General features: G+C 36.6%; 43 protein-coding genes and 1 tRNA gene (2 of these 44 cut by a window edge). 25 read left to right on the forward strand and 19 right to left on the reverse strand.

Going from position 1 to position 57671, the window contains the following annotated elements; all coding sequences use genetic code 11:
- Together IW15_RS20335 and IW15_RS20340 are read left to right on the forward strand one after the other, a co-directional pair.
- Positions 1-763: the 3' portion of a glycosyltransferase family 2 protein gene (locus tag IW15_RS20335; RefSeq protein WP_228384410.1), read on the forward strand. Its footprint begins 65 nt before the window's first position; only the last 763 of its 828 coding nucleotides appear in the window; its start codon lies beyond the left edge, outside the window; its stop codon occupies positions 761-763.
- Between the two features lie 207 nt (positions 764-970).
- A tRNA-Gln gene (locus IW15_RS20340) sits at positions 971-1041 on the forward strand.
- A 451-nt stretch (positions 1042-1492) separates the two neighbouring features.
- Here IW15_RS20340 and IW15_RS20345 read toward each other — a convergent pair.
- From IW15_RS20345 to IW15_RS20360, 4 genes are all read right to left on the reverse strand, one after another.
- Positions 1493-1684, reverse strand: coding sequence for a cold-shock protein (locus IW15_RS20345; protein ID WP_034715129.1), 192 nt, complete (start codon positions 1682-1684; stop codon positions 1493-1495).
- Positions 1685-2092: 408 nt separating this feature from the next.
- Positions 2093-3517 (reverse strand): amino acid permease, encoded by a 1425-nt coding sequence (locus IW15_RS20350; protein ID WP_034715131.1) that lies wholly within the window; start codon positions 3515-3517, stop codon positions 2093-2095.
- Between the two features lie 249 nt (positions 3518-3766).
- A complete protein-coding gene (locus tag IW15_RS20355; protein WP_034715134.1) occupies positions 3767-4405 on the reverse strand; it encodes an HdeD family acid-resistance protein in 639 nt (212 codons plus the stop codon).
- A 290-nt stretch (positions 4406-4695) separates the two neighbouring features.
- Positions 4696-4989 carry a helix-turn-helix domain-containing protein gene (locus tag IW15_RS20360; protein WP_034715138.1) on the reverse strand — a complete coding sequence of 98 codons (294 nt, stop codon included), beginning with the start codon at positions 4987-4989 and terminating at the stop codon, positions 4696-4698.
- A gap of 196 nt (positions 4990-5185) precedes the next feature.
- On the opposite strand from IW15_RS20360, the gene ccoN reads away from it, so the two are divergent.
- The 5 genes from ccoN (at position 5186) to IW15_RS20385 (ending at position 16946) form a co-directional block, all read left to right on the forward strand.
- Positions 5186-7465 (forward strand): cytochrome-c oxidase, cbb3-type subunit I, encoded by a 2280-nt coding sequence (ccoN, locus tag IW15_RS20365; RefSeq protein ID WP_034715141.1) that lies wholly within the window; start codon positions 5186-5188, stop codon positions 7463-7465.
- Positions 7466-7483: 18 nt separating this feature from the next.
- The gene (locus IW15_RS20370; RefSeq protein WP_034715144.1) at positions 7484-8371 is read left to right on the forward strand and encodes a cbb3-type cytochrome c oxidase N-terminal domain-containing protein; all 888 of its coding nucleotides are present in this window, start codon (positions 7484-7486) and stop codon (positions 8369-8371) included.
- A gap of 292 nt (positions 8372-8663) precedes the next feature.
- Entirely contained in the window at positions 8664-13694 is a 5031-nt protein-coding gene (locus IW15_RS20375; protein ID WP_084681505.1) for a translocation/assembly module TamB domain-containing protein, read from the forward strand.
- The gene (tamL, locus tag IW15_RS20380; RefSeq protein WP_034715146.1) at positions 13694-16021 is read left to right on the forward strand and encodes a translocation and assembly module lipoprotein TamL; all 2328 of its coding nucleotides are present in this window, start codon (positions 13694-13696) and stop codon (positions 16019-16021) included. The genes IW15_RS20375 and tamL overlap by 1 nt, the downstream gene beginning before the upstream one ends.
- Before the next feature lies 1 nt (position 16022).
- On the forward strand, positions 16023-16946 hold the full coding sequence (locus IW15_RS20385) for a YihY/virulence factor BrkB family protein (RefSeq protein ID WP_034715150.1): 924 nt from the start codon (positions 16023-16025) through the stop codon (positions 16944-16946).
- Between the two features lie 305 nt (positions 16947-17251).
- On the opposite strand, the gene argS is transcribed toward IW15_RS20385, so the two are convergent.
- From argS to IW15_RS20410, 7 genes are all read right to left on the reverse strand, one after another.
- Positions 17252-19012 carry an arginine--tRNA ligase gene (argS, locus tag IW15_RS20390; protein ID WP_034715152.1) on the reverse strand — a complete coding sequence of 587 codons (1761 nt, stop codon included), beginning with the start codon at positions 19010-19012 and terminating at the stop codon, positions 17252-17254.
- Between the two features lie 154 nt (positions 19013-19166).
- A complete protein-coding gene (locus IW15_RS23140; RefSeq protein ID WP_262483679.1) occupies positions 19167-19301 on the reverse strand; it encodes a hypothetical protein in 135 nt (44 codons plus the stop codon).
- A gap of 251 nt (positions 19302-19552) precedes the next feature.
- Positions 19553-20917, reverse strand: coding sequence for a SusD/RagB family nutrient-binding outer membrane lipoprotein (locus IW15_RS20395; protein ID WP_034715156.1), 1365 nt, complete (start codon positions 20915-20917; stop codon positions 19553-19555).
- Positions 20918-20919: 2 nt separating this feature from the next.
- Positions 20920-23838: a SusC/RagA family TonB-linked outer membrane protein gene (locus tag IW15_RS20400; RefSeq protein WP_034715157.1), complete on the reverse strand. Its 2919-nt coding sequence runs from the start codon at positions 23836-23838 to the stop codon at positions 20920-20922.
- A gap of 635 nt (positions 23839-24473) precedes the next feature.
- Entirely contained in the window at positions 24474-24605 is a 132-nt protein-coding gene (locus IW15_RS23145) for a bacteriocin-like protein (RefSeq protein WP_262483680.1), read from the reverse strand.
- Positions 24606-24698: 93 nt separating this feature from the next.
- Positions 24699-26129, reverse strand: coding sequence for a SusD/RagB family nutrient-binding outer membrane lipoprotein (locus IW15_RS20405; RefSeq protein WP_034715159.1), 1431 nt, complete (start codon positions 26127-26129; stop codon positions 24699-24701).
- A 3-nt stretch (positions 26130-26132) separates the two neighbouring features.
- Positions 26133-29165 carry a SusC/RagA family TonB-linked outer membrane protein gene (locus tag IW15_RS20410; protein ID WP_034715161.1) on the reverse strand — a complete coding sequence of 1011 codons (3033 nt, stop codon included), beginning with the start codon at positions 29163-29165 and terminating at the stop codon, positions 26133-26135.
- 518 nt (positions 29166-29683) lie between these two features.
- Here IW15_RS20410 and IW15_RS20415 point away from each other — a divergent pair.
- Positions 29684-30268, forward strand: coding sequence for a ribonuclease HII (locus IW15_RS20415; RefSeq protein WP_034715162.1), 585 nt, complete (start codon positions 29684-29686; stop codon positions 30266-30268).
- Positions 30269-30342: 74 nt separating this feature from the next.
- Here the strand turns inward: IW15_RS20415 and yidC are convergent, their stop codons facing one another.
- Positions 30343-32139, reverse strand: a complete 1797-nt coding sequence (gene yidC / locus IW15_RS20420; RefSeq protein WP_034715164.1) for a membrane protein insertase YidC — start codon at positions 32137-32139, stop codon at positions 30343-30345.
- A gap of 200 nt (positions 32140-32339) precedes the next feature.
- Entirely contained in the window at positions 32340-33947 is a 1608-nt protein-coding gene (locus IW15_RS20425; protein WP_034715165.1) for a CTP synthase, read from the reverse strand.
- Positions 33948-34122: 175 nt separating this feature from the next.
- Between IW15_RS20425 and IW15_RS20430 the strand changes: the two genes are divergently transcribed.
- The 6 genes from IW15_RS20430 to IW15_RS20455 all read left to right on the forward strand — a co-directional run bounded on the left by IW15_RS20430 (position 34123) and on the right by IW15_RS20455 (position 40574).
- On the forward strand, positions 34123-34725 hold the full coding sequence (locus IW15_RS20430) for a CDP-alcohol phosphatidyltransferase family protein (RefSeq protein ID WP_034715167.1): 603 nt from the start codon (positions 34123-34125) through the stop codon (positions 34723-34725).
- The gene (locus tag IW15_RS20435; protein WP_034715169.1) at positions 34715-35530 is read left to right on the forward strand and encodes a phosphatidate cytidylyltransferase; all 816 of its coding nucleotides are present in this window, start codon (positions 34715-34717) and stop codon (positions 35528-35530) included. The genes IW15_RS20430 and IW15_RS20435 overlap by 11 nt, the downstream gene beginning before the upstream one ends.
- Positions 35531-35569: 39 nt before the next feature.
- A complete protein-coding gene (locus IW15_RS20440; protein WP_034715171.1) occupies positions 35570-36622 on the forward strand; it encodes a patatin-like phospholipase family protein in 1053 nt (350 codons plus the stop codon).
- Between the two features lie 211 nt (positions 36623-36833).
- On the forward strand, positions 36834-37589 hold the full coding sequence (locus IW15_RS20445; protein ID WP_034715173.1) for an SDR family NAD(P)-dependent oxidoreductase: 756 nt from the start codon (positions 36834-36836) through the stop codon (positions 37587-37589).
- Positions 37502-38899, forward strand: coding sequence for a phosphatase PAP2 family protein (locus IW15_RS20450; RefSeq protein WP_084681509.1), 1398 nt, complete (start codon positions 37502-37504; stop codon positions 38897-38899). The genes IW15_RS20445 and IW15_RS20450 overlap by 88 nt, the downstream gene beginning before the upstream one ends.
- Positions 38880-40574 (forward strand): bifunctional alpha/beta hydrolase/class I SAM-dependent methyltransferase, encoded by a 1695-nt coding sequence (locus IW15_RS20455; RefSeq protein WP_034715177.1) that lies wholly within the window; start codon positions 38880-38882, stop codon positions 40572-40574. The genes IW15_RS20450 and IW15_RS20455 overlap by 20 nt, the downstream gene beginning before the upstream one ends.
- Positions 40575-40649: 75 nt before the next feature.
- Here the strand turns inward: IW15_RS20455 and IW15_RS20460 are convergent, their stop codons facing one another.
- Positions 40650-41219, reverse strand: coding sequence for a YceI family protein (locus IW15_RS20460; protein ID WP_034715178.1), 570 nt, complete (start codon positions 41217-41219; stop codon positions 40650-40652).
- Between the two features lie 71 nt (positions 41220-41290).
- The gene (locus IW15_RS20465; RefSeq protein WP_034715180.1) at positions 41291-41701 is read right to left on the reverse strand and encodes a hypothetical protein; all 411 of its coding nucleotides are present in this window, start codon (positions 41699-41701) and stop codon (positions 41291-41293) included.
- 60 nt (positions 41702-41761) lie between these two features.
- Between IW15_RS20465 and radA the strand changes: the two genes are divergently transcribed.
- The 3 genes from radA (at position 41762) to IW15_RS20480 (ending at position 45176) form a co-directional block, all read left to right on the forward strand.
- A complete protein-coding gene (gene radA, locus IW15_RS20470; protein ID WP_034715182.1) occupies positions 41762-43111 on the forward strand; it encodes a DNA repair protein RadA in 1350 nt (449 codons plus the stop codon).
- A gap of 175 nt (positions 43112-43286) precedes the next feature.
- The gene (locus tag IW15_RS22220) at positions 43287-44498 is read left to right on the forward strand and encodes a T9SS type A sorting domain-containing protein (protein WP_051882244.1); all 1212 of its coding nucleotides are present in this window, start codon (positions 43287-43289) and stop codon (positions 44496-44498) included.
- Between the two features lie 84 nt (positions 44499-44582).
- Positions 44583-45176 carry an acyl carrier protein phosphodiesterase gene (locus tag IW15_RS20480; RefSeq protein WP_034715184.1) on the forward strand — a complete coding sequence of 198 codons (594 nt, stop codon included), beginning with the start codon at positions 44583-44585 and terminating at the stop codon, positions 45174-45176.
- Between the two features lie 14 nt (positions 45177-45190).
- Here IW15_RS20480 and IW15_RS20485 read toward each other — a convergent pair whose 3' ends face one another.
- On the reverse strand, positions 45191-45691 hold the full coding sequence (locus IW15_RS20485) for a DUF6702 family protein (protein ID WP_034715186.1): 501 nt from the start codon (positions 45689-45691) through the stop codon (positions 45191-45193).
- 70 nt (positions 45692-45761) lie between these two features.
- On the opposite strand from IW15_RS20485, the gene IW15_RS20490 reads away from it, so the two are divergent.
- Complete coding sequence (locus IW15_RS20490; RefSeq protein ID WP_034715188.1) at positions 45762-46340, forward strand: HupE/UreJ family protein; 579 nt, start codon at positions 45762-45764, stop codon at positions 46338-46340.
- A gap of 67 nt (positions 46341-46407) precedes the next feature.
- Complete coding sequence (locus IW15_RS20495) at positions 46408-48789, forward strand: M1 family metallopeptidase (RefSeq protein ID WP_034715190.1); 2382 nt, start codon at positions 46408-46410, stop codon at positions 48787-48789.
- A 91-nt stretch (positions 48790-48880) separates the two neighbouring features.
- Here IW15_RS20495 and IW15_RS20500 read toward each other — a convergent pair whose 3' ends face one another.
- Together IW15_RS20500 and IW15_RS20505 are read right to left on the reverse strand one after the other, a co-directional pair.
- Positions 48881-49579 (reverse strand): LytR/AlgR family response regulator transcription factor, encoded by a 699-nt coding sequence (locus tag IW15_RS20500; protein ID WP_034715192.1) that lies wholly within the window; start codon positions 49577-49579, stop codon positions 48881-48883.
- Positions 49579-50319 (reverse strand): sensor histidine kinase, encoded by a 741-nt coding sequence (locus IW15_RS20505; protein WP_228384411.1) that lies wholly within the window; start codon positions 50317-50319, stop codon positions 49579-49581. The genes IW15_RS20500 and IW15_RS20505 overlap by 1 nt, the downstream gene beginning before the upstream one ends.
- A gap of 516 nt (positions 50320-50835) precedes the next feature.
- On the opposite strand from IW15_RS20505, the gene IW15_RS20510 reads away from it, so the two are divergent.
- The 6 genes from IW15_RS20510 (at position 50836) to groL (ending at position 57226) form a co-directional block, all read left to right on the forward strand.
- Positions 50836-51528, forward strand: coding sequence for a DUF2490 domain-containing protein (locus tag IW15_RS20510; RefSeq protein WP_034715194.1), 693 nt, complete (start codon positions 50836-50838; stop codon positions 51526-51528).
- 22 nt (positions 51529-51550) lie between these two features.
- Positions 51551-52837, forward strand: coding sequence for a CitMHS family transporter (locus tag IW15_RS20515; protein ID WP_034715196.1), 1287 nt, complete (start codon positions 51551-51553; stop codon positions 52835-52837).
- 96 nt (positions 52838-52933) lie between these two features.
- The gene (locus tag IW15_RS20520; RefSeq protein ID WP_034715198.1) at positions 52934-54145 is read left to right on the forward strand and encodes a cation:dicarboxylate symporter family transporter; all 1212 of its coding nucleotides are present in this window, start codon (positions 52934-52936) and stop codon (positions 54143-54145) included.
- 76 nt (positions 54146-54221) lie between these two features.
- Complete coding sequence (locus IW15_RS20525) at positions 54222-54941, forward strand: DUF3108 domain-containing protein (protein ID WP_034715200.1); 720 nt, start codon at positions 54222-54224, stop codon at positions 54939-54941.
- 262 nt (positions 54942-55203) lie between these two features.
- Positions 55204-55482: a co-chaperone GroES gene (locus IW15_RS20530; RefSeq protein WP_034715203.1), complete on the forward strand. Its 279-nt coding sequence runs from the start codon at positions 55204-55206 to the stop codon at positions 55480-55482.
- Positions 55483-55600: 118 nt separating this feature from the next.
- Positions 55601-57226, forward strand: a complete 1626-nt coding sequence (gene groL / locus IW15_RS20535) for a chaperonin GroEL (protein WP_034715204.1) — start codon at positions 55601-55603, stop codon at positions 57224-57226.
- Positions 57227-57467: 241 nt separating this feature from the next.
- Here groL and IW15_RS20540 read toward each other — a convergent pair whose 3' ends face one another.
- Positions 57468-57671, reverse strand: the 3' end of a protein-coding gene (locus IW15_RS20540) for an ArsR/SmtB family transcription factor (protein ID WP_034715205.1). The gene runs 486 nt beyond the window's last position; only the last 204 of its 690 coding nucleotides appear in the window; the start codon falls outside the window, past its right edge — the gene reads right to left on this strand; the stop codon is at positions 57468-57470.

Consider the following 57671-nt stretch of genomic DNA (forward strand, 5'->3'; position numbering starts at 1 on the left):
TTCATTGATTAGCCAAACATACCACAACTGGGAAGTTATTATTGTTGATGATGCTTCTACAGACAATTCATTAGAAGTCATTAAAGAAATCATTAAAGATGATAACCGATTTGCCCTTTATGAAAACACGGAGAATAAAGGCTGCGGATTCACCAAACGGAAATGCATGGAGTATGCTACCGGCGAGATCTGCGGATATCTGGATCCTGACGACGCCCTTTACCCCACAGCATTGGAAGAATCAGTTAATGCCTATACCAACGACAGTATGGTTGCCACCTACTCCAAAATGATGATGTGTGATGAAAACCTGATTGATCAGAAAGAATTTAGCAGTACCAAGCAAATTTATAACAACAGATATTTCTTCAATTTCCCTATTCAATTCTCCCATTTTTTTACGTTTAAAAAAAATACTTACCTGCAAACTTCAGGAATCAATCCAAACTTAAGAAGTGCTGTTGATCAGGATTTATACCTGAAGATTTTAGAATTGGGAAATGTAATGTTTATCAACAAAGTTTTGTATAAATATAGGCTTCATTCCGGTGGAATTTCACAGCAAAGTACAAAACATGTCGCAAAGGATTCATTTGCTTTCGTGATACATGATACCATGAAAAGAAGGAATATTAAAAACATACACAACAGGCAGATTCCAGATGTATATCATACTTCTGATGAAATCTATTCTCTTCTTGATTATCAGGTGAGTTTCCTGTATAGATTACAGATTAAATTAAAATTATTTTTTAACCTTTAACTCATCCATCTTTATTCCCTCAGATGATCGCAATGTATGATTGATAACTTCACGTCTATTCTTAGTTAGAATTTTAGATTTTTTTCACAACGTAACTTCTAAAAAGACAGGCTACTACTGCATTTCAATTGTAAAACATTAATTTTTTTGATGAATATTTTTGGATATAAAGAAAAAAAATGTAAATTTGCACCACCAAAATAAAACAGACCCATAGTGTAACGGTAGCACTCCGGTTTTTGGTACCGTCAGTTGGGGTTCGAATCCCTGTGGGTCTACAAACCATCCTTTTTTAAGGATGGTTTTTTATTTTATCACTGGATAATGCGGATTCTGATGGAAATTAAGATCAAGGGTGCAACACTGAAAGAAATCTGCCATTATCCATTAATCTCTAACTGTTAGCAGAATACTCTCGCAAGAATGCAGCAATCCATAATTAATCGAAAAAGAAGTATTTTATCCGGCAGCTTCAACAGCAATGCACAAGCCATCCTTTTGTTCTTTATCATACAAAGAGATCAATAGAAACTTTGCGTCGTAAAAAAGCATCTTATTTTCTCTCCAATCGGACCTACAGCTGACCCAATGCTTAAGTATATAATGTTGACAGGACAATAGTAGTCATCCCAATTTTACAACGGAAAAAAATAATTATTAGAACAAAAAAAAGCAGATAAAATAAATTTTATCTGCATATATCAATTGAAGATTATTAATCTTAAGAGATTAAGCTATCTTTACGTTAATTGCGTTAACGCCTTTTGCTCCGTTCTGTAACTCGAATGTTACGACATCATTTTCACGAATACTATCTATTAATCCTGAAGTATGTACGAAAACATCTTGACCTCCATTTGAAGGTGAAATAAAACCAAATCCTTTAGTTTCGTTAAAGAATTTTACTGTTCCTTGTTGCATTGTATTGTATTATAAAATTATTGTATTTACTGATATGTTTTTGGCTATTGCCATTACTGCGTTGATAATCCATCTAAGCAATAATAAATCGATTTGTAAACAAGAAGGGATATTAATATTTTAGAATCTTGAAATATTCAAGTTAAAAAAAGGTAATGCACCTATTATATTGATGACAAAATTAGCGGCTGTAAAAGCGAAGACTGAGAAAAAGAGTATACTCAAAAGTTTCAGAAAAAGCATTGGCAGGAGCCTGATTATTTTACAAATATACACATAATTTATTGAAAAACAATTACTTTTTATTTTTTTATTGATTTTATCTTATTAATCAGCATACCAGAATCCGTGTTAATAATATCTGTATTGGTATTTTAACGGTAAAGTCCTGTTAATTTTTACGTACTATTATTTGGTTTTAGGTTTATACAAGGTGTACATCACAAACAGAAATGCCAGCCATATCGGAATTAAAATCACCTGGATTTCCATGCCTGTAAAGCACATTAATACTAAAATAATCAGCAAAAATATGATACAGATATAATTGGATACAGGATACAGCAGCGATGGAAATTTTGTTTTGATTCCTGCATTGCGATTGCTTTTACTGAATTTCAAATGGGTATAACAGATCATCAGCCAGTTGATAATTAAGGTAGAAACCACCAAAGCCATTAAGTATTCAAAGGCTTTTTCAGGCATCACTTTATTGATGATGATACAAATTCCTGCGAAACAGGAAGAAACAATGATCGCGTTAATCGGAACGTGATTTTTATTCAGTTTCATGAGTTTTTTAGGAGCATTTCCCTGCTGGGCCAGCCCAAAAAGCATCCGGCTGTTGCTGTATACACTGCTGTTGTAAACGGATAAAGCCGCCGTTAACACAATCAGATTGAGAACATTTGCAATCAATGAATTGAACTGTATTACTTTTCCAAAAACGGTAAATTCAAGTCCATTTAAATTTTGAAAAACCATTACAAAAGGGCTCGATCCCTCTGTAATTTGTCTCCAGGGGCTCAGAGCAAATAAAATAACTAAAGCACCTACATAGAAAATCAAAATTCTGTAGATCACCTGATTGGTCGCCTGAGGGATCGTTTTTTCAGGGTTTTTGGCTTCTGCAGCGGTAATTCCAATCAATTCCAATCCACCAAAGGAAAACATAATCATTGCCATTGCTGCAAAAAGTCCGGAATATCCGTTTTCATTTTTATTAAATAATCCTTTCGGAAAAAATCCGCCATCGTTCCATAGGTTCTGGATACTGGCTTTATCACCTCCGGTACCGCTTATCAACAGATAAACACCAAAAACAATCATCGCAATAATCGCTGCTACTTTTATAATCGAAAACCAAAATTCGGTTTCTCCATATACTTTTACAGAAGCAAGATTAAGGGCTGTGATGAGTACAAAAAAGAATAAACTGGAAACCCAGAGGGGAATTTCCGGCCACCAAAAATGAATATAATGGCCAATAGCTGTAAGTTCAGCCATACTTACCAATATGTAGAGAATCCAGTAATTCCATCCGGAGGCAAATCCCGGAAACTTGCCCCAATATTTATAGGCGAAATGACTAAAACTTCCCGAAACCGGTTCCTGAACCACCATTTCACCAAGCTGACGCATAATAAAAAAGGCAATAATCCCAGCTAACGCATACCCGAGAATAACAGATGGACCTGCTAAAACAGCTGCCGGGCCTATCCCGAGAAACAGACCGGTACCAATGGCACCGCCAAGGGCAATTAGTTGAATATGTCGATTGGTTAATCCTCTGACTAAAGATTTATTTTCTTCCGGTTTTTTTTCGTCGCTCATAGAATGATTTATTCCCCTAAATATATAAAAACTTCAGAAGAATTCAGTTGCGGAGGATAAAGTTCAAGAATGTGGGAATTCATGAACAAAAACTCAAAAGAATGACGGTAAATACTCATCTCAAATCCTTTTTTTATAATGATCAGCATACCTGCGATATACAGTTTAGTCTGGTTTGTTTCTATTCAAAAACAAAGAAGCTTTCCGTTGAAAAAAAGCTTCTTTTATGATTGTACTATTGATCTGTTTTTATTTCTGATTTCTCAGGTCATCGATTTCATCCTGCAATAATTTTATCTTATTTCGTAGCTCATCGCTAACTTTGGCCGGAAAATTTTTAATCTTCCTGAGATCCAATGCAAGGAATATGGAAGCAATTCCTATGAAGATAAAGGATATTCCCGTTAGGGTAACCAGAGATATTCCTGTAAATATCGGGTTGAATAAGAGCAATAAAGAAAATATAATCCCTCCCGCACTGGTCAATGCAATATTTCCCCAGCTTAATACTTTATGACTTTTTAAATCAAAGGCAAAACCCAACAATTGGAATGACCGGAAAAGTAACGTAAATCCTATAACGAATGGCAGAACAGCCATTGAAATTGTAGGATTGGCTATCAAATAGATCCCGATTGCCGCCGTAAGTAGTCCGCTTACCAGAAACCATCCCCAACCCTGCAGAAACTTACTGTTTCTTAGAGAAAAGAAAATTTCAGTAATTCCCGAAACTAAAAATGAAATACTGAAAATAACTGATAGTGTGACATACGTAGCAAGAGGCACTGTAAAGACATAAATGCCACAAACAAGAAAAATAATTCCAAAGATGAGTGGAATATACCAATTCTTAATAGAGTTTGTAAAGGATTGAAATAAATTTATCATAATATAATAATTTGGTGGTGTCTATGGTAAATGGGTGTGTAGCCGAACTATTAGGTTTTCGGCCTGTCAGAAATAAATTATAGCTATAACTTGAAATACATCCCGTTACTAATTTACGTAAAAATCCAGAAAAAAATAATTAAAATACTGTATAATCGCTGTATTATACAATTGAGTTCAGTGCTGACCTTTAACAAAACGGTTATTCTTTTCAGGACCTCAATCCTGACCGGTCTTTATTCAAATAAAAAATTTAGATATTACTTCCAAAAAACCTGTAATTCCTTTGATTATTGATACTCTTCCGGAATTGAAATATTATTTTTCTTCATATACTCCAGCAGATCATGATATTTATCTTCATAATCATTCGTACCACATTTGTGAGAGATGCTGCAGATATCGGAAGGTTTTATGTCCAAAATAACTGATATCCTGTTAAGAATATCAATATTGATTTTTACTTTGGCATTCTCAATATCAGAATAGGCTTTCTGGGAAATACCCATTTCAAAAGCCATATATTCCTGGGTAAAATCTTTGCTTCTACGAATTTTCCTGATGTTTTGTCCACATATTTTCATCGCTTTTGTTTTTAGTAGGTTTTGGTATAGTTTAGAAGGATATCTAATAGTCTCTCACAAAGTTAATAAATACCTTTGGCAAAACATTACACACGTTACATGATATTTATTTCAAAAGAAAAATATGGGGTAAAAATATATTGAAATCTACCCTTTTATCAGAAAAATATCAATTCAGTACAACACACTAGGAATTATGGAGACGCAGAAATTTAATTATGACAATTCTATTGTCAGGGCATTCTTGTATGCTACTATCGTATTCGGACTCGTTGGTTTTTTACTGGGCCTTAGTGCCGCACTGATGCTTTTTTATCCTGAATTGCCTGAGTTTTTATTCGGTACGGATGATACTACTATCAACAGTTTAAGAAGCGGAAATATTCAAGGGCTAATCAATACACAAGGAGCGATGGGCTTCGGAAGGATCAGAATGCTTCATACGAGTGCCGTAATTTTTGCGTTTGTATGTAATTCGTTTTTTTGTGGTGCCTATTACAGCATGCAGCGCCTTTTAAAAACAAGAATGTACAGCGATACGCTTTCATGGCTGCATTTCTGGTCATGGCAGATTATGATCGTAGCCGTAGTGATTACATTCCTGATGGGAATCAATACTTCTAAAGAGTATGCGGAGCATGAATGGCCTATTGATATTCTGATTGCATTCTCATGGATTATTTTCGGAATCAATATGTTCGGAACTATTGCCAAAAGAAGAGTAAGACACCTGTATGTGGCCATCTGGTTCTATATTGCCACATGGATCGCAGTAGCTATGCTTCATATTTTCAATAACCTGGAAGTCCCTCTATCTTTTACAGGTTGGAAATCATATTCTGCCTATGCAGGAGTAAAAGATGCTCTTGTTCAGTGGTGGTACGGACATAATGCAGTTGCGTTTGTATTGACAACTCCGGTTTTAGGATTGATGTATTATTTTATGCCGAAAGCCGCACAACGTCCGGTATTCTCTTATAAACTTTCTATCATCCACTTCTGGTCACTGATCTTCGTCTATCTTTGGGCAGGTCCTCACCACCTTCAATATACAGCCTTACCTGCTTGGGCACAAGCGGTGGGAACAGGTTTTTCCATCATGCTGATCGCACCTTCATGGGGTGGAATGCTGAACGGTCTTCTGACCTTAAGAGGAGCCTGGGACAAGGTACGGGAGAATCCTATCCTTAAATTCTTTGTCGTTGCTATTACCTGCTATGGAATGGCAACCTTCGAAGGACCTTTATTAGCCACAAAATCTTTAAATAAAATAGGACATTATACCGACTGGGTAATTGGGCACGTTCATATTGGAGCTTTAGGATGGAATGGTTTTATGGCCTTCGGAATCATCTATTATCTGATTCCCGTCCTGTGGAGAACGGAGCTTTGGTCTAAAAAACTGGCCAACTGGCATTTCTGGCTGGGAACATTAGGAATTATCTTCTATGCAGTTCCAATGTATATTTCAGGATTCACCCAGGGATTAATGTGGAAACAGTTTAATCCGGACGGCACTTTATTATGGAAAAACTGGCTGGATACGGTAACAGCGATTCTTCCTTACTTCAAAATGAGATTTTTAGGAGGTTTACTCTATCTTTCAGGAGCAATTTTAATGGTTGTGAATGTGATAAAAACGGTGAGAGCAGGTTCATTCCAAAAAGAAGTTCCGGCAGAAGCACCTGCACTGGCTCATATCGGAACAGGCAGAAAAGAAGGCGAAGGAGCACACCTTTGGCTGGAAAGAACACCAAAACTGCTTTCTATATTAGCATTCGTTGTTATTTCAATTGGTGGACTGGTAGAAATCGTCCCTACTTTAACAATAAAAAGCAATCTTCCGCAGATTACAGCAGTAAAGCCCTACTCTCCACTGGAACTGGAAGGCCGCGACCTCTATATCCGTGAAGGCTGCAACTCCTGCCATTCACAAATGATAAGACCTTTCCGTGATGAGGTGATGAGATTTGACGGTAAGAACGGGCAGTATTCCAAAGCCGGAGAATTCATCTACGACAGGCCTTTCTTGTGGGGATCAAAAAGAACGGGACCAGATCTTCACAGAGAAGGAGGCAGAAACCCGGATTCATGGCACTTTAAACATATGTACAACCCAAGAATTACTTCTGCAGGTTCCATTATGCCGCGTTTCCCATGGCTGATTGCCAATAAGCTCGATCGCTCTCAAATGGTAGATAAAATGTCTCTGATGAAAAACACTTTTGATATTCCATATACTAAAGCTGAAATCGATTCTGCCAACCAATGGGCGGACAACCAATCTAAATCCATTGTCAAAAGAATCTACTCTGAAGCTGTGGATGTAAAAGACCAGATGGAAAAGGAAAAAACTGCAAAAGGACCTGGTTTTATCCCTCTTGAACAAAGAGAAATTGTAGCGATGATCGCCTATCTGCAAAGATTAGGAACGGATATTAAAACAACTGATATTAAAACAGCAAGCATTAAGTAACTCAAAAAAATTGAAGTAATGAAAACGAGAACCCCCATTTCAGTATATATCGCGGTAACCATTGGTTTAACGATTATGGCGTTCGAAATGTTAGCCAAGGATTCAGGCTACTTCTCCTCTCCTTTTTTCTGGGCACTGCTGCTTATCGCAACGATTCTGCTTCTGATCATGAACTCTATCGGCGATATTCTTGAAAATGAAAACTTCAAAAGATTATCCGAAGAGGAGAAAAAAAACTATCTGGCAGAGAAAAGTACGCCGTATTATCAGAAACTTTGGAACTCTGCTTTTAAAAAGCAGTCTGCTACGGAGGAAAAAGATATTCTTATTGACCATGGTTTTGATGGGATCACAGAGCTTGATAATTCACTTCCAAAATGGTGGATAGGTCTTTTTTGGTTCGGATGTATTTTCTGCGCTGTCTATATGCTTGCTTTTATTTTCACCGATTATGCCCATCCCGAAGCAGAATATGATCATGAAACCAAAATGATGCTGGCTTCCATCGAAGATTTTGAGAAAAATGCTCCACAAATTAATCTTGAAACCGCAAAATACAGTGCTGATAATATTGCAGAAGGAGAACAGCTTTTTAAGACCAACTGTGTCACCTGTCATGGAGACGCCGGGAAAGGAGGCATCGGACCGAATCTTACGGATACCCACTGGATCAATATTAAAGAAAAGAGTCTTTTCAAAAACGTCTTCTGGATGCTTGAAAACGGTTCTCCCAATAATCCTGCCATGAGACCTTTCATTAAAGAAGGAACCATTTCCGGAAGGGATGCTGAAAAAATCGCAGCGTATGTATATCATATCAATCAGGAAACAGCCCCTATTACTCCGGCACAAGGTGGTGCTACACCACAGGGTGAAGAGGTGAAATGGGAAAACGGAAACCAATAAAATTTATTACCTCCATATATATAAATCATGCTATGCCCCCTTTGAAATTACACTAACATTTGAATTTCATTTTTGCAAGCCTTTTCAACATTAAAAAAATGATAAAAAGGGGGTATTTTAAAGAAAAAAAATCCACGCCTTCGTTGTTCTCTATCAACTAATTCACTTCACGACAACTAGACTAAATTCCATCATGAGTCAGCGAAGGCAGGGTTTTTGTATTCGAAGTAGGGTACCACAACAAAGAATTTATAAAATACTATCATTATCTTTGTTTTAAACCCATTTCCACTTGAAACTGAAAATCAACAAAAGAAAACTCTTTAAGCGTGTTGCAATTACCATTATCTCTATACTGGTACTTCTTACGCTGCTTATACTGAGCTTACGACTTCCAGCCGTTCAAAACTTCATTAAGGATAAACTGGTGGTCTATCTGGAGAAAAAAATCAAAACAAAAGTAAGCCTGGAAAGGGTTTACATAGGATTTCCAAACAGTCTTGTTATGGAAAATCTTTATTTAAAAGGACAAGATGTCGATACGCTTCTGGCCGTAAAAAAACTGGATGTTGGGTTGAATATGCTCAAGCTGATCAATTCTACGGCTGATATCACTTCAGTGGATCTCGAAGGTGGCCGTGCCAATGTGGTAAGAAAACCGGATGGAAAATTCAATTTCGATTATATCATGAATGCTTTTGCAACGAATGATAAAGAAGAAAGTCCGTCTAAGCCCTTTATTATTTCGCTTGATAAAATTAAATTAAAAGATATCGGGGTTACTTTCAACGATCAGCAGTCGAGAAATGACATCAAATTGTACTTTAAATCATTTGATACAAGGGTTAAAACTTTTGATTTAAGTAAAAACACCTACGCGGTGAATGACATCAATCTTGATGGATTACAATTAAAACTTAAACAGGATCTTGTAGAAGAAGTTGCGAAAAAGGTAGAGAAAAAAGTAGATTCCCTTAATGATAAAAAAACAATGAATATTGGGTTAAGAGGTATCAAACTGACTAATTTCAATATTGATTATGGCGATAACAACACCAAAACTTTTGCAAAGGTTATATTTAAAGAACTCAGCACGAAAGTTAACAAACTTGACTTGGATAACAATGCTTACAATGTAGGAACTGTTTTTCTTTCTGGGGCTGATATTAACGCCAACCTTTATCTTCCGGCACAAAATGCCAATCCAAAAAATACAAAAGAACCGGAACCTTCAAAAAATTCCGATCAGGAAAAAGCCATGAAATTGCTGCTGGGAAAACTGGTACTGAATGATGTAAAAGTAGCCTACAATAATACGGCAATAGCACCGACCAAACAGGGAATGGATTTCAACCACCTGAATTTTTCCAAAATGAATGTGGAAGTCCGCAGTTTTAAAATGGAAAACAATACATTCGCCGGAACAGTGAATTCTGCTGAAATTCAGGAAGCAAGAGGGCTGAACATTCAAAAATTCAACACTGATTTTGTATATGGGGAAAAGCAGGCGTATTTGAAAGACCTTTATCTTCAAACTCCGAAAACGCTGTTGAGGGATGAGGTTATTGTAAACTACAATTCAATCGAGCAATTGAGTTCTAATCCTGGTGCAGTAAAAATATCGGCAAACATTAAGAATTCTAAAATCGGTTTTTCAGATATCTTAAACCTCGTTCCTACGTTAAGGAATACCGTTCCTTTCAATAAATATCCCAATGCAATATTGAGTGTAAATGCTAATGTACAGGGAATCGTCAACGATCTTCTGATCAAAAATCTTAAAGTTTCAGGGTTGGATGATTTAAGAGTGGCAGCTTCAGGAAGAATTAAAAATGCAATGAATCCTGATAACCTGTATTATGACCTCAACATTAGTGAGGCTTCTTCATCAGCAAAAACGATTTTTAATTTAGCACCTAAAAATACTATTCCTTCCAATATTTCTCTTCCTTCCCACTTCAGTATTAAAGGGATTGCAAAGGGAACAACAAAGATGGTGAATGCCAATCTTAACCTATATTCTACTTTAGGAAATGCCGCAGTGATCGCTAATGTCGATATGCGTCGGAAAAATCATGAACTGTATGACGTAAAAGCTAATCTGCAGAATATCCAGGTAGGAAAAATTATTCAGAATAAAGATATCGGAGCAGTTACGGCACAAATATCAGCAAAGGGGGAAAGCTTTGATTTCAAAAATGCAAATGCAGATCTGAAAGGATATGTAAGCTCTGCCGTGTATAAAGGGTACCGCTACCGCAACATGAATCTTATCGGGAAAATTAACCGTGGAGTATACAATATCGTTTTAAACTCAAAAGATCCGAATGCCAATTTACAGTTAACGGCTTCCGGAGTCTACAACGAAAAAAATCCTACGGTAAAAGTAAACGGAGAGATCATTAAGTTAGACCTCAACAAGCTTGGTTTCTACGAAAAACAGATGATCATTGCCGGAAAAATAGATGGTGACTTCACCAACCTGGATCCTGATAACCTGAACGGATATCTGAATCTTCAGAATTTTGCATTTTCTGATACGAAAGAAGTTTATCCTATCCAAGAAGTGAATTTAAAAGCCACATCAACGAATGATTCCACTAAAATTGTTTTCAATTCGCAGATTGCTGATGTAGAATTAGCCGGAAAATATAAACTTACCCAGATCTTTGGATCTTTAACACAGACCCTCAATCAATATTACCAGTTTCAAAAGCTTGGTAAAGCAGAGAAAATTGATCCGGGCCAGCATTTTACGTTTAATGCAAAAATCAAAAACGATGATCTTATCCGAAAATTTGTTCCGGATCTGAAAAGCTTTGAAACCATCAATCTAGCTGGAAATTATGATGCAGATTCTCAAAAAATTGAAATCGACGGACAAATTCCACAACTCCTGTATGGTGAAAATTCGATTGAAAAGGGTTCTTTAAAAGTGACCAATGAAAATCAGGCCTTACAGTACAGTCTTGACGTAGCTGCTTTAAAGAGTTCCAGTTTTGCACTGAATAAAGTAAGTGTGAACGGAGATGTTGCCAACAATACGATTAATTATAACATCACGACAAAGGATGCTAAGGACGCCACCCAGTTCCTGATCGCAGGAAACGCGAAATCGATGAATGATATTACGGAGATTTCGTTAAATCCCAATGGTTTAAAATTAAATTACAGCGACTGGACAGTTGCAGAAAATAATAAAATTCAGATCAGCAGTAAAGGAATTTTAGCTGATAATTTCAGATTATCCAATTCAGGAAGTGAAATTTCCCTGCAGTCGGAAAGCAATACGCCCAACAGCCCTCTTAATATCTCTTTGAAAGATTTCAAAATAGAAACGATTACGGAGATCATTAAAAAAGATACGATCCTGGCAAGAGGAACCATCAATGGAACGGCTCAGCTTCGGGATTTCACTAAAAATATGACCTTTACTTCAGATTTAAATGTTTCTGATCTTATTGTCTATGGAAATCCTGTCGGAAATCTTGCAGTGAAAGTAAACAGCACTTCAACGAAACTTTTAAATGCTGATATTGCACTTTCAGGAAATGATAATGATGTGAAAATTTTAGGGGATTACAATACAGCATCAAGCACATTTGACCTGAATATGGCAATCAACAAACTTCAGATGAAAAGCGTTCAGGGATTCTCGATGAACGCCCTCACCAATACGGAAGGGTATCTGTCAGGAAACCTGAAGATCACAGGAAGTACGGATAAACCGAATATTTTAGGAAAAGTAAAATTCAATGATGTAGGACTGGAAATTGCCAAAACAGGAAGTGATTTCAGAAAACTTAACGATGAAATTGATTTTACCAGCCGTGGAATTGAGTTTGACAAATTTAAAGTGAATGATAAAGACGGAAATTCTCTGGTTGTAAACGGACAGGTTTTGACGCAGACGTACAGAGATTTCGCCTTCAACCTTGATGTGAATGCGAAAGACTTCCGCGTGGTCAACTCAGAAAAGTCCAATGATGCCATGATGTATGGAATCCTCGCTATTGATGCAGGACTTCACATTCGTGGTAATTTAGATCTTCCTAAAGTAGATGGAAGACTGGCCGTTTCGGATGATACAGATTTTACTTTTGTCCTTCCTCAATCTACGCCATCGATGCAGGAAAGAGATGGGATTGTAGAATTTATCGACCAGGATCAGGTAGTGTTAAATAAAACCATTAAAACCGATTCTCTGAAAGCCGAAAGCCGCATCAAAGGAATGGATGTGAGTGTGAATATCGAAGTAAGCAAAGAAGCTAAAATGTCGATCGTCATTGATAAAGCCAATGGAGATTTTGTAAAACTCCAGGGTGACGCTGAGCTTACCGGAGGTGTAGATCCATCAGGGAAAATCACATTGGTTGGGGTTTATGAGGTAGAAAAGGGTTCTTACGAACTTTCTGTAAGTCTTTTAAAGAGAAAATTTGATATTCAAAAAGGAAGTACCATCACCTGGACGGGTGAACCTACGACTGCCATAATGGATATTACGGCGGTTTATAAAACTGATGTCGCTCCGATTGATTTGGTGGAACAGCAGATCAGCGGGATGTCTTCTTCCGAAATGAATATGTACAAACAAAGAATCCCTTTCAACACTTTACTGAAAATGAAGGGTGAGCTTTTAAAACCACAGATCAGTTTCGACATTACCACGGATGATAAAAATAATGCCGTTGCTTCTTCTGTCGTAAGTACGGTAGATGCTAAACTGGCCCAGTTGAGAACGGAGGAGGCCGAAATGAATAAACAGGTTTTTGCCATGCTTCTTTTAGGCCGTTTTGTAGGCGAAAATCCTTTCCAAAGCGGAGCCGGACTTTCTGCTGAAGCGATGGCCAGACAGAGTGTGAGTAAACTTCTTTCCCAGCAGCTTAATAATCTGGCATCGGGACTTATCAAAGGGGTAGATTTAAACTTTGGACTGGATTCTTCGGAAGATTATTCAAGCGGAGAGAAAAACACCAGAACCGACCTGAATGTAGACATCAGCAAAAAACTTCTTAATGACCGTCTGAAAGTGACGGTAGGAAGTAATTTTGGATTGGAAGGTGATGCCCGACAAAATGAAAATACAACCAATATTGCAGGAAATGTAACCGTAGATTACAGCCTTTCCAAAGATGGAAGATATATGCTGAGAGCGTACCGTAAGGATGAATATCAGGTAGCACTCCAAGGTCAGATTGTGGAAACTGGAGTTGGTTTTATCATTACACTGGATTATGATAAATTCCGTGAAATTTTCCAAAAATCAAAAAAAGACAGATCTAAAAAACAAAATAAGAATAACCAAGTGGTAGAATTTAAATAATGAAAAGTAAATTCCATATCTATTGTAAATATATGTTCGCTTCCGGGCTGGCATCAACTGTCATTTCGTGTAGCAACACAAGATTTTTGAAAGAAGGTCAGATGCTGTACACGGGAGCTGAGGTCAAGATCGAAAACGACACCATTTCCAAAAAAGAAAAGAAAGAGCTTCAGGCAGCGCTGGAGGAAAACTTAACGCCTAAACCTAATGCAACGATATTAGGGCTTCGTCCCAAATTATATTTTTACAATATCACTTCTGAACCTAAAAAAGATAAAGGTTTTAAATACTGGCTGAAATATAAGCTGGGCGAGAAACCTGTGCTGTTAGGTGATGTAGACCGTGAATTCAATAAGGATATCATTCAGAATTATTCTGAGAACAGAGGCTATTTTAACGCCCAGGCTACTTATGACACGATTTCCAAGAATAAGAAAGCGAAAGTAATTTATACGGTAAGACCCGGTGCCCAATACCTGATCAGTAATGTGAAATTTCAACAGGATTCTACGCTGGTCAATCAGGAAATTCAAAATTTAAAGAATAAAACACTGCTTAAAAACGGGAAACCTTTTGATCTGGATGTGATCAAGGCAGAAAGAGACCGCATTGACAATGGATTGAAAGAAAAAGGGTTTTACTACTTCCATTCCGACAATATCATTGTACAGGCGGACAGTACTGTAAGTAAAAACCATAAGGTAGAACTGAATGTAAAGCTTAAGGACAATACTCCAGCTTTGGCAACGGAACAGTTTTCTATTGATAAAGTAATTGTTTTTCCCAATTATAATATTCAGGATGTAAAAAAGGGAAAATATAAAATTCCGATGGATACGGATTCTCTCGCTCAATATGCTTATGATGATATTTATGTAATCGATCCGGAGCATAAATTCAAACCAAAGATTTTTGACAGAGCCTTATATTTTAAAAAGGGAGATCTTTACAACCGTACGAATCATAATCTTTCTTTGAATCGATTGATCAGTTTAGGGGTTTTTAAATTTGTAAAAAATGAATTCATCGTTTCTGATTCTTTACAACATAAATTTGATTCTTATTATCTTCTGACTCCAAGACAGGTACAGTCTCTGCGTCTGGAAGCGTTGGGAAGAACCAATTCTGCCAGCTATGCGGGAAGTGAGCTTAATTTAAACTGGACCCACCGAAATTTTTTCCGCGGTGCTGAACAGTTTAAAGCAGCTGTCTTCGGTGCTTTCGATGTACAAATGGGCGGACAGTCTGATGCTAAAAACATGTACCGTGCGGGAGCTAATGTACAGCTTTCCATTCCAAGAATTGTGGCACCGTTTAGGTTCCATTCTTCGAGTGCTTTCGTACCCAGAACAAATATCACATTAGGTTATGAATTCCAGAACCGTACCCAGTATTATACGCTTAATAATTTTACGGCTTCTTTTGGGTATGTATGGAAAGAAAATGTAAGAAAAGAGCATGATCTGAAAGTTATTGATATTACGCTGGTCTCCCCTGCCAATGTTACTGATCTTTTCAGACAGGAAACGTTGGGCAATCCGGCTCAACAAAGAATAGTAGACAAGCAGCTGATTTTCGGGCCTACGTATAGCTACACCTACACTAATACCATGGAGCCAAGGACGAATACTTTTTATTATAAAGGTACCCTTGATCTGGCAGGAAACATTACAGGTTTAGTTACCGGAGCCAATGTAAAAAAGGATAAACAGAAAAATATATTCGGTGTTCCGTTCAGCCAGTACGCCAAAATTGAAAATGATATCAGGTTTTACCATAAATTTTCCGAAAAAACCAATTTCGCATCAAGGCTGATCGCTGGGGTCGCTTACCCTTATGGAAACTCGGATCAGATTCCTTTTTCCCGACAGTTTTTTGTGGGCGGAAGCAACAGTATCAGAGCATTCCGTGCGAGAACTTTAGGTCCGGGAAGTTTTGATCCGCGAACATTGCCGCAAGGTTTTGCTTTTGATCAGGCCGGAGACATTAAACTAGAAATGAACGCCGAATACAGAGCTAATTTGTACAAATTTTTAAATGTCGCTGCTTTTGTGGATGCCGGAAATGTATGGTTAATCAATGATGTTGAAGGCAGAACAGGAGGAACTTTTTCCAAAGATTTTTTAAGTGAAGTCGCAGTGGGAGCCGGAGTTGGCCTAAGACTTGATTTCTCAATTTTAGTGTTAAGACTAGACTTAGCCATGCCAGTGCGGGTTCCTTATTATGAAAAAGGCGACCGATGGACTTTTGACCGAATTAATTTTGGAGACCGCAGCTGGAGAAAAGATAATCTTGTTTTAAATATCGCCATCGGATATCCATTTTAATATGATAAAAAATATAAAATTTTTCTGGGACGTTTTAAAAGAAACCTTTACTGAATGGAATGATTCTTCCGCATCCAGGGATTCGGCGAGTCTTGCATATTATGCGATTTTTTCCATTCCCGGATTATTGATCATCATCATCTGGATTGCCGGATATTTCTTCGGGGAAGAGGCCATCCGCGGAGAAATCAGCAGTCAGATCAGTGGATTGATGGGAACAGATGTTGCCCAAAGTATTCAAAGTATGATTGCAGGTGCGCTGATCGACAAACAGAATATTTTTATGAAAATAGTGGGGATCGGTTCTTTAGTTTTCGGTTCTACTACTCTATTTTTTCAACTGCAGCATTCGTTGAATACTCTTTGGGATGTGGAAGCTGCTCCCAAAAAAGCTTTAGTTAAGTTTATTCTCGACAGAGCCAATTCATTAGGAATGATTCTTATCCTTGGATTTTTATTAATGATCACCATGATCTTATCTTCGATGATCAGCCTTTTTAATAACTGGATTACGAATTATTTTGGGTTTGAAACTTATATGCTGGTAGAATTAGTAAATTTCGGGATAGGCTTTGTACTGGTCATGCTTTTATTCGCATTGATGTTTAAAGTGCTTCCGGATGTACAGATTAACTGGAAACCTGTCTGGAAAGGAGCTTTATTAACGACTATTTTATTCACTTTAGGTAAGTTTTTATTGAGTCTCTATTTCAGTAATTTTAAACCCACTTCAGCATTTGGAACTGCCGGTACGGTGATTTTAATTATGATGTGGATTAATTACTCGTGTATGCTGGTATTCTTCGGAGCCGAATTTACCAAAATATATTCCTATAAGAAAGGATATAAAATTGCTCCTTCCAAACATGCAAAATGGAGTGCAGCCAAATTATATGCGGATAGCCATAGGCCTCCTCAAGTTTAATGATATAGGTATGCTTTCTTATAAACCACCCCGTCAAATCTTCGATTTGCCACCCCTCCAAAAGAGGGGAATGTGATTCTACAAATTAAAGTTAACTTACCTAGAGAAATTTTTGTGGTTTCTTTTACCTCAGATTTGCACAGATAATTATGTGCTTTATAATTTAAAATAATCTTAAGTGTTCAAACAAGTTTGATACAAAAAGCCTCCTGAAATTCAGGAGGCTTTTTTCGGTGTTACCGATTATTTTTTATTTTGACGTTGTCATGATAAAATTTGATATGTCTAAGTTTAAACATCTTTTATTACATTCTGTTGACCGTTTCTATTCCCAGAAGAGATAAGGATTTCTGGATTACTTTCCCTGTTACATCTGAAAGATTTAAAAGGAACTGTTTTTTATTTTCATCTTCCTGAATCAGGATCGGGTTGCTTTGATAGAATGAGTTATAAGATTTCACTACATCATATACATAATTCGCCACTAAAGCCGGACTCAATGATTCTGCTGCTTTTTCTACAATTGCCTTATAATTCGCCAACTGCATGATCAATTCTTTTTCTGATTGATTTACAGCTACTTCAGAAATATCTTTATATTCATAGTTTGCTTTAGCCTTTAAAGACTGAATACGCGCATAGGTATACTGAATGAACGGACCTGTGTTTCCATTAAATTCAATACTTTCTGAAGGATTGAACAGCATTTTTTTCTTAGGATCTACTTTAAGCATAAAATACTTCAAAGCTCCCATTCCTATGGTTTCATAAGACGTTTTTTTATCTTCATCGCTAAGGTTTTCCAGTTTTCCGTTATCTGTTGCTTTTTGTGCTGCGGTGTCGTGCATTTCCTGCATCAATTCATCTGCATCTACTACGGTTCCTTCACGGGATTTCATTTTTCCGTTCGGAAGTTCTACCATTCCGTAAGAAAGGTGGAATAACTGATCTGCCCATGCATATCCCAGTTTTTTCAATATCTTAAACAATACCTGAAAATGGTAATCCTGCTCGTTTCCTACGGTATAGATCAGCTTCTGGATATCGTTGTCTTTAAATCTCTCTACCGCAGTTCCAAGATCCTGTGTCATATATACAGAGGTTCCGTCTGAACGCAACAACAATTTCTGATCTAATCCTTCGTCGGTAAGATCACACCATACGGAACCGTCTTCCTTCTGGTATAAAACTCCTTTATCAAGGCCTGTCTGAATAAGATCTTTTCCTAAAATATAGGTATTGCTTTCATGCTGAATTTTATCAAAATCAACTCCCAGTCTTGTATAGGTTTCATTAAAACCTTTGTACACCCATGAATTCATTTCATTCCAAAGTGCTCTTACTTTTTCATCTCCATTTTCCCAGTCCAACAGCATCTTTTGAGCTTCCTTCATCGACGGAGCTTCTTTTTTAGCCTGATCTTCAGTCATTCCCTGTTCAACAAGTTCAGCAATTTCCTTTTTATATTCCTGATCAAATTTCACATAATAATTCCCTACAAATTTATCTCCTTTCTCACCTGTTGTTTCAGGAGTTTCTCCATGTCCGAACTTTTCCCAAGCCAGCATCGACTTGCAGATATGAATTCCTCTATCGTTGATGATCTGAGTTTTGATGACATTATATCCAGCTTCTTTTAAGATCTGAGCTACAGAAAATCCTAATAAATTGTTTCTCACATGTCCTAAATGCAGCGGCTTATTCGTATTTGGAGAAGAATATTCTACCATTACCGTCGCGTTTTTCTTTTCTATGGTTGAAAAGTTTTCACTCACCGATCTGAAATTATCTATAAAGAACTGATTTTTAACTTTTACGTTAAGGAAACCTTTTACTACATTAAAACTTTCCAATACATCAGTCTGCTCCGTTAAAGCTTCTCCCAGCTCAACTCCGATACTTTCAGGGTTTTTCTTCAGCTGTTTTACCAATGGAAAGGTAACGATGGTAAAATCGCCCTCAAATTCAGTTTTATTTTCCTGAATTTCCAGTTTAATATCTTTTAACTGATATACGTTTAAAATAACTTCCGAAAGTTTTTCTTCTATTATATCTTTAATATTCATGTCTACTATTTATTTTTTCATGGCCTCAGGAAATGGCCTCATCAATTATCGTTTTGAGAGTGAAAATTTTCTCCAACGATTTTATTTCCCGATTTTGAAATACAAATTTAGTGAAATAAAAAAGACTTCATAAAATGAAGCCTTTAAAAAGTTATTAAGGATTAAGACAACCCTCGTCCCACCTTCTGCATTCTCTTAACACTGGATTCCAGCTTAAGCAGCATAAAGGGGCCTGTCCGCCCTGAATTTTTGTAAGGTCTTTTTTTGAAAGTGCTTTTAAATTTTTCATAGATATTTTGTTGTTAATGGTGAGTCAAATATAAATAATATATACATTTACAATAACTTCCGAAATTTTTTCTTCTACCATATCTTTAATATTCATGTTTACTATTTATTTTTAATGGCCTCAAGGAATGGCCTTGCCATATCATTTTGAAAGTGAAAATTTTCTCCAATGATTTTATTTCCTTATTTGAAATAAAAATATACGAAAATAAAAAAACCGCCCGGAGGCGGTTTATAAAAGATCAACTATGTTTAATTATCCCACCAAACAGGTGAACTAACATCACTAACAACGGTAGCATTATTATTTAATGTTCTTTCTGATTTAGGTGTCATTAATCTCAGAGGTATTTTTTTTGACTGACTATTCTGGTTAGGCGTCAATACAGGAAAACCTGTACGTCTCCAATCATTATAAGGTTCCATTGTTGTAAACAAAGCCAAATATTTTTGGGTAATAATATTCTGTAGTGAAACAGTACCTGAAGCTGTAGTTGCAAAAGCCGAATTATCTGACCCTGTAACATCTATTAAAGATGCGCTAACCGCAGCCTTCAATGCTGTTTGGGCAGATGCTGTATTTCCTAATCTGAACTGCGCTTCTGCTTCTATGAATTTTATTTCGCTGTAGCTAAATAATATGTTGGATGTACTAGGACCTCCTGCAAAATAACTTCCAAATGGAGAAGCATCGCTATTCGCATCTTCCGGAGCAGAACCTGAATACCCATTTGAAGCATCTAATGCTGCGTAATAAGATAATCTTGGGTCACTATTATTTTGTAAAAGATCAACAAAATATTTACCCATAGACATATAACCTCCTCTTTGGTTATTAAATGCATACCATAAATTTTGGTTATTCCCACCATCAAATTTAGCAACTAAATTATCACTGCTAGAGGTAAATGAATTCTGCAAATAATTCAGTGCTTTTTGAGCTGCGGCTGCACTGCCGTCTCTTTGCGTTAATCTCATCGCATACCTTGCCTTCATTGCATAGGCTAATTTTTTCCATTTATCTGTATCACCTCCATAAAATATATCATCAGATGCTGGTAAGCCCAAGTTAGCGCTTGTAGGTTTTGATAAATCTGTAATTGCACTATCCAAATAACTTTGGATCTGGGTAATTACAGATTGCTGAGAATCAAATTTTGGTGAAAAATTAGCGTCCCCCTGGAAGGCTTCTGTAAAAGGCACATCTCCCCAGGCATCGGTGGCATAACCTATGTTTATTGCCATTAATATTTTAGCCATTCCGGAATAATATGGATAACCAGAACCAAATTGTTTAATAATCTGATTAAGATTTACTCCTGCCTGGTATATATTTGCCCAATCACCTTCATTATCCAGCTCTGTTAAAAAATAATTGGTTGCATCCAAAGATTGAAATTGATTACCATTAGTATGCTGGGTAAATAAACTTATTTCTCTTGTAAGATTACCAGCCCCATTGTTAATGGTCCCAATTTCAGCTCCCGTAAGTAAAGTTTTAGGGGAGGTAACTGTTGTAGGGCTGTTAGGATTCTCATTAAACGTGTCTAATTCATGCTGGCAGGAATTCAGAAACAGTCCCGCAACTATTATAGGTATGTATATTATTTTTTTCATAATTAAAAAGTAAATTTAAGTGATAGTGTATAGCTTTTTGTTCCGGGATTATTGAAATAATCAAACCCATTGGTATTAGAAGCTGCACCAGCAATGGAAGTTTCAGGATCTACCCCTTTATAATTGGTAATTAAAAATAGATTTCTGGCAGAGAAAGTCACCTGAGCATCTTTTATAAATGATAAAGACTCCGTATTAGACAATAACTTACCGAAATTATATGATAAACTAACATCTCTTAGTCTTACCCAATTGATATTTTTTTCTACCTGCTGCTCATTAGCACTACCAGATCCATCTCCTACAAAACTCGTATAGTATGTTTTATTATCTATTACTACGGTATTAGGGGCCCCGGATTCTGTTACTCCAGGTATTACATATGTAGCAGATCTGTTATCTGCAGAAGCCTGCGAAACTCCAAGTCTGTTAAGTCTTGCCAGGGTTCCATTCCAAATATCTCCACCTTTCCGGATATCCAATAAGAAACTTAATGACAAGTTTTTATAACTGAAATTATTTCTGATTCCTCCTAACCAGTCAGGATTTGGGTTTCCAATAATTTGAGATTCAGCAGAAACCAGCGGTAGTCCATTAGTCCCTATAATTAAGTTTCCTGCTGAATCTCTTTCCCAAGCTGTACCATAAAGAACACCTAAAGGCTGCCCCTTAATAACTGCAGGAACTACATTACCAGAAAAGAAATCAACACCTTCGTTAGAGAAATTTAAATTGTCTTGTATATTAATTACTTTATTTATATTTTTCGCCCAATTTACATTGACACTCCAGCTGAAATTTTGGTTTTTCAATATATCATATCCCAATTCTACTTCTAATCCCTTATTTTCTACCGTTGGTCCGTTGGTGAAATAATTCTGATACCCGGAAGATGGAGGTACAGGCGACTGTATTAGTAAATCATAATTGGTAGATTTATAAGCACTTGCATTCAAATGCAATCTCTTAAATAGCTCTAATTCCAATCCAATTTCAAATTCTTTATTACGTTCAGGCTTTAAATTCGGATTTTTCGCAATTGTAGTTAGTCCGTAAGCTCCTACTCCCAAATATGGAGCTGTTAACTGTGGTCCAAACGTATCAAAATAGATTGGTCTATTATAAGTAGTTGTAAGATTGTATGGATTAGCTGATGCAAAGGTACTTGCATAAGCCATTCTCACCTTACCCATATTTACCCAGCTTGGTAGATTAAGCGTCTTGTTAAATATCCAGGATCCCGAAACAGAAGGATAAAAATAAGATCTATTTTGTTTGGGTAATGTACTACTCCAGTCATTTCTTCCTGTCAGTGTTAGATAGAACTGATCATAAAATCCTAACTCTGCAGAAGCATATACTCCTCTTTTAATTTGTTTGGAATCTGTATTATTTGCCAGAAAAGTAGTAAAGTTGGAAAGGTTAAACTGATTAGGCTCTAACATTGTAGACCCTTGAGTATATTGATCGTTTCCAAATTTAGATATTATCTGACCTCCTACATTATAATTTAAAGTAATTTTGTCAGGTATTATATTGACAAGTCCACTAAAAAGTAAGTCTAGATTATATTGGCTTTGCGTATAGGTATCTACAACCACTTGCCCTGTGCCGTCTGCTGTTGAATTTCCATTACTAGAAAACGAATAATTCTGCTGTGCATGGGTTGTATAGGTATCTACCCCTGCTCTTAACAACATATTTAATGCTTTGCTGTAATTGTATGTTATATGACCACTTACTATTGATCTGTTAGTTTCATCTGTGTAAGGGTTTCTATTTACAGTATAGTAGGGATTGTCATATGATCCAAAATAGTTTTTATTATATCCCTGTACAGTTTCATAATCTCTAAGGTCATAGGATGCCGGTGTTCTCAATAAAGATAACATTACTCCGGCCGTATTACTTCCTTTTTGTGCTCTTAAACCGTTGGTATTTGAATATTTTATATCCGCACCCGCTTTTAGCTTATCCGTCAAATTAAATTCAGAATTTACTCCAAAACTTGTTTTTTTAAGTGATGTATTAGGAATAATACCTGTTTGGTCAATATGTCCAAAAGATGCTCTGAAATTACCATAATCTCCACCCCCAGACAAAGCAAGGTTATAATTATTGGTCATTCCGGTTTCAAAAAAATTCTTTGCATTATCATAAGATTGGAGACCTGGTACACTAGAAATTAGTGGTCCCCAACTTTGATTAGTTCCGTTAGCTATTATGGAACCATCAGAACCATATTGTGCCGGTGCAAGATAGGTTTTACCATTCGTTCCGGCAGCATATGTTTTTTGCAGCTCTGGTAAGCGGCTAATCATATCAAATGAAGTTGAGGTAGAAAAATCTATTCCGATTCCTTTTCTTTTTCTTCCTTTTTTGCTGGTATATATAATCACTCCATTTCTGGCATTCTCACCATACAATGCTGCTGCTGCACCTCCTTTCAAAATTGACACACTCTCAATATCATCAGGATTGATATCAATAGCTCTGTTAGAATCATCCACACCTGCTAAATTGCTGTTCTGTCCTGCATTATTATTGACAGAGTTATCAATAATCTGACCATCCAAAACAATAATTGGCTGGCTTGATAAATTAATTGATTTCTGACCTCTGATTAATATTTTACTGGATGCCCCCGGTGTACCGGATGATCCTGTAACTTGTATCCCTGCTGCTTTACCTGCGAGCCCTTGGATAATATTAGATTCACCTGATCTTTTCAAATCATCACCTCCTACTTGTGAAGTAGCATACCCAATTGTTTTTTTCTCTCTTTTAATCCCAAGGGCGGTTACTACCACACCTTCTATGTCCTGTGTTTTTATAGTATCTTTTTTCTTTTGCTGAGCATTTGCTACCGCTAGAGAAGAAGACAATACTAAAATAAGCACACCCGCTGTTAGTTTCTTCATTGTCAAGTTAATTTTACTTATACAAATTTGTAAAACTTTATCAACAACACAAAACAAAATGCTAAAAAATGTGAATAATTCAATAAAATACAACATAATATCAATTAAAAATAAAAAATAAGGCCAATAATAGTTTTTTTACAAAAAAAGATATTTAAATATGTTTTTATACATGAAAATATGATAACAATAGATATTGCTAATAACATTTTAATAATGAATAGGAAAAAAATTTATTAATTTCTGATTTCCAATCATTTAAAACAAAATAATAATCAAATTAAAGAATTTAGATAACTAAAAAAAGCAATGCTTCGCATAATTATTTTTATTAAAAAAAGATTAAAATCGTTAAAATTCTTTAAATAAAAACATACGAAGTGCTAGTGAAAATTGAAATTTGGCACAGCAGTATTGTATTATTAAGCTTACCTGAGATTATCTCATACACTTTATTTAAAATTCATGATAAGACTGTTTAAATACAATATAATAAAGCAGATAGAGAATGCCTGTGTGATCCTGTCGTTGCAGTTACCGTTATTTTATATTCACATTTTTTTAACTGATACTACATAAAAAGTAAATAAACATAAAAAAAGGTCGTTTCACAGAAAACGACCTTTAAGATTACATTAAGGAAGACAATTAAAATCCCATTGTGAGCAATTTTTTGTTTTAGGATCCCAGTCTAAGCAGCATTTTGGAGCTGAACCGCCTTGAATTTTTTTCAAATTTTCATTTGAAATCTTTTTTAAATTTTTCATATTTCTTTTGTTAAGGTTTAATTAAAATAATCTTTCAGTCAATTATACAAATAAGAAACCGCCCGAAGACGGTTTCTTTTATTATACTATTTTTTAGTTTACGTCCCAAAATAGTTTAGTTGTTAATCTATCTCCCCCTATTGAAGCACTAGCAGCAGCATAGTTAGTACCATTCGTAGTAGCTTCTGATGAAGGATAAGTCATTCTTACTGGTACTTTACCTTCGGCATTATTAATTGCTGTTGGAGGTGCTAATAATACAGGGTAATCTAATCTTCTATAAAAATTCCAAGATGCTTTTGGCTGATTAAACATAGCAACCCAAGCTTGTTCTCCTATTGATTTTTTCCAATTCGCTGCATTATAAGGATTTGCTGCAATATATGCTGCAGCATCAGCAGCAAGTCCCCAATCTGTAAAGGAAGAAGTTACTGCCTGATTATATAAGGTTGCAGGATTTCCTCCAATTCCCCATCTCGCAGCAGCCTCTGCTAGATAAAATAATACTTCTGTATAATTCATAACAGTACCTGGTGTAGTAGGTGTATAAGCAAACTCTCCAAGAGGAGAAAATTCAGCAAATTCAGCAGGGGCCCCTATTACTTGCCCAATATATGCACCATTTACGTCTCCATAATATTTAGTGATTCTACTGTCATTAGTATTATTCATAAAATCTACTAATGTTTTTCCCCCTACAAAATCATCGCGGCTTTCAGTACTTTGAAAGATTGGGTTTTCATTAGGAGATGCTCCTAAATATTTAAACTCACAATTGTCGGCTGAAGATGTCATTAAACCTCCTGCTATTGCCTTATTAATTGTAGTTTGAGCCAAAGTAGGATTAATATCAGCCAGAGCAATTCCCAGCTTTAGCAACAATGAGTTACCAAATTTCTTCCATTTTGCATTATCATTATTAAAATAAATATCACCGCCTCTTAAAACTGTTCCTGACGAAGATAAGTTTACTAAATCAGTTTCAAGTCTGGTTATAAGTGAAGCGTATATATCTGAAGCTTTATCATATTTAGGTAAAGGGTATTTATCAATATCTAGAGATTGAACGTAGGGTATATCTCCAAATGTATCTACTAAAACCTGATAAGTAAATACTTTCATGATATCTATCGCTGCAAGTTTATTTGCTTTTTCCACTGGCCAAGTCGCATTTTCGGAAGGAGAAGGCTGGTATGCTTCCGTAATTATTCTTGCCTGATCAAGGTTTTTTAAAACATTCACATAATTATCCTGCCAAACAGAATTGGAAACATTTCGGTTTGCAAAATCATAGTTACTTTCATTCACATAAATAGTTTCCTGAGCATATTGCATAGTCAGCCTGAAATTATTTTCATTTACGTTTGGCGTATTAAGATAGTCGCTAAGTTCTTTTTGTGAATATGTTACCAATGATTCTGCGGTCGTATTATAAGTTGCATGTGGGTCTAAATTTACATCATCACTGGTCGTACAACCTATTAGTGATAATGCAAAAACTAATGTTAATATATACTTTTTCATTATTTAAAAATTAACTTTTACATTAAACGATATGTTTCTTGTGGTCGGCATTACTCCAGACTGATAACCCTGTAAGTTACCAGAGGACAATCCTGCTTCTGGATCTGCGTATGGAAGATTTTTATGAATAATCCAAAGGTTGTTTCCTATTAAGCTTACAGATAAGCCCTGTATGTATTTTGAGTTCAGCACTTCTTTCGTAAATCGGTAAGTAATAGAAGCTTCTCTTAGTTTCACATAGCTGGCATCATATACATAAGCAGAGCCTGGATAATCTGTTCCCAATACCTGACTTGACTGAGATCTGTCCAATCTAATAGTGTTCGGTACGTACACTCCGTTTTGTAACATTACTCCTGGCAGAACTTGACCTCCACCATTTGCCAGGGTATTTCTGACAGGGTTCCCCAAATCATTTAATCCAACAGAATTATCATAAATACCGGTACCATATCCATAAAACTGATCTAATGAATACACTTTACCTCCTTGTTTCCAGTCTATTAAAAAGCTAACTGACAAATTTTTATAATTAATTGTATTGCTTAATCCGGCCATCCATTTTGCCTGGAAACTTCCTTGGTTAGAGGTGGCTTGCGGTGTAGACAAATACATTCCGTTCGGACCTACTATCTTATTTCCATTACCGTCATACACATAGTCGGTAGTCCAGATAGATCCGTAATCTCCATTTAGAGGAGCATTAATACTTACCCCACCTTGTAATGGAGTCGCCCCACTCATCGTTATATTTTCGATACCTGGAGAGAGGGATGTTACTTTTGTCCATGGATTCGACCAGTTCAAAGTAAGATCCCAAGAAAAATCTTTAGATTTAAGCGGAGTAGCATTAATAGAAACTTCAAATCCTTTAGTAGTAAGCTCACCTGTATTTTGAATTTTAGATAGAGTTCCTCCTGCTAAAGAAACTGGTAATGCCAAAATCTGGTCAAAGGCTTTATTTTGAAACCATGAAACATCAAATCCTAAACGATTTTTAAACATTTTCGCCTCCACACCAAATTCCATATTTTTTAATCTCTGAGGCCTAAGTTCTGCATTTCGAAGAGATGTGTTATAAGCATATATTGGGACATCTCCATAAGAAGGCTGTACAAAATATCTATTATTCAATTGATCTGCTGATGTATCAGAACCTACTTCTGCGAAAGCACCACGTATCTTTCCAAAGTTAAGCCAGTCTGCCTTTATTAAATTAGAGAATACCACACTTGCAGATAATGATGGATACCAATACACATCATTTGTTGAAGGAAGTGATGTAGACTGATCTCTTCTATAAGTACCTTCTAAAAAGTAGGTATTCTGATACCCTAAAGAAACCTGTGCAAACCCACCATACACATATTTAGAAAGATCTGATATTAAAGGTCTTACAGGTGATGAGGCTGAATTTGAAATGGTGTATAACCCTGGTATATAAAGACCTCCTGATGTAGATTGCTGATTAGCATATGCCTTCTGAACATTAATGTTTCCTCCTAATAATGCATTTATACTAAAATCTTCAGTTAAATTTTTCTTATAAGTTCCAATAAGGTCATAATTAGTTTCAGAGAATCTGTATGTACTTGTAGCATATCCGGACGGCTGATTGGTAGTTCCATTCAAACCAAAAGTATTTCCTGTGTAAGAACCAACCGCTTTTCTTTCTTCAGTAACCATTGTATATCCATCGGTACCAGCTCTGAATAATACATTAAAATCTTTTGAAACATCATAATTTAAACTGAAGTTACCGGCAAATCGGTCTCTGGTATCATTCTGATAATTTTGAAATCTTTGGAAATAAGGATTATCCCAGAATGCAGGTGTCAAATTTGTAGGACTGGTCATATTCCAGGTATAATTCTGGTGGGAAATCCCATATAACTGTTGAAGTTCTTTTAGATCAATGTTAGTTCCCCACCATTGTCTAAAGTTACTCATAATGTTATCATTGTAGCCTGTTGTATTTCTTCCCCTTGTCTTTTGTGTTATATAATTAGCATAAAAGTTAGCGGTTAAATTATCTGTTAATTTATAAGATGCATTACCACTAAAATTATTTTTAATCAATTCACTATTTGGCATAATATCTGTGGCAGCAGTATTAGAGTATCCAAAACGGTAAGTAGCTTTATCACTAGCCCCTCCCAATGAGATATTATTTACATAATTAGTTCCTGTATCAAAGAAGGTAATTGGTCCATTTTTAGCAGCACGCCAAGGTGTTTTTTGTCCAAAAGTTTCAGATCCCGGGATAAAGGCTCCATATTGCCATACCATTGAACCATCATAAGCAGAACCATAAGATGCATCGTTTCCAAATGCTACTCTTGGGCTTCCCTGATATGGCGTCGCACTAAAACTTGTTCCATAGTACCCTTGCCCATATTGAGTTTGATATTTAGGAAAAGTGGATCTGTCGATTGTTGACATTGTGAGCGATGTAGAAAATTCTATCCCTAATTCATCCTTATTTTTCTTTCCTCTTTTTGTTGTAATAATAACTGCCCCATTTTGAGCTCTTGATCCATATAATGCTGTCGCAGCAGCCCCTTTAAGAACATTTATAGTTTCAATGTCATTAGGGTTGATATCAGATACCGAACTTCCATAATCACTCCCTCCACGGCCCGTTGTTTGATTAACTGTATTAATATTTTTATTCATTACAGGTACCCCATCAACAACAAAAAGAGCTTGGTTATTATCTAGTAATGATTTATATCCTCGAATTACAACGTTTATTGATCCACCAAAGTTTGTACTCTGTTTAATATCTAATCCAGCTACTTTACCAGATAAATTATTTAAGAAATTTGTCGTTGGATTTTTGTTAACGGCTTCTCCTTTTACTTCTTGAGTAGCATAACCAAGAGATCTTTTCTCTCTTTTAATTCCGAGAGCGGTAACAACCACCCCTTCAATTTCTTTGGTGTCTATAGTATCATTTTTCTTCTGTTGAGCTTTCGTAATAGCGACAGACGAAGACAACACCAAAATAAGAACACCTGCTGTTAGTTTCTTCATATCAAATTTAATTTTGTAGTGCTACAAATTTGTAAAACTTTATTAACAACACAAAACAAAATGCAAAAAAAATACGAATTATTCAACAATACACAATCAAAACAGCTTAAAATATATTAAATTAAGTTAAAAAACATTTTTTTAACAAAATCAATTTATTTAAATATCACTTTTGTTTGAAATATTGCAACAATAATAATTATTGATATTATCTATACAATTTAAAAGAAAATAACTCACTAACAACTGATTTTCAGCCGTGTGTACTTTAAAATACTAAAGAAGTATAAACATTCCATATAAAACAACAATGCTATGCATATGTTTTTTCACAGAGAAAAAATGCCTAAAAGTCTTAGGAAATGAAAAAATAGAGACAAACACTCGAAAAAATTCAGAATTTGACTTTCATATAATTTGAGTCGACATGATTTCAATAAAGTTTATGATGACGGATTCTCCAATACATTTTATTTTTTTTAATTTTATCCCTCAATATTTAGAGAGAAACAATTGCAATGGATTTGATAAAAAACTGGTCAAATGCTTATATCGAAGCAGGATGTGATGAAGTGGGAAGAGGATGTCTGAGTGGCCCTGTAGTTGCTGCCGCAGTCATTTTAGATGATAGTTTTAAACAAAGCCTGGTGGATGATTCCAAAAAGCTGACATTCAAAACAAGAATGGAGCTTGACAGCTACATCAAAGATAATGTTAAGAATTATGCCATTGCAGAGCTACCCCCTTCATTCATTGATGAGCATAATATACTGAATGCCAGCATTCATGCCATGCACCGTGCATTGGATCAATTAACCATAAGACCGGAACTTATTCTTGTAGACGGAAATAAATTTCATCCCTACAATTTCATTCCTCATCAATGCATCATTAAGGGTGATTCAAAAGTACTGTCGATTGCTGCGGCTTCTATTCTGGCTAAAAATTACAGAGACCGGCTTATGATCGAGCTTCATGAAGAACATCCGGAATATGGATGGAATACCAACTTCGGTTATGCTACCAAAAAACACCAGGAAGCCCTGATAAAGAATGGCCCGACTATTCATCACCGACAGTCTTTCAGATTAAAGTATGATTAAATAATTCATTACAGCTATACACATAAAAAAAGAGAAGCATTAATTAATGCTTCTCTTTTTGTTATTAAGTAAGTTTATTTCTTTTTACCTTTTTGCTCAACTGTTTTTTGCTGTTCCTGAGCTTTCTCCATCATTTCTCTCATTCTCTTCTGGAACTTGCCTTCAGTTTTAGGCTTTTCTTTATTTGCCTGAATCTGTGCATGGATTTTCTTTTCATCTAAAATCCAGTATTTGATCACCAGAATAATTAAGATGTTAATGGCATTGGATATAAAGTAATACCAAGAAAGACCGGATGCTGAAGTATTCAGGAAGAAAAGGAATGTAACCGGGAAGATATACATCAACACTTTCATGTTAGGCATACCCTCTTGCTGAGGCTGTTGGATATTTCCTGAAGTCATTATGGTGTAAATTAAGATAACCACAGTACATGCCAAAGCGAATACACTTAAGTGATCTCCTAAGAATGGAACTTTAAATGGAAGTTTTATCAAGTCATCATAAGCGGTAAGGTCTTTTGCAAACCAGAATCCTTGTCCTCTCAGATCAATAAAGTTCGGGAAGAATCGGAACAATGCATAGAAAATAGGAATCTGTACCAGCGCCGGCAAACATCCCGCCATCTGATTCACTCCTGCCTTTCGATAGATTTCCATTGTTGCCTGCTGCTTTTTCATTGGATCTGCATCCTTGAATTTAGCATTCGCCTCATCAATTTCCGGACGGATTACTTTCATCATGGCACTCAACTTGTGCTGCTTGTACATAATTGGTGATAGAATCAGCTTTACAATAATGGTCAGTAAGAAAATTACCCAACCTGCTGTAAGTCCCCAAGACGCAATAAAGTTATACATTGGCATGAAGAACCCACGGTTCATCCAACCAATCAGTGACCAACCTAATGGTAAGATCTCATCAAAGTTTTTATCATAAGATTTCAACAGAGGTAAATCAAGCGGCATAAAATACCAGGTAAAATCCTGGTTAAGTTCACTACCTGTCATCTGAACAAATCCTTCATAGTTGAATTTCTTCAAATATTCTCCTTCTTCGATAGATTCCTGATTTCCTTTACTGTGCGTAAATCCGCTCTTAGCTTCAATTACTGAAGTGAAGAACTGTTGTTTTACACCAATCCAGTTAAGGGTTTCTTTTTCTTCCTCCATGGTCGTTCTTCCGTCATAATCATATGATTTATAATTATTGAACGCATAAGAGAATTCTGAGTGTGACTGCTCCTGAGCACGTCCTTTTTCAAGATTTCTTACATTATAATCCCAGATAAAATCTGCCTTGGTATCAGAAGTTACCGCTGCAAGACCTTGCGTTCTTACTTTAAAATCAAGGGTATATTTAGGAAGTAATGTATAGATGAACTGAATAACCGCTCCGTTGTAATTAGCAGTAAGGGTTACTGCATTTCCTTTAACAACCGGAGAGAAAACAAGGTCTTTGGTATTAATTACTTTCCCTGTTTTATCTTTAAACTGGAACCCGTAATTTGAGTTCTTTTTATTGATAAGATAAAGCGGAAGATCTGCTCTATCCGATGTATGATCGTATGCTTTGTATTTTGACAGCTCTACTTTAGAAACCTGCCCTCCCAGGCTGGAAAATTCCAACTTCAATTCATTGTTTGCTAAAGCAGCCGTCTGAATTTCATTTGGAGTTACATTTGGATTGATATTGCTTGCCTGAGTTTGTTTTACAGCATTTTTAACTTGTTCAGTCTTTTGTTGCTGAGCTTTTATCTCTTCCTCTTTTGACTGTTTGTTTTGGAAATAAAACATAAAACCGAAGAGTACCAAACATAAAACCGCAAAACTAATCATTTGACTTTTATCGAGTCCGTTGTTCTGTTGCATTTTATTGTAATTAAATTTTTTACCTATTTATCTGTAGAGCAATGTTCTATAGTATATAGAGCAATGTTCATAATTCGAGTCGACAAAAATACTGTTTTTTTATCAAAACTCTATCCTATAATATATTACTATATAATAAACTCAAGCTGATAATAATCAACTTGAGTTTACTATATGACGTTTGTAATTAAAGAATTACCTTATTTCTTCTCACAAGCCTTAATAAAAGCTTTGAATAATGGATGCGGTGTTGCTACCGTACTCTTGTATTCCGGGTGATACTGAACCCCAACATAGAACGGATGATCCGGCATTTCTAGTGCTTCAACTAATCCTGTTTCAGGGTTGGTACCTGTAGCAAGGAAGCCGTGTTTCTCAAATTCCTGAAGATATTCACTGTTGAATTCATAACGGTGACGGTGTCTTTCGGAAATATTTTTAGTTCCGTAGATTTCGGATAGTTTAGAACCGTTTTTCAATGCACATTTCCATGCTCCCAAACGCATTGTACCTCCTTTATCTACAATATTCTTCTGCTCTTCCATAATGGAAATTACAGGATCCGGTGTAGAGGTATCAAATTCCATTGAGTTTGCTTTGGTATGTCCCAGAACATTTCTTGCAAATTCAACAGTCATGATCTGCATTCCTAAACAAATTCCCAACATCGGAACTTTATTTTCTCTTGCATATTGAGCTGTAAGTACTTTTCCTTCAATTCCTCGGTCTCCAAAACCTGGAGCAACAAGAATTCCGTCAACACCATTCAAGGTCTCATTGATATTCTCAGCGGTAATATCTCCACTGTACACCCATCTTACTTTCACTTCAGTTTCCTGACTTGCTCCTGCATGTTTGAAGGCTTCAGCAATAGAAATATAAGAATCCTGCAGCGAAATATATTTTCCTACCAATGCAATTTCTACGGTTCTTTTTGGATTTTTGAATTTCTTAAGGAAAACTTTCCAGTCTTTAAGATCTGCTTCTTTATCACTTTTAAGATCCAATTCTTTCAGAACTACATCATCAAAGTTTTGTTTTTGAAGGTAAATAGGGACTTCATAGATCGTTTCCAAATCTTTACATTCAATAACATTATCTAAAGGTACGTTACAGAATTGAGCCAATTTTGCTCTCTGATCTTTTGGAATGGTATGTTCTGTTCTGCAGACTAACACATCTGCCATAATCCCGCTTTCCATCAATTGACGAACGGAATGCTGTGATGGTTTTGTTTTCAATTCTCCACTTGATGCCAGATAAGGCAGTAAAGTAAGGTGAATAACCATCGTATTTTTCTCACCCAGTTCCCATTTCAACTGGCGAACGGTTTCAATGTAAGGCAAAGATTCAATGTCTCCTACCGTTCCTCCGATCTCGGTAATAATGATATCGTAGTTCTGCTTGGAAAGCATTTTAATTCTGCGCTTAATTTCGTTGGTGATATGAGGAATTACCTGAACTGTTTTTCCTAAGAAATCTCCTTTTCTTTCTTTTTCAATAACAGTTTGGTAGATTTTTCCTGTGGTAACGTTGTTGTTTTGAGAAGTTGGAGCGTCCAGATAACGCTCGTAGTGTCCTAAATCCAGATCCGTCTCTGCACCATCTTCGGTTACATAGCACTCTCCGTGCTCATAAGGGTTTAATGTTCCTGGGTCGATATTGATGTAAGGATCTAATTTTTGGATCGTTACATTAAAGCCGCGTGATTTTAGTAGAAGTCCCAGAGAAGCAGAAACGATTCCCTTTCCCAAAGATGAAGTTACACCTCCTGTCACAAAGATGTACTTTGTATTCTTTTTACTCATTAGATTAGGTTTGTGCAAAGTTAGGGGAAAAAGAAATACAAAGCAATTTTGTAGCACTTTTAAATCTTAATTTAACTTTGATTCATGATTAGGTAATCAAAAAAGAACTTTAGATTTGATGAAAAATTTTATCTACATTTGATTTCACCAAAAACTCAAAAATTCAATAAACACAATGATTTCGGTATATAAATTAAAACCAAAATTCCAGCAGCTGCTGACTCCTGTTTTGTTATTTTTACACAAACATGGGATTACTGCTAATCAAATTACCGTAAGCTCTATTCTGCTTTCTGTACTTATTGGGATTTTATTCTGGAACGCCGATATTTCAAAATGGTTTTTCCTGAGTCTGCCGATAGGACTTTTCATCAGGATGGCACTGAACGCTCTGGACGGAATGATGGCCAGAAAATTTAATCAGACCAGTAAGCTGGGTGAAGTGTTGAATGAAATCGGAGATATTGTTTCTGATGTGATTATATTTTTTCCGCTTATTAAATTTCAGCCAGAAAGTTTATATATAGTTATTGTATTCATTATGATGAGCATCATCAACGAATTTGCCGGACTTATGGGAAAAGTGATAGGAAAAGAACGCCGGTATGAAGGACCGATGGGAAAAAGCGACCGCGCCCTGATTCTTGGAATATATGGATTAGCCGTATTTTTCGGAGCCAATATTGCTGATTATTCCCAATATATTTTCAGGCTGATCATTCTCCTTCTTTTCATCAGCACCTACGTAAGACTTAAGAAATCTCTGAATGAAGCCTGAAAGTCCAACCCCTGAAAATAAATTTGCAGATGTTCCGCTGAGGGTAAAGACCTGGGGATATATCATTATTGCTTTTTCCCTGGCGATTTCTCATCCTCTGGCCATGAAAGTCTTTGTGTCATGGATCAGTTTTCAATGTTTTTTTGAGTTTTTAAAATTGTTTAAGGTTAAAACAAACCTGGTTTTCCTTTCCCTTGTGGTTGGAATCTCACAATTTTTTCTATTGTATTTCTTGAAAGATGAAGATTATTTTATTTGCAGTGCTGTTCTGACAGCTATCTTCTTATTGTATTTTTTTATTCTAAAAGCATCCTTTCAACAGCTTTCGGGAATAGCTATGGCCTTGATCGTCTGTTTATTTTCTTTCCCGCATTTAGCTTTCATCAGAGATCATGATTCAGGAATATACTCCATCATTTTTGTAGTGGTGGTTACTGAATTGAATGATGTTTTCCAATATCTGATGGGTAAATTTTTCGGAAAGCATAAAATTGTACCCAGCATAAGCCCCAATAAAACATTAGAGGGATTTCTCGGCGGTGTATTTCTTACCATAATCTTAAGTAATATTTTAGGGTACTTTTTATTACCTTTCAATATCCTTATTAACACCCCTATTGGATTGTTGTTAGGAGTTTTTGGATTTTTCGGAGATGTATTTATGTCGTATTTAAAAAGAAAAGCAGCGGTCAAAGATACTGGTGATCTTCTTCCGGGACATGGTGGTTTATTAGATAGAATGGACAGTTTAATTTTTAATGCCCCCCTGTTTTTCTGCATTCTCACTTTTCTTTTAAAGAGATGAATAGTATGATTACGATCCGAAATCTAATTTCTAGAATGTATGAATGAAAAGTTGAACAGAGCACTTATTTTTTCAGGCGGCGGAACCCGGCTCATGATCTACCTCGGAGTATTCGCAGCCCTGGAAGAAGCCGGAATGAAACCTGAAGTCCTGATTGCTTCCTGCGGTGGTGCTTTTGCAGCCACAGTGATCAATGCTTTTCCTGATAATCTTTCCAGGAAAAATTATTTAACCTCAGAAGAATATTATCGGTTTGTTTCCCATACCACCCTGACAAAACACCGGAAGTTATCTGAAATAGGACTTTTTTCATTAAAGAAATTAATACACAACAAAAATGCGCCTTATATCGAAGATGTTTTCACCCGGTATCTGGTAGAAATGAACCAGAATCTGGCTGAAGATTTCCCGTCTTTGCAACACACTCAGCTTTCTCAGGAAATTCCTACCGTTGTTATTGGTTCAGAGCTTCTTTTTACTCCTTCAGAAACAGGTCAGAAACGAAATGATAAAAAGCTATATCAAAAAATAATGTTCACCGATGCTCAAACGGCAAAGAGAATACGTCCGGAAAAGGTGATGATCCATTCTGAAAATTTACAAAAGAGCGCCATAGAAATGATTCCGAAACTCAAAACGGATGTTTCAATGCTGGACGCCACAAGAATCTCTATTTCTGATATGTTTTATGTAGCCCCCGCCCTTCTTCACGGAACTTATTTTGCCGGCGGTGCGGTTGATCTGATTCCTGTGGAGCTGGCAAGGCATCTTGCAGATCAGGTTATCATTGAAAAAAAACAATCCTACAGTCCTGTTGAAGAAGCTTTCGTACAGGCTGTTTTAGGATATAGCGGTAATAAAAGACTGGAAGAAATTGAACAACAGGCTCCGGACTTACAGATTGACACGGCGAATATCAAACACGTATTGGAAGGGCATTATATTAAAAAAAGTATTGACTGGAAAAAATTTGAAATCGCACTTTCTCTCCCTAAAAGCCACCAACAATTTGTGGAAGATCAGGAAAAACAATGGCAGTATGGTTTTGATCAGACGATGAAAGGAATCAACGGAAAACGACTACCGGCATAAATAATTTTGGCTAAAGCCAATTATTTTTATTATGATTGGATTAAAATTAAAACGGGTTAAAACCCGTTTCTATTGAATATACCCTTTATATCCAAAAGTTCTATGATTTTACATGCACCCACTTTTTCCAGATAAATAAATTGTCTGCAATTACCATTATTTTCACTTATAACATTTATTTTTACCTTAATTTGAAAAACACAACCTTCTCATGAATGTTTTTATCGCAGGCGGAACTTCGGGAATCGGCTACTCTCTTGCTGAACATTATCTCTCAAAAGGATATCGTGTCGGTATTTGCGGAAGAGACCTGAATAAAATCCCTGACCATAATTTCGTAAATTTAAAAGCATTTAAAGCAGATGTCTATCAGATAGATGATCTGTTGCAGGCTGTACAGGCTTTTCTCCCGGAGAATGAGGATTTAGATATTTTCATCAACTGCACAGGAAGTTATGCGGAAGATGTGGCCGGACAAATTTCTTATGAAGAAGCAGAAGAAATGTTGAGTACCAATATTCTTGGTACTGCTCATTGTTTTGAAGTGGCAAGAAGGGTAATGAAAGGACAGCTTACAGGCAGGATTGCCGTTATTGCTTCTGTTTCCGGGATTCTGGAATATGAAAACTCGAGTCTGTATACCAAAACAAAACGTTCGGTCATTCAAATGGCAGACGCGTATCGCCGGGGGCTGAAACCTTTTGGAATCTCCGTAACCACCATTGCACCAGGATATGTAGATACGGCAAAGCTGAGGGATCTTAACAATAACGATCTGAGTAAAAAACCTTTCGTTATCGATGTTAAAACTGCAACAACCCTTATTGCTGATGCCATTGAAAAACAAAAAAAACTCATCATTTTTCCATCAAAAATGAAATGGATGATGAAATCTTTAGCTGTACTTCCCTCCTCCTTATTAAACCTAATCATGTTCAGGAAAGCGAAATGGATGAAAAACGAATAAAAAGTAAAGATAAATTCTATGCGCTGCTGATTTGCGCAGTGGTATTTACCATCATCTATAATACTGCAGCATGGTATGTTTCCAAGTTGGAAAATGTGTATTCATTTGTCTTTAGTTTTGAAAAATACATTCCTTTTATTCCATGGACCATCATCCCTTACCTGAGCAGCGGAGTCCTTTTCTGTGTAGTATTTTTAATATCTTCTGACAAAAGACAACTTAAGCTGTTAACCCAAAGAATGCTTTTTGTCACCATCATCGCTGGCATATGTTTTGTCTTATTTCCTTTGAGATTTTCTCTGCAGAAGCCTGATATAGGCAATGCTCTTTTCAGATATTCTTTTCAGGTCCTGAAAATTCTTGATTCTCCTTTTAATCAATCTCCTTCTTTACATATTGCTTATGCTTTTATTTTCTGGACTATTTTCAGGAATTTCAATCAAAAACTGAGACTATTTTCAATGGTCTGGCTCATTGCATTGGGCGTTTCTACCTTAACGACCTACCAACATCATTTTATTGATATCATCACAGGAATCATCCTTGCCCACATTAGTTTTATCGTATTTCCGGATCAGAAAAATAACTTCAGATACCGAAATTTCCAGGTTGCCAATTTTTATTTTCTATCCGGATGGATCATTTTTTTAAGCTCATTAGTCCTTAATCAATTCTTCGGAGGAGTATGGCTGTTTCTGTTGTGGCCAGCTTTGGTGATGCTTTTAACAGGATATCATTATCAGAACAACGCCGTTCATTTTTTAAAAGATAAGAATGGGAATATTCCTGTATGGAAAAAGATTTTTTATGCTCCTTACCAGTTAATCTATTACCTATGCTGGAAATGGTTGAGGAAGAATAAAGCACCGATAGAAATCATGCAAAATATTTATATTTCCTCCAAACTGTCTGCTGCAGATATACAACAGATGGAGATTAATGAAAATACTTTTGTTTATGATTTATCTGCTGAACTGGAAGAGACTTCTTTAATAAAAAAACGATCAAAATACTACTTTGCACCTTTTTTAGATATCGGGACATTTGATGTAGAGGAGACGAAAAAATTAGTTCATCAAATCACGGAAAATTACAAACAGCTTCCAAGCAATGGAAAAATACTCATCCATTGCACAATGGGCTTTACCCGGAGCAGTATCATGGGTACGCTGGTAATTAAAAATATTCTATCTTTACCCTTAGACCAAACAATAACCCACATGAAATCTGTCAATAAGAATGCGATTATTCATTCGTATGCAGAGGATTTTTTGAAATATTTTACTTATTATGAACAGCGGAATTTTTAAAAGTTTTGATGAAAACGAGCTCTTTTACAGAGAATGGAATTACCAGCCTCAGCAAAAAAGCATCGTTATGATCCACCGTGGACATGAGCATTCTGAAAGGCTTAACGATATAGCCCAGTCGCCACAATTTTCCAACTACAATATTTTCGCATTCGATCTGCGCGGCCATGGGCATACGAAGACAAAAACATCTTCTGTTTTTATGGATTACGTTCGTGATATGGACTCATTTGCCCACTTTTTACAGTCAAAATATGAGGTAAAAATTTCTGATATTTTTGTGGTAGCCAACAGTATCGGAGGAGTTATCGCTTCGGCATGGGCTCATGATTTCGCACCCAGAATTGCAGGAATGACGCTTCTTGCACCCGCTTTTAAGATCAACCTCATCGTTCCTTTAGCCAATGAAATGATCACCTTAGGAACCAAACTGAAAAAAGGACTGATTATTAAAAGCTACGTAAAATCCTCGATGCTTACACATGATCCCGAACAGCAGAAAGCCTATGATACCGATCCGCTGATCACCAGATCCATCGATGCGGAATTATTAATTGACCTCGCAAAAGCAGGAAAGCGTTTGGTGGATGATGCCGAGGCGATTGGTATTCCCACGCTTATTTTATCTGCAGAAAAAGATCAGGTAGTCTTCAATAAAGAACAGAAAAATTTCCATTATAAAATAGATACTGATCTGAAAGAATATACCGTTCTCCCTAATTTCTTCCACGGAATTTTATTTGAAACCGGAAAAGAAATGGTGTACGACCGGATCAGAGATTTTGCTGAAAAATGTTTTGCGCATACTCCCGAAGAGCCGTCTCTTACTCCTGACCGCTTTTCTGTAAAAGAATACCAGAACCTTCAGAATAAGCTTGGCAATAATTTAAATTTTAAATTCCAAAAATGGTCCCTATCAAAAATCGGAAAGATCAGCACCGGAATGGCGATCGGCCTGAAACATGGCTTTGATTCCGGGATTTCTTTAGACTACGTATACCATAATCAACCGCAGGGAAAATTAGGTTTCGGAAAAATGATGGATAAAAATTATCTGGAAGCTATCGGGTGGAAAGGAATCCGAATTCGGAAACAGCATTTGATACAGCTTTTAGAACATAATATCCAAACACTTTTAAAGGAAGGCCGGAAAGTAAAAATACTGGATATTGCCGGCGGAACGGGAAATTATTTATTTGATATTAAAGAAAAATATCCCCAGACAGAAATCGTTATCAATGAGTTTGTACAAGCTAATATTGAAATCGGCGAGAAGGTGATTCAGGAAAAGAAATATGAAAATATCCGCTTCACGAATTTCGACTGCTTTGATCCTGAAACTTATAAAAAATTAAACTTCGAACCGAATATTACAATTGTTTCCGGTATTCTGGAACTTTTCGGAGATAATGAAATGGCAGGCAAAGCAATCCAGGGCGTTGCTTCTGTTTCTGAAAAGAATTCTTATGTAGTTTACACGGGACAGCCATGGCATCCCCAACTGAAAATGATTGCTTATGTCCTGAATAATCATAAAAATGAAGACTGGATCATGAGAAGACGCTCACAAAAAGAACTTGACCGCGTAATGCTTTTTAACGGCATCCAAAAAGAAAATATGCTGATTGATGACTTCGGAATTTTCACCGTGTCTTCAGGTAAAATTAATGCTTAAATCTTTGTCTTACTATCATAAAAAAGGCTTCTCAATGAGAAGCCTTTTTACTTAAAATCAAATGATGTTTAAGAATTATTGTTTTACCAATTCAAAGTATAAGTTAACATCTACGTCCTTTGCTACCCCAGCTCCGGTTGGATCATATTTAATATTGTAATCTAAACGGTTAACCTTAAATTTGGTCTGAAACCCAAGAACAGTTTTTCCCTGTTGGTTTTTCGTTACTCCTCCAAAAGTTACCGGAACACTGATTTCTTTAGTAACATCTTTAATGGTAAGACTTCCTTTCAGGATATAATTATTGTTTTTATCTTTTGTGATAGAAGTACTTTTAAACTTCATTTCCGGAAACTTTTCCGCTGAGAAGAAATCATCACTTTTCAAATGTTTGTCTCTCATTTCAACTCCGGTATTCACAGAATTAATGTCTACCGCAAAATCGAAAGCGGCATTATCCAGATTATCTCCTTTAGTGTTTACCGTTCCCGTAAATTTATCAAACCTTCCCTGCACAAAGCTGATGCCCATGTGTTTGATGTTAAAGTTAACAGATGAGTGCATCGGATCTACATTCCATACAGTCTGAGCAAAGCCCACAACGCTTAATAAAGCAAAAACGAAAGTTAAAAATACCTTTTTCATTGTATTATATATTGTATTATTATTAATCTGGTAAAGGTAGACCTTGAAATGCAGCCGTACATTGACCTATGTTAGTTTTTACTTTTAGATCTCATTACTTTTGAATACACCAGATCAAAAAGTACCATAATCAGGAAGACACCTATTGAATTGACACACAAAAACACATTAAGTAACTTAGGGTTAGTATGTTCCACAAAATACGTAAAGGGATTAGTCCCAGATAATATAAGCATGAGAAGATAAAGAACCTCAAATAAAAGAGCAATTTTCCATAGGGAATGATACTGCTGTTTAAAAATAAATACGGTTATCAATCCCACTACAGAAACAATCAGACATCCTATGAGAATGGAAAGAGACAGCATTCCGAAATCTCCGCCGGGAAGTTCTAAAAATTTCACAGTTTCATCAACAAAACCTGTATTGAAAATCGTCATCACCACAAATACAAGGATTGTTTTCAGGAGTATATTTTTCATCTCTGAAAATTAAATAAAATTTCGAAAGAAAAATTCAAAAAAATTTTTGAACTTCGCGGTATGGCAAAATTAAAAACAGCATATTTCTGTCAAAATTGCGGAACCCAGTATTCTCAATGGATGGGACAATGCAAAAACTGTGGAGAATGGAATACTTTGGTGGAAGAAGTTGTTGAAAAAACATCAAGCAAAACCCCACCTTTTTCGAAGACCAAGCAACATGTCATTAATATCATCGAGGTAGAAACCGTTGAAGAGCCCCGTATAAAAACTCCTTCCGAAGAACTTAACCGTGTGTTGGGAGGCGGAATAGTCTTAGGCTCCGTTACCTTGATCGGCGGTGAACCCGGGATCGGAAAATCGACATTACTGCTGCAGCTTGCGCTGAAGATGAAGAAGAAAGTTTTTTATGTTTCTGGGGAAGAAAGTGCTTCTCAGATTAAAATGAGGGCTGACAGATTAACGGATGTCCAAAATCCCAACTGTTTCTTGTATACAGAAACTTCACTGGAAAAGATTCTACATGAAGCCAAAAAACTGGAGCCTGATTTTGTTATTATTGATTCCATTCAAACGTTACAATCCCAACTTATTGAAAGTTCTCCGGGAACGGTTTCTCAAATCCGCGAATGTTCCAATGAAATCATCAAATATGCCAAAGAAAACAATGTCCCGGTTTTCCTGGTGGGTCATATTACCAAAGACGGACAGATCGCCGGTCCAAAAGTACTGGAGCACATGGTAGATGTTGTTCTGAACTTTGATGGTGACAGAAACCATCTTTTCAGATTATTAAGAGCAAATAAAAACCGTTTCGGTTCCACTGCTGAAATTGGGATTTACGAAATGATTTCCCAGGGTTTAAAGGAAATTAAAAATCCTTCTGAGATTTTAATTACCAAGAAATTTGAAGAGCTGTCAGGAAATTCTGTGGCAGTAACTTTAGAAGGAAACCGCCCCATGCTTTTGGAAATACAAGCATTGGTGAGTACTGCCGTCTATGGAACACCACAAAGGAGCTGTACAGGCTTTGATGCCAAAAGGCTGAATATGCTATTGGCTGTTCTGGAAAAGCGCTCCGGCTTTCAGTTGGGATCAAAAGATGTATTCCTGAATATAACGGGAGGAATCAAAACGGATGATCCGGCTTTGGATCTTGCTGTAGTTGCTTCAATCCTTTCTTCCAATGAAGATATTGCAATTTCCGAACATTTTTGTTTTGCCGGTGAGATTGGCTTAAGCGGCGAGATCCGCCCGATTGCCCAGGCAGAACAGAGAATTACCGAAGCCGAAAAATTAGGGTATGAGAAAATTTTTATTTCTAATCTCAATAAACTTCCCAAGAAAAAATTCGGCATTAAGATTGAGGAGGTGAGCAAAATTGAAGATTTTCACGAAAGACTTTTTTAATAAAAGATAAAACTAAAAAAGCAGAAGTCCATCGTCGTTCTTCTGCTTTTTTCATTTCTATCCAGCATACTTATTATTTATAATTGAATAATTTATCCTTATTTATTGCATTGAAAATTTATCACATATATTTGAAATATTATATATATTTGTATATAATAATCCATAAAACCTCATGAAAACTAAATTTACTGTACTTGCCCTTTTTTGTGCAACCCTACTTATTGCACAGAACCGTGTTTTCCAGCATCCCGTTCAGGAAAACAACCTCAGCTCCACACAAAAAATCACTAAAGACCTTGCCTCCGGTTATATTAAAACCCAATATTACAGGCAGGCTTCTTTCGACCTGAAATCCGATCTTCAGATACCGCTGCCTGATGGTAGGGAAATTACGGCAAGATTGGACCGGGCTTATCCTTACAGCAACAAAAGTGAATCATATGTTTATCGTATCGATAATGATCCGAAAGCCGAGCTGGTCCTTTCAAAATATGACAATACCGTAGCCGGAATGTATTCTTCAGGATCCGGAGAAAAAGTAATGTTTCACCAGACTTCGGCTGATATTTTCGCTTTATCTTCAGTCAGCAATTCAAAATTAATCGGCCAGGACTCCAAAGATGATTACATTCTGGACATTCCTCCCGGCACCCTCTCTAAAGTAAATTCCAATGTATGTCTGGACACCACTCCGGTTTGTGCGGCAACCACAATTGATGTGATGGTGGTATTTACCACAGGAGCAAAAACAGCCTGGGGAGGCGTATCGCAAAGTAATGCTTTTATAGCTACTGCGGTAACCAATTTTAATACAGCCCTCACCAATTCCGGCGTTTCCAATGTAACGATCAACCTGGTCTATTCAGGTGAGATTGCCTATACAGAATCCGGAAATATCAGTACTGATCTTACGAGATTCAGAACCAATAATGATTCTTATATGGATAATATCCACACCCTGAGAACAACGTATGGAGCAGATATCTGTTCACTGATCACTTCTACCCCAACGAATACCTGCGGTTTAGGATACGTCAACACAAATCCCACCAATTATACAGGCACTTCCGGATTTTCAGTTTCCCTTTATAACTGTGCCGTTTCTCAGTTTATGTCTCCGGCAGATGCGTTAAAAACAATGGATACCCAACTTCAGAATAAGGAATTTGCCGTGTATCCAAATCCGGCAAAAGAAAACATCAATATTGCAGCAAAAGACAGCAGAAAATATACTTTTAAAGTATTTAATGCCTTGGGACATCCAATGATAACAACCACCGAAAGAAGCATTGATCTGAAAAACTGGCCTTCGGGAGAATATTTCATAAACATCTATGACGAAAAAAATACCATGACAGGAAGCAAAAAGTTTATTGTACACTAAATTTTCTCAACAAATTCTGATTCAAGTCCTCCGAATATTTTAATTTTATTCGGGGGATTTTAAATTTATGCCCTATATTGTAGTATGAATTATCTGGCTCACTCTTTTCTTTCATTCACTGACGGGCAGATCGTCGGGCAGTTTCTGGAAGATTTTATCCGGAACAAAGACCGCTTCTCTTTTCCAAAGGAAATTCAGGATGGAATTACGATGCACCGGGCTATTGATACGTTTACGGATTCGCATGAAGCCATTCACGAAGCTAAAAAAGTTTTCAGTCCGCTTGTTAGGCTTTACGCCGGAGCCTTTGTAGATGTTTCAATGGATTATTTTTTAGCCAATGACCTCAGCAGGAATTCATTGCCGGAATGGAAAGCCCATTCTTTAAAAGTATACAGAGTTCTTAATGAACACCAAAAATGGCTGCCTGAAAATTTTAAAATGATGCTTGCCAAAATGGAAAAAGATGACTGGCTCTACAACTACCGTGAAAACCAGGGCATTAAATTCAGCATTCAGAATGTTCTTCACAAAGCTAAATATCTGGATAAAGATCTGCCGGTTTTTGATTTATTCCTTCAGAATAAAGAAATTCTGCAACAATGTTATGATGCGTTTTTCCCGGATTTATTCATTCATGCACAGGGGATCAATGCTCTTTTGGAACTGGAAAACTGATTGTATATAAACTACTAAAATTCCCGAAACAGATAACGGTTGGGATACGTCAGTTTTTCACTTTTCCGGGCATTATTGACAATGATGTGAACAATATTCATCTGATCATCAAACAGATTATATAGGAAACTGACTGCTGTTTCTACTTTTTTAGGAGAATCTGACTGCTCGGATTCTAAATATACTTCAACAGATTCGCTATCTTCCTGATACCCGACATAGTTTACTTTCAGGAACCGGTTATCAGATTTCAATTTGAAATAGGCTGCACAATAGTCTTTTAAAGCTTCATTAAGCCGAACTTTATAGGCCGGATCGTTAAAATGAAAAGGTTTTCCATATTTTTTACTGAGAGCATTTTCCAGATCATCGAGAAAAAAACGCCCGGTGACTTCAAAAGTCTTTGATTTCGTATTATAATTAATTTCCACAGATCCCACATGATAAGGGTGTTTCGCTTTGCTGAAAGACCATAAAAACACAACCGGAATAAGAAACAGCCACAAATTCTTCATAAACCCTGACATTTAAAATTTGTTCCGAAATTAATCATTATTTTCGTACGCATTATATTTTTACGCTATGATGCAGGATTTTATATTTTATTTACACCTGGGCTGGGAACATATCATCTCTCTGGATGCACTGGACCATCAATTATTTATTTTAGCACTTATTGCAGTATACTCTTATAGTGACTGGAAAAAAATTCTGATTCTGGTAACGGCATTTACTATCGGGCATTCCATTACATTGGCTTTAAGCACGCTTAATATTTTCAGAGTTTCTTCCAACTGGGTTGAATTTCTAATTCCGCTGACCATCGTTTTGACTTCTCTGGATAATATCCTGATGAAAAACCATAAGCAAACCCTGATGCGGGCGAATTATTATCTGGCATTGATCTTCGGACTCATTCACGGTATGGGTTTCGCGAATACGGCAAGGGTGATGATCGCAAAAAGTCAGAGTATTTTCTTTCCACTGCTCGGCTTCAATGTTGGGTTAGAACTCGGACAAATTGTTATTGTCATTGCTATTTTACTTCTGCTGTTCATTTTGCTCAACCTATTTAAGGTGAATAAAAAAGACTGGATTCTGTTTGTTTCATCGGCAGCATTTGCTTTATCTCTCAAAATGGCGTTAGAAAGAATTCCTTTTTAAGGATTAAATATTTTTAATTTTTCATCTACTTATTATTATATTTGATGATTCTTAAATTATTTCCGTCATGAAACTAAAAGTAACGCTGCTTTCTGTATTCACTACTATTGGCATTACCGCTCAGAATATTCAAAACAATCCGGGAAGCAATCACGGAAATAAATTTGAGCAGCTGGGCACCATACTCCCCACTCCCAATATCTACCGAACTGCATCTGGATCCCCAGGGCACGGATACTGGCAGAATAAAGCTGATTATGACATCAAAGCTTATCTGGATGAGGATAAAAGAAACTTAAAGGGGTCCGAAACAATTACCTATTATAATAATTCTCCGGATGATCTGGATTATCTTTGGCTTCAGCTTGATGAAAACGAGCAGTCAACGGTTAAGAAAGCAGATTATGCCTCTTCTTCTACCCTTCCTTCATCAACCAGTGACCAGCAGCTGAAAACAACTGATCTTCCGGTAAAAGATAATGGATATGGTGTTAGTCTTGAAAAAGTAACGGATGCATCAGGAGCTCCTTTATCCTACACGGTCAACAAGACCATGATGCGTATTGATCTGCCAAAAGCATTGAAAAAAGGCGAAAAAATAGTTTTTACCATAGACTGGAATTACAATATTCCTAACCGTATAAAAATGGGAGGCCGGGGCGGTTATGAAAATTTTGCTGAAGACGGAAACGATTTGTATACCATCACACAATGGTACCCAAGAATGTGTGTCTACAGTGATTTCCATGGCTGGCAGAACCACCAGTTTACGGGACGAGGTGAATTTGCTTTGGTTTTTGGAAATTTTAAAGTTTCTATGAATGTACCTGCGGATCATATTGTAGGAGGAACCGGAGAATGCCGCAACTACGATCAGGTCTTAACAGCTGACCAGCTGGCAAGATACAGAAAGGCTGAAACGGCGAATGAGCCTGTAGAAATTGTCACATTAGACGAAGCTAAAAAAGCAGAAAAAAATCACTCAAAACAAAGAAAAACCTGGATATTTGAAGCTCATGACGTAAGGGATTTTGCATGGACAGCTTCAAGAAAATTCGTTTGGGACGGCATGCGTGTTGTGATCCCTGAAAATAATAATAAAGTAATGGCGATGAGCTTCTATCCTAAAGAAGCTTACGGTCTGTACAGAAAATTCTCTACAAAAGCTGTTGCCCACACTATTAAAACCTATTCAGAATTTACCATTCCTTATCCCTACCCTGTTGCACAATCTGTAGAAGCGGCCAACGGAATGGAATACCCGATGATCTGTTTCAACTTCGGAAGAACGGAAAAAGACGGAACGTATTCTGAAGGAACCAAAAACGGAATGATCGGAGTGGTAATCCACGAGGTTGGGCACAACTTCTTCCCGATGATCATCAATTCCGACGAAAGACAGTGGACCTGGATGGATGAAGGCCTAAACACTTTCACAGAATATCTTACCGAAGAAAAATGGGACAATAAATTCCCTTCAAAAAGAGGTCCGGCATGGACGATTGTTGATTACATGAAACTTCCTAAGAATCAGCTGGAGCCCATCATGAGCAATTCGGAAAATATTGTACAGTTCGGACCGAATGCGTATTCTAAACCGGCAACGGGTCTGAATATCCTTCGGGAAACCATCATGGGAAGAGAATTGTTTGATAAAGCCTTTAAAACCTACGCCAAAAGGTGGGCATTTAAACATCCTGAGCCTGCAGATTTCTTCAGAACAATGGAAGATGCCAGCGGTGAAGATCTGGACTGGTTCTGGAGAGGATGGTTTTACGGAACAGATCCTGTAGATATTGCCATCGATAAGGTAACTATTGCCACTCCTGATATGGACTTGCCTCCAAAAGAAACCAAAGAATTGCAGTATACGGTTGAAAAACCTTTACAGAATAGCTTTGAAGATATTTCAAAAATTAAAAACAGAGAAGATAAAAACATTTCTTTCTATGTAGATAAGGATAAAGAGGCCCAGGATTTCTATTACCGTTACGACAGAGGTCAGGAAAAAGTGGACGCCAACAAACAGTATACTTTCAAAGCAGAAGGAAATTCTGCACTGGACGGTAAGGAAAAAGAAAAGTTTAAAAATATAACGGCTTATCAAATTGACTTTACGAATAAAGGAGGCTTGGTAATGCCTATCATTCTTGAATTCACTTTTGAAGACGGTTCAAAATTATATGACAAATCATCTGCACAAATCTGGAGACTGAATGAACAACAGGTATCAAAGACTTATTATTTTGATAAAAAACTGAAATCGATCCAGCTGGATCCGATGAGAGAAACAGCAGATATAGATACTTCCAATAACTTCTGGAGCTTTGATGGCAGCAATGCCCAAGTTTCAAAATTCCAACTGTTCAAACAAAAACAGGGAGCTGGAGCCACTCGTGGAGCTTCCAACGGAAGAGTGAATCCAATGCAGGCTGCAGGAGGAAAATAATCAAAAATTAAAAGTGAATTTTTATTCAAAATTTACACAACTTATAAATCCATCAACTAAAAACTGCTTATAGGGCAGTTTTTTTGGTAATTTACTGCATATAACTTTTTAAAAAGCTCTTATAGGTTCTGCCAAGCGGGAGCTTCTCCCCGTCTTTAAGATATACATTTGCAGCATCATAGGAACTGATATGAGCAGCCAGTACAATATAAGATTTGTGAATCCTGATAAACCCAAGGTCTTGAAATTTCTCTTCAAAATTCGACATCCGTTCAAGGATCATATATTTCTTCAGGGGCGTAACCAGGATGATATATTCTCCAAACCCCTGAATCCATCGGATATCTTCCAGAAAAACTTTATTCATGATATAGTTAGACTTAAACATGATAAAATCTTCCTGCTTTTTATTCTCGGAAGAATTTTTAAACTGCAAAAAATCTTTTGCTTTGTTCACCGCCCTTCTAAAAGTTTCAAAATCTACAGGCTTCACCAGATAATGTACCACATCCAGCTCAAAAGCTTTAACAGCATATTGTGTTTCCAGGGTAAGAAATATACAGAGCGGTTTGTAGGGCAGCTGCTGCAAAAGCTCAATGCCACTCATATAGGGCATATTGATATCCAGGATAACAAGATCTACCCTGGTTTCTTTAAGATATTCCAGCGCTTCTTCCGGATTCTGAAACGTATTCAGCAGACTGATATCTTCAATTTGATCGCAGTATTGCCTGATAAGCTGTAAGGCAGGATATTCATCGTCTACCCCTACTATGGTCAGATTAGCCATTATAATTTAATTTTTAACATCGTCTGATAATCGTTATTTGCTGCTGCACCGGAAACAAAAGTATATATTCCTGCATAGTATTTTTCTAAGATACTTATTACCGCTTCATTTCCCAATCCATGATTATTAACATCATTCACAAGAGTTTTCTTTTTCGCAACCGAATTGACGATCTCAAAAAAAAACTCATGATTTTGTATTGTATACTTTACTCGTATAAAACTTTCTTTTTCTATCCCTATCGCAGAATGTTTCAGAGCATTCTCGAACAAGGTCAGAAAAATCGAAGGCGGGATCTCTATCAGTTCCAAAGTTTCCTCATCCTGAACATCAAAAGTAATATCCAGCAGATTATTAAATTTCAACTGATATAATCCTATAAGCGCCCTGATAGACGAAAATTCCTGAGCAATACTTATTCTCTCCCTATTGGTATCATAAATAACATATTGAAGCAATTTGCTGAGCTGCAATATGGATTCTGATGTGTTTTCTGAAGGTTGAAAGCTTTTTGCATAGATATTATTAAGGGTATTCAGCAGGAAATGGGGATTAAGTTTAGATTTCAGCAGATCAAGGTACAGCTGATCTTTTTCTTCACCCAAATCTTTAAAATCCTGTTCTATAAGGAATTTATCTTTTGTAATGCCCAGAAATGAGGCTGTAAGAATAACGATTCCCTGCGCCGTATAGACATTATATAAAAACTTGGTATTGGAAAGGGTTTCATTGAAATTCATTTTAAAAACGGCAGGTTCAAGCAAAATTCTGAAAAGACTGGATACCAAAAAACATATTAAGGCATACAGGATAAATTCCGGGTACTTATTCGATAAATAAAACTGAGGAACAAGATAATAATACACTAAATAATAAATTCCAATATTAAAAATAATTACAGATAATACACTCCAAATCAGTTCCGGGACATCAAGAAAGTAATTTTCGGTGAAAAAAGTTATGATAATAAACCCTAGAAAGAAAAAAACATGCTGAAACCTCAACAAAAAGCCCCAATGGTATTTCATGAGTTTTTTTAGAATCTTACCATTAAATAAAATCCTAAAAACCAGCAGTATAAGTACAATATTTACAATTAAAAACATCTAAAAAGGCAGATTTTCAATCTTCCAAATATAACATCTTTTTCTGCCCATACTGCAGTTTACTGATAAAAACTGTCATTGATTGAAAAATTAATTAACGATTTACTCTTCTGGATATATTTGAGAAATCGGATGTTAATCAAATATTACATGAAAATTAAATTAAAACTAATTGTCATTTTACTAGCAGGTTTCAGTACACTGGCCAATGCTCAAAGCCGTGACAAATACAATATGTGGTTTCAATACCTGTTGTCGGCTAAACTGACAGATAAGAGCACATTAACCGCACTTTCACAATACCGGTCATTTGACCTGGCGTATGACACCAGACTTTTCTTAGTCTCTGCCTATGTAGATTATGAAGTTGCGAATGACGTAAAACCCGCAGCAGGATTTATGTTTCTTGTACTGGATTCTTACAAGTCTGATAACACCAAAAAAGAGAGGTATGAAAAAAGACCTTTCCAGCAGGTCAGTTTAGGAGGTAATATTGGAAGAACGTCTATTTCCCACCGTTTCCGTGTGGAAGAACGTTTCATCAGTAATCCAAATGACTTCATCGTAAGGCTGCGTTATCTTATTTCTCTGAGAATTCCCTTCAACAGAGCCGGAGAAAAAGAAAAACTGTATGGCATACTGAAAAATGAAATCAGGATGAATGTGGTAAAAGATGAACCGTTCGACAGCAACCGTTTAACCGCAGGGATAGGGATAAAAACCGGAAAAAATTCTGCGATAGAACTCGCATTTATCAATCAGTTGGAAACCGGATCTACCAGTAATTACGGTTATATCGGATATAGAAATAACTTCGACTGGCGCAAAAAAGAAAAAAAATAGATTCCTAAAAATACACCCACTTATGCTTACATTCCTAGGATTTCTGATGATTATCATTTTTATGGTTCTCATTATGAACAAAAAAATGACCCCGCTTACAGCCTTGGTTATTGTGCCCGTAATTATTGCTCTGATTGCAGGCTTTGGTCCCGAGCTTGGAGATATGATGAAAAACGGAGTCAAAGAAATAGCCCTCACCGGTGTGATGCTGATTTTTGCTATCCTCTATTTCAGTTTAATGATCGACACAGGCTTATTTGAACCTTTAGTCAAGACCATTTTAAAAGCAGTTGGAGATAACCCTGTTAAAACAACTATCGGAACAGCGATTCTTACGACATTGGTATCTTTGGATGGTGACGGTTCTTCCACCTATATCATTGTAGTGGCGGCTATGCTTCCACTTTATAAAAGACAGGGATTAAACCCTTTAGTTCTTACCTGTATTATCATGCTGGCAGGCGGTATCATGAATATTCTTCCCTGGGGCGGGCCTACCGCAAGAGTTATGAGTTCACTGAAATTGGGACATACAGAAATTTTCGTTCCGATGATTCCAATTATGGTTTTAGGAATTTTATGGGTAGTTTTTGTTGCCTATATTTTGGGAGTGAAAGAAAAAAAACGTATTGCAAAACACGGAAAATATACCCATTACAGCAACAGTGATATTGCCGGTGAAGCAGATCCAAAGCTCCTGCGTCCGAAACTGATCTGGATCAACCTGGGACTTACCCTTATTCTTTTAACGGTAATGATCCTTGATCTTGTCCCATTGGGTATTGCTTTTATGATTGCTTTCTGCATTGCTTCTGTCATTAATTATCCAAAACTGAAAGACCAGCAAAAAATCATGTCCAAACATGCTGGCAATGCATTATCGGTAGCAGGAATGATTTTCGGGGCCGGAATTTTTACGGGAATCCTAAATGGGTCCGGCATTATGCAGGCCATGGGAAACAGCATGATCGATATCGTGCCTAAAAGCTGGGGTGGCTCTTTAAATATCATTACTGCCGTATTCAGTGTCCCTCTTACTTTCTTCCTTACCAATGATGCCTATTATTTTGGAATCTTGCCTATTATTGCGGCTACCGGACAACAGTTGGGTATTCCTCCGGATGTTTTGGGAAGGGCCAGTCTTGTGGGCCAGGCTTCTCATCTTTTGAGTCCGCTGGTTCCTTCTACTTATTTATTGGTATCACTGGCAGGAGTAGAGTTTTCAGACCACTTAAAATATACTCTAAAATGGGCGATCGGTTCTTCTATTGTAATGCTGCTGGGAGCTCTTCTTCTTGGAATCATATAATTTGAATTCGTTTATAATGATTATATTTCGGAGGTCTTAATGACCATATCAACCAGAATATAACTATCTTTTTGTGCAGAGAAAAAAAGTTTTCCAATGAGCCTTTTCCAAACCAGAAAAACATTCACCAGCCAATACTTAAAGAACCTTACTTTATATGTATTTGTCGCCATTATCGGCGGGGTGCTTACAGGACAATATGCTCCTGAGCTCAGCATTAAACTGGGGGTAGTAAGCCAGTATTTTTTCAGAGTGCTGGAAATGCTTATATTGCCTGTCATTTTTATGGCTATTACCTATGGAATCTGTCATTTATCTGATATAAAAAATGCCAGCAGGGTTGTTTGGCAGACTGTTCTTTATTTTCTGATCATCAGCTCTGTTGGGATTGCTTTGGGATTTATTTTCGGTTTTGCAGTACAGCCGGGAGCTAATACAGGAATTGATATTACAAAACTCAATACAGCACTTCCTGAAAATTTCGAGATCGATGACCGTTCGATCGGTTCGGTTTTATATCTCAACAGGCATGGTATTTTTCTTATGCTCTCTATTATTATTGGAGTTTCCATGAACAGGTCTACAAAAAGAGAGCATTTTTTAAAGATTCTGGATTATGCACTCAGTGCTTTTTATACCATCATTAAATATGTATACATTATCCTTCCGTTGATTATTTTCTGTAACATCGCCTATGGAATTTCAATATATGGGATTAATACTCTTCTACCGTTAAGCAAAGTGGTTGCTACCGTATACCTTGCCGATATCGTTTTTATTTTTGGTGTGTTAGGATTCGTTTCTTACCTATTTAAGTTTAACCTCTTGAAATTCCTTCTTAATATCAAAGAAGAAATCATTATGGTTATTACAACCTCTTCTTCTAAAACAGCATTTCCCATGATTTTTGAAAAAATGGAATCTGAGGGATATAACCGGAAAATCTTGGGATTTATTATTCCGTTAGGATACAATTTCAATCTGGCCGGTGCCTGCATTTATCTTTCTGTAGCCTGTTGCTTTTTGATCCAGTTCTATAGTATTTCTTTAAGTGTTAATGATTACATCTGGCTTTTCATTATTATTTCTATTACGTCAAAAACAGCTTCCGGCGTTCCCGGTTCAGGATTTCTGGCACTGATTTTTACGTTAAACAGATTTGGGAAAATCCCGTTGACAGATATCGCCCTGCTGTACAGCGTAGACCGCTTTATGAATGAAGCAAGATCGGTAACCAATTTTATTGGTATTGCGGTTTCCGGAGCTATCATTTCAAAGCTGAATCAAAATCAGATTCATTCTGCATGATTTCATTTAAGCAATAAAAACAAATCCTCTACCTGTAACTTTTTGAAAATGAGAAACACTTATTGGTTAAAAAATCATGAAAACATTTCTTATCCTTCTGCTCATAAGCAGCACTAGTGTATTTTCGCAGAAGCTGATGAATCCAAATAACAGTACTATTGATGCTAAGCTAATCAAAGAAGAAACGTCAGATGCAGTCTGGTATGCTGAAAATGCCGGTCAAAAAATAAAAATCGGAACGATCACTACTGAGCTTAAAAAATTAAACAAAACCGATCTGCTTATCAGAACTAGTGTAAGGTTGGAAAAGGCTCCTGATGCTAAGTGGACAGACTCCACCATCGTGAAAACAGTTAATTTCGAACCCGTTTATCATTCTTCTTTTAATATGATGCGGGATATGGTTCTGAAGTCCGGTAAGACTAAAGTAACCGGCTATTTTCTTGACAAAAAATCCCAGAAAAAAGACAATATCGAAATGGAAGCCGCAGATTATTTTGACAGCAGCAGCTATCCTGTGATGTTGCGCTTCATTCCCCTGAAAGAAAATTACAAGGCAGAAATCTCTATTTTCGATTATAATCCAAATGCTAAGAAAGGTCTTATAAAAGCATATGTATTAGATGTAAAAAAAGTGGATTATATTGGAAAAAAAGCCTGGGCTGTAAAAACAACCGATGATATTGCAGATAAAACTTCGATCGTTACTTATTATATTGATCCTGAAACCAGAAAAGTTCTAAAACAGGATATGGATCTCAACGGACGAAAAATGACATTGGAAATGACTAAATAATTAGAGCAGGAGCAACGAGACCTGGTTGGCTGCAGGCTCATGATCGCGGGAAATGTATTTTACCATAATTCAATGAAAAAGTAGAGTTAAACATAAAGCCGGAAATTTCCGGCTTTATGTTTTTATTTTTCTGCCAAAATTTCACATCCCAAAATAAAACTCTGCCATTTTCAACCCTAATGTTCCACAATACACCCTCCACTTCATTTGGCATACATTTAGAGAATTATAACCCAGAAATAATTAAAAAAACAGATATATTATGTCAGTAAACTTTAAACCACTAGCAGACAGAGTTTTGATCGAGCCTATCGCGGCAGAAACTAAAACAGCTTCAGGTATTATTATTCCGGACACCGCAAAAGAAAAACCACAAGAAGGTACTGTAGTAGCAGTAGGTCCAGGTAAAAAAGACGAGCCTACCACTGTTAAAGCAGGTGACAAAGTTCTTTATGGAAAATATTCAGGTTCTGAATTGAAATTGGAAGGGAAAGATTACTTAATTGTAAAAGAAGCTGATTTATTAGGAATCATCGGATAAAAATCTGTACGTTGTACAATGTAAAACGTACAATGTATTAATAACTGATAAAAGTAAATATTAAAAAAGTAAATCAAGTACTTTGTACATTGTACATCGTACATTAATACAACAAACAATGGCAAAAGAAATAAAATTCGATATTGAATCTAGAGACGCTTTAAAAAGAGGGGTTGATGCATTAGCTAATGCAGTAAAAGTAACGTTAGGACCAAAAGGTAGAAACGTAGTGATCGAGAAATCTTTCGGTGCACCTCACGTAACTAAGGACGGTGTTTCTGTAGCAAAAGAAATCGAACTTGAAGACAGAGTAGAAAATATGGGAGCGCAGATGGTAAAAGAAGTGGCTTCCAAAACTAATGATATCGCAGGAGACGGTACTACTACCGCTACTGTTTTGGCACAGGCTATCGTAAGAGAAGGTCTTAAGAATGTAGCTGCTGGTGCAAACCCAATGGATTTAAAAAGAGGGATCGATAAAGCAGTAACTGCTGTTGTTGCAAGTCTTAAAGCTCAGTCTAAAGAAGTTGGAGATTCTAAAGAAATGGTGAAGCAGGTAGCTTCCGTTTCTGCTAACAACGACGAAACTATCGGATCTTTGATCGCTGAAGCTTTCGGAAAAGTAGGTAAAGAAGGAGTAATCACTGTAGAAGAAGCTAAAGGTATCGATACAACAGTTGATGTTGTAGAAGGTATGCAGTTCGACAGAGGATACCAGTCTCCTTACTTCGTGACTAACCCTGAAAAAATGGTAGCTGAAGTAGAAAACCCTTACATCCTTTTAGTAGAGAAGAAAATCTCTTCTATGAAAGAATTACTTCCGGTTCTTGAGCCTATCGCACAAAGCGGAAAATCTTTATTAATTATCTCTGAAGAAGTTGAAGGTGAAGCTTTAGCAACTTTAGTAGTAAACAAATTAAGAGGTTCTCTTAAAATTGCTGCTGTAAAAGCTCCAGGATTCGGAGACAGAAGAAAAGCAATGTTGGAAGATATCGCCATCTTAACAGGTGGACAGGTTATTTCTGAAGAGCAAGGTTTCACAATGGAAAACATCTCTTTAGATATGTTGGGAACTGCTGAAAAAGTAACAATCGATAAAGATAACACAACCATCGTAAACGGTGGTGGTGAAGAAAGCAAGATCAAAGGTAGAGTAAACCAGATCAAAGCTCAAATGGAAACTACTACTTCTGACTACGACAGAGAAAAACTACAGGAGAGATTGGCTAAATTAGCTGGTGGTGTTGCCGTACTTTACGTAGGTGCAGCTTCTGAAGTTGAAATGAAGGAGAAAAAAGACAGAGTAGATGATGCACTTCACGCTACAAGAGCAGCCGTTGAAGAAGGTATCGTTGCAGGAGGTGGTGTTGCTTTAGTAAGAGCAATCTCAGCTTTAGAAAACCTTACAGGAATCAATGCTGACGAAACTACAGGGATTAAAATCGTGAAAAGAGCAATCGAGGAGCCATTAAGACAAATCGTTGCCAACGCAGGAGGTGAAGGTTCTGTAATCGTTGCTAAAGTAGCAGAAGGTACAGGAGACTTCGGATACAATGCTAAAACTGACGAGTATGTAAACATGCTTGAAGCAGGAATCATTGACCCTACGAAAGTAACCAGAGTTGCCCTTGAAAATGCAGCTTCTGTTTCTGGAATGCTTCTTACAACTGAGTGTGTAATCACTGAAATTAAGAGCGCTGAACCTGCTATGCCAATGGGAGGTGGAATGCCGGGAATGATGTAATAGTGTGTCGCTAAGACCATTTAATATACTAACCGCTCTGCTTTGCAGGGCGGTTTTTTTTGGTCTTGATGTAAAATATAGTTTACCGTAAGACAATACTAAAATATGCCTGAACAGCCAACACGTGTTTCACATCAAGCGGGCTAAAGTGCAAAACTCAACAGTAGTTTTCAATTGAATATAATATCGGTTTTTGTGCTTCGATTTCCGGCCCGAACGCAAAGCCCCAAAACGTTAGCGGTCATTGTAGAACGACTCCCAACAAATCATAAAGTTCTTGGCGACCTTTTGAAGTTACAACTAATTCTCTTGAAAATTCAACTTTTTTAAACCACTTCCTTTCAAGCATTTTGTTTAAAAATTCTGCACCAAGCTGACCAGCTAAGTGAGGACGACGTTCAGACCAATCAAGACATTGACGAGTTACAGGGCGACGATTATTATT

It is taken from the genome of Chryseobacterium soli, assembly GCF_000737705.1.
GTDB classification, from domain to species: Bacteria; Bacteroidota; Bacteroidia; order Flavobacteriales; family Weeksellaceae; genus Chryseobacterium; species Chryseobacterium soli.

Excerpts from the sequence above, each read along its gene's own strand:
- IW15_RS20345 (WP_034715129.1), bottom strand. The coding sequence starts at position 1,684 with ATGCAACAAGGAACAGTAAAATTCTTTAACGAAACTAAAGGATTTGGT.
- IW15_RS20350 (WP_034715131.1), bottom strand. The coding sequence starts at position 3,517 with ATGAGCGACGAAAAAAAACCGGAAGAAAATAAATCTTTAGTCAGAGGA.
- IW15_RS20355 (WP_034715134.1), bottom strand. The coding sequence starts at position 4,405 with ATGATAAATTTATTTCAATCCTTTACAAACTCTATTAAGAATTGGTAT.
- IW15_RS20360 (WP_034715138.1), bottom strand. The coding sequence starts at position 4,989 with ATGAAAATATGTGGACAAAACATCAGGAAAATTCGTAGAAGCAAAGAT.
- ccoN (WP_034715141.1), top strand. The coding sequence starts at position 5,186 with ATGGAGACGCAGAAATTTAATTATGACAATTCTATTGTCAGGGCATTC.
- IW15_RS20370 (WP_034715144.1), top strand. The coding sequence starts at position 7,484 with ATGAAAACGAGAACCCCCATTTCAGTATATATCGCGGTAACCATTGGT.
- tamL (WP_034715146.1), top strand. The coding sequence starts at position 13,694 with ATGAAAAGTAAATTCCATATCTATTGTAAATATATGTTCGCTTCCGGG.
- IW15_RS20385 (WP_034715150.1), top strand. The coding sequence starts at position 16,023 with ATGATAAAAAATATAAAATTTTTCTGGGACGTTTTAAAAGAAACCTTT.
- argS (WP_034715152.1), bottom strand. The coding sequence starts at position 19,012 with ATGAATATTAAAGATATAATAGAAGAAAAACTTTCGGAAGTTATTTTA.
- IW15_RS23140 (WP_262483679.1), bottom strand. The coding sequence starts at position 19,301 with ATGAAAAATTTAAAAGCACTTTCAAAAAAAGACCTTACAAAAATTCAG.
- IW15_RS20395 (WP_034715156.1), bottom strand. The coding sequence starts at position 20,917 with ATGAAAAAAATAATATACATACCTATAATAGTTGCGGGACTGTTTCTG.
- IW15_RS20400 (WP_034715157.1), bottom strand. The coding sequence starts at position 23,838 with ATGAAGAAACTAACAGCGGGTGTGCTTATTTTAGTATTGTCTTCTTCT.
- IW15_RS23145 (WP_262483680.1), bottom strand. The coding sequence starts at position 24,605 with ATGAAAAATTTAAAAAAGATTTCAAATGAAAATTTGAAAAAAATTCAA.
- IW15_RS20405 (WP_034715159.1), bottom strand. The coding sequence starts at position 26,129 with ATGAAAAAGTATATATTAACATTAGTTTTTGCATTATCACTAATAGGT.
- IW15_RS20410 (WP_034715161.1), bottom strand. The coding sequence starts at position 29,165 with ATGAAGAAACTAACAGCAGGTGTTCTTATTTTGGTGTTGTCTTCGTCT.
- IW15_RS20415 (WP_034715162.1), top strand. The coding sequence starts at position 29,684 with ATGGATTTGATAAAAAACTGGTCAAATGCTTATATCGAAGCAGGATGT.
- yidC (WP_034715164.1), bottom strand. The coding sequence starts at position 32,139 with ATGCAACAGAACAACGGACTCGATAAAAGTCAAATGATTAGTTTTGCG.
- IW15_RS20425 (WP_034715165.1), bottom strand. The coding sequence starts at position 33,947 with ATGAGTAAAAAGAATACAAAGTACATCTTTGTGACAGGAGGTGTAACT.
- IW15_RS20430 (WP_034715167.1), top strand. The coding sequence starts at position 34,123 with ATGATTTCGGTATATAAATTAAAACCAAAATTCCAGCAGCTGCTGACT.
- IW15_RS20435 (WP_034715169.1), top strand. The coding sequence starts at position 34,715 with ATGAAGCCTGAAAGTCCAACCCCTGAAAATAAATTTGCAGATGTTCCG.
- IW15_RS20440 (WP_034715171.1), top strand. The coding sequence starts at position 35,570 with ATGAATGAAAAGTTGAACAGAGCACTTATTTTTTCAGGCGGCGGAACC.
- IW15_RS20445 (WP_034715173.1), top strand. The coding sequence starts at position 36,834 with ATGAATGTTTTTATCGCAGGCGGAACTTCGGGAATCGGCTACTCTCTT.
- IW15_RS20450 (WP_084681509.1), top strand. The coding sequence starts at position 37,502 with ATGGATGATGAAATCTTTAGCTGTACTTCCCTCCTCCTTATTAAACCT.
- IW15_RS20455 (WP_034715177.1), top strand. The coding sequence starts at position 38,880 with ATGAACAGCGGAATTTTTAAAAGTTTTGATGAAAACGAGCTCTTTTAC.
- IW15_RS20460 (WP_034715178.1), bottom strand. The coding sequence starts at position 41,219 with ATGAAAAAGGTATTTTTAACTTTCGTTTTTGCTTTATTAAGCGTTGTG.
- IW15_RS20465 (WP_034715180.1), bottom strand. The coding sequence starts at position 41,701 with ATGAAAAATATACTCCTGAAAACAATCCTTGTATTTGTGGTGATGACG.
- radA (WP_034715182.1), top strand. The coding sequence starts at position 41,762 with ATGGCAAAATTAAAAACAGCATATTTCTGTCAAAATTGCGGAACCCAG.
- IW15_RS22220 (WP_051882244.1), top strand. The coding sequence starts at position 43,287 with ATGAAAACTAAATTTACTGTACTTGCCCTTTTTTGTGCAACCCTACTT.
- IW15_RS20480 (WP_034715184.1), top strand. The coding sequence starts at position 44,583 with ATGAATTATCTGGCTCACTCTTTTCTTTCATTCACTGACGGGCAGATC.
- IW15_RS20485 (WP_034715186.1), bottom strand. The coding sequence starts at position 45,691 with ATGAAGAATTTGTGGCTGTTTCTTATTCCGGTTGTGTTTTTATGGTCT.
- IW15_RS20490 (WP_034715188.1), top strand. The coding sequence starts at position 45,762 with ATGCAGGATTTTATATTTTATTTACACCTGGGCTGGGAACATATCATC.
- IW15_RS20495 (WP_034715190.1), top strand. The coding sequence starts at position 46,408 with ATGAAACTAAAAGTAACGCTGCTTTCTGTATTCACTACTATTGGCATT.
- IW15_RS20500 (WP_034715192.1), bottom strand. The coding sequence starts at position 49,579 with ATGGCTAATCTGACCATAGTAGGGGTAGACGATGAATATCCTGCCTTA.
- IW15_RS20505 (WP_228384411.1), bottom strand. The coding sequence starts at position 50,319 with ATGAATTTCAATGAAACCCTTTCCAATACCAAGTTTTTATATAATGTC.
- IW15_RS20510 (WP_034715194.1), top strand. The coding sequence starts at position 50,836 with ATGAAAATTAAATTAAAACTAATTGTCATTTTACTAGCAGGTTTCAGT.
- IW15_RS20515 (WP_034715196.1), top strand. The coding sequence starts at position 51,551 with ATGCTTACATTCCTAGGATTTCTGATGATTATCATTTTTATGGTTCTC.
- IW15_RS20520 (WP_034715198.1), top strand. The coding sequence starts at position 52,934 with ATGAGCCTTTTCCAAACCAGAAAAACATTCACCAGCCAATACTTAAAG.
- IW15_RS20525 (WP_034715200.1), top strand. The coding sequence starts at position 54,222 with ATGAAAACATTTCTTATCCTTCTGCTCATAAGCAGCACTAGTGTATTT.
- IW15_RS20530 (WP_034715203.1), top strand. The coding sequence starts at position 55,204 with ATGTCAGTAAACTTTAAACCACTAGCAGACAGAGTTTTGATCGAGCCT.
- groL (WP_034715204.1), top strand. The coding sequence starts at position 55,601 with ATGGCAAAAGAAATAAAATTCGATATTGAATCTAGAGACGCTTTAAAA.